Raw genomic sequence first — 56,597 nt, forward strand, 5'->3', positions numbered from 1 at the left:
GGTGGGTGCGCCCTCGGCGCAGTCATGGCCGCCTTCGCTTCCCTGACCGATGATCCTCTGCTCGCGGCCACGGCGGCAACAGCCGTCTACACCGTTGCAGCGGAGCAGGCAGCTAGGGGAGCGCACGGGCCGGGAAGTTTTGCAGTCGGGTTCGTTGACCGATTGGCGGGCGTCACTCCCGACGACGTCGTTACCGCATTGAACCTCCGCCATGCAGCCACGCCGGACGGCATCCGGTGAACCAGCCGAATACCAGGCCAGATTTTAGGCAGCGCCTCCCGCTTTACCTGGTAACCGATACCAGCCAGTGCGTTCCGCGAACGGTAACCGCTGTGGCTGCCGCAGCGGTGGCGGGTGGAGCAACGGTGGTTCAGGTGCGAGACAAGGAGGCGTCATCCCGGGATTTGCTGCACCTGCTGATGGCGGTCGCGGACTCTGTAGGAAACGTGGTCCCGGTGCTGGTCGATGACCGGGTGGACATCTTTCTTGCGGCGCGGGCGGCAGGGGCACGGGTGGCCGGAGTGCATGTTGGCCAGTCCGACCTGCCCGCGGAGCTGGTTCGCACCCTCGTAGGGCCGGAAGCCATTGTTGGATTGAGCGCGGCAACTGGACCGGAGATCCAGACGGCGCACCGCCTGCCTGAAGGGACGGTGGACTATCTGGGGGTTGGGGCCATTCACGCCACTGCCACGAAGGCGAATCATCCCCGGCCGCTGGGCGTTGACGGTTTCAGAGCCCTCATTGAGTCAAGCACCCTGCCCTGCGTCGCGATTGGCGGCATCAGCCGTGCCGACGCGCGTCCGCTGCGGGATGCGGGCGCTGCCGGAATGGCCGTCGTGTCTGCGGTCTGCACCGCCATCGATCCACAGGCAGCGGCCGAAGACCTGAGGGCGGAGTGGCGCCGGTGAAGAGTCGCGATCTACGCAGTATTCCGCGGGTCCTCAGCATTGCCGGGACAGATCCGACCGGAGGGGCTGGGATTCAGGCAGACCTGAAAAGTATCGCCGCCCTGGGCGGATACGGGATGGCCGTTGTCACTTCTCTCGTGGCGCAGAACACCCGTGGCGTCCGCTCCGTACACACACCCCCGGCACGCTTTCTCGCCGAGCAACTTGAGGCGGTCAGTGATGACGTGGCGATCGATGCGGTGAAAATCGGCATGCTCGCAGATGCGGCGACCATTGCCGTCGTTCGCGACTGGCTTGACCGGGTGCGGCCGCCGGTGGTGGTCCTGGATCCGGTCATGATCGCCACCAGCGGGGACAGGCTCTTGGCGTCCAATGCGGAGGCCGCGCTGCGGGAGCTGGTGAGCCAGGCGGATCTGGTCACCCCGAATCTTCCCGAGCTGGCGGGCCTCCTGGATGAACCTGTCGCCGCGGATTGGCTCGCAGCGATTGAACAGGGCCGGAACTTGTCCCGGGCCTGCGGGACCGTTGTGCTCGTCAAGGGCGGCCATCTGGCAGGGGAAACCAGCCCTGACGCTCTCGTCGATGCTATGAGCGTCGTAGGTGCTACGGGAGGAGACGTTGTCGAATTCTCTTCCCCGCGGGTAACCACAAAGAACACTCACGGAACTGGATGTTCGTTGTCCTCCGCCGTAGCCACCGTCATGGCTCGCACGGGTGAGTGGTCCGTTGCTGTTTCCCAGGCCAAGGACTGGCTGCAGGACGCACTTATTCACGCCGACGAATTACACGTCGGGCAGGGCAACGGGCCAATCAACCACTTCCACCGGTTATGGGCCACAGCGGAAACAACCACGCGCGGAGGGCACTAACCGCCATCAGTGGAGATGGCGTGTCCTGTTTGTTTCGGGTCCGATGAATCCACCGACGAGCACCAGAAAACCGGCGAAAGCGAGCAGCACCGCGATGGCTTCGTGCCGCCCCATCATGTCCTGCAACGGGGGCAGGTAATACGGGTAGAGGGCGGGAAGGACGATGGAAAGGCTGTACCCCACGCCATACCCGCTGGACCGCACCGCCGCCGGGAAGCGTTCAACGAGGTAGGCGCCCACGGGCCCGTATCCGGAAACCGTCACTATCTGCAGGGCCACCACCAGCACCACCACGCCGCTGATGCTGGCGGTGGAAAACACACCGAGGAACGTCATCGGGGCCAGAACCGCTCCAAGCAGACCGAATCCGATGAAGAAGGAGCGCCGCCCGGTGTAGGTCGATACGTGCCCGCAGGCCGCCATGAACACAGCGGACGCCGCGGTGGCACACATCATGGTGAAAGAAATGGCTTTCGCACCCAGGAGCCCATCTAATGCCAGTTCACTGGCCAGCGTGGGGATCGCCATATAGGTGAAAAGCCACAAGCCGCTCATCAACAGAAAAACCTGCCACAGTTCGCGGCGGTGCTCACCAACCAGAATGTCCTTCAGTGGGTTTACCCGCTTGGGCGACCGCTTCCAGACGGGAGAATCCCCAACACGCTTCCGGTAAAAGACCAGCATGCCGAATGCCAGCAAGGATCCGAGCAGGAACGGGATCCGCCAACCCCAAACGTTGTACGCATCCTCGTTCAGCACGGTGAGAAGGCCGAAGACCAGGGCCGCAATGCTGGCATTGGCCCACGGCGACATCCACATGATGAGTCCGCTGACCAGGCCGCGTCGCCTTGGTTCCGACCATTCCATCGCGAGCGGAATCGCCGATGTGTACTCGCCGCCCAGAAAAATCCCTCCGACGAATCGTAGGGCAATAATAGCCACCAGTGTCCCGCCGCCAAGAACGGTATGACCGGGAACCAGGGCGATGAGCAGGGTCGTCACCGCGATGCCTAACAACGCCACCTGGGTCGTGGCGGTTCGACCGATCCGATCCGCTATCGGACCGAAAATTGCGCCCCCCAACGGTCTTCCAAGGAGGGTCGCAATGAAAATCAGTCCTGCGTTGCCTGCGAGATTTTCCGGACCGAACAGGTGGGCGGCCGCGGGTGCCAGGGCGATGACGGGTAGGAAAATGTCGAACTGGTCGACGTAGTTGCCGAAGATCCCACCGCGTACGGCTCGCCGCGCGTCGAGCGGCATGGTCTTCCTGGGCGCGTTAAGTGCGCGGATATGAGGCATCGATCTCACTTCCTTCGCCGGCATTACCCGGACAGGTTCAACGGTCGAAGCTGCTTCAGCTTCCTCTCAGCCCGTGGCGCGGGCTCCCGTGTGGTGTTTGTTCTGCAAACACTAGAGCACGTTGAATGCCTCTCCGACATTTTTGTCCCTAAAGCCCCGTGTGCCTGCGTCATGTCCGACATTGGCGGACGGGATGTTAGTGTCGTGTCATCCACACGGGTGCCCTATTGCAAGGGCTGAGATTGGGCTGATGCAGCCCTTGACCGTCGAACCTGTCCGGGTCATGCCGGCGAAGGAAGTAGGAACCTTGAGTGCCGTTAATTCGCAGTCCCTTTCATATGTCCACGATTCTGAGCACGGCATCGCTGTGCCCGTCACCGAAATCGCCCTCGAAAACTCGCCGGGCAACCGCCCCAACGAACCACTCCGCGTCTACCGTACCGCCGGCCCAGGCAGTGACCCGGTGGTGGGCCTGCCACCACTGAGGCAGCCCTGGATCACCGGCCGGAACGACGTCGAGCAGTACCAGGGGCGCGAACGGAATTTGTTCGACGACGGCAGGTCGGCGATCCGTCGCGGGCGTTCCTCCCAGGAGTGGAAGGGTGTGCAGCCCATCCCACTGCGTTCCCGCGACGGCAGGGTTGTTACGCAGATGCACTACGCACGTCGCGGGGTCATCACCGAGGAGATGCGGTTTGTCGCGTTGCGCGAAAACTGCGACGTCGAACTGGTTCGGGCCGAAGTCGCAGCCGGGCGCGCAATCATTCCCAACAACATCAATCACCCCGAATCGGAGCCGATGATCATCGGCAAGGCCTTTCTCGTCAAGATCAACGCCAATATCGGCAACTCGGCGGTTACCAGCTCGATCGCCGAGGAAGTTAGCAAGATGCAGTGGGCCACCCAGTGGGGCGCGGACACCGTCATGGACCTTTCCACAGGAGATGACATTCACACCACCCGTGAGTGGCTCATCCGCAACTCCCCAGTGCCCATTGGCACCGTACCCATCTACCAGGCATTGGAGAAGGTAAACGGGGAGGCTAGCGACCTCACCTGGGAAATCTTCCGTGACACTGTTATTGAGCAGTGCGAGCAGGGTGTCGACTATATGACCATCCACGCCGGGGTACTGCTGCGCTACGTTCCGCTCACCGCCGAGCGCGTCACGGGCATCGTTTCCCGCGGCGGGTCGATCATGGCCGGGTGGTGCCTGGCCCACCATCAGGAAAACTTCCTGTACACGCGCTTTGACGAATTATGTGAGATTTTCGCCCGGTACGACGTCGCCTTCTCACTGGGAGATGGCCTGCGGCCCGGTTCTATCGCTGACGCTAACGATGCCGCGCAGTTCGCCGAACTGGACACCCTCGCCGAACTCACGAAGCGGGCCTGGGCCTACGACGTCCAGGTCATGGTGGAGGGACCCGGCCACATCCCCTTCCACCTGGTTCGGGAGAACGTGGAAAGGCAACAAGAATTGTGCGACGGTGCGCCGTTCTACACCCTTGGCCCCCTGGTTACCGACATCGCGCCAGGCTACGACCACATCACCTCAGCAATAGGAGCGACCGAAATAGCCCGGTATGGCACCGCCATGCTCTGTTACGTGACGCCGAAGGAACACCTCGGCCTGCCCAATCGGGACGACGTCAAGACCGGAGTGATCACCTATAAGATCGCCGCGCATGCCGCCGATCTGGCGAAAGGACATCCGGGCGCCGGGGATCGGGACGACGCCCTCTCGAAGGCACGCTTCGAGTTCCGGTGGCGCGACCAGTTCGCGCTTTCGCTGGACCCCGAGACTGCTGAGCAGTTTCATGACGAAACACTTCCCGCCGAACCGGCGAAGACCGCCCACTTCTGCTCGATGTGCGGACCGAAGTTCTGTTCCATGCGGATCTCCCAGGACATAAGGGACCAGTTTGGAGGCGCCTCGGCGCAGGAGGCTATCGCCGGGATGGCTGGTAAGTCCTCCGAATTTCGCGCCGCCGGGGGCAAGGTCTACCTTCCCGCGCCGGTTCTCCCCCGAAACTAGGAGTTAGCGGGCTGGCGAAGGAGCACGCAGGTGACGGCCGCTTCCCCGCCGAGCCCGCGCAATGCAGTGGGTGACGTGGCTTTCAGGACGTTACCCACTGTTTCCTCCGGGGTCACTCCAGGTTGATCTCGGATTCGCTCTAGCTCCATAGCGTTGCTCCCATCAGGCAGTTGAGATGGGAAAAGCGAACCACATGTCATCAGAAATTATCGCGCGGCGGCGGAAGCGGCAACGCATGGAGCGGTTGTGGTTACCGGCGGTCTATTTGGCGCCCACCCTGGTGTTGCTGTGGGCCTTCGACATCTATCCAATCCTTTTGTCCGGGTGGATGAGTTTATGGCGTTGGGGTATCCAGCCCGAGCAATTCATCGGCCTGGACAACTACATCAGGATTGCCGAGCAGATCGGTGATGCCCCGGGAGGAGCACCCGGAGAAGTTGGCCAAAGCCTGGTGGTGACCGGCTTTTACGTCCTGGGTACCGTACCAGCGACTATCGTGATCGCGTTCGTGATTGCCAATCTGCTCAATTCGAAGATTCGGTTCTTGACCGCGCTGCGTACCGCCTATTTCGTCCCGTACATCACGTCCACAGTCGCCGCGGGGCTGGCGTTCGTCTGGCTGCTCAATCCCCAGGTCGGCTTGCTCAACTCGGTGATGGAGTGGCTGGGGCTGCCCCCGCAGCAATGGCTGCTGGACCCCGATCCCCTCGTACCCAAGCTGCTGGGTGCCGTAGGCATTGGCTGGCCTGACGGCGTTCCCGGGTTCCTGGCCGGGCCCAGCGTAGCCCTGGTGTGTGTGATGGCGTTCAGCGTGTGGAACACGTTGGGTTTCGCCGTCGTCATCATCCTGGCCGGCTTGATTACGATCGATCCCCAGGTGAAAGAGGCCGCTCGGATGGATGGGGTGAACTCGTGGCAGATGGCCACCCGCATCACCATGCCGCTGGTTTCACCAACCCTGTTCCTACTCCTGGTGGTGTCCACCATCCGGTCTTTCCAGAGTTTCAACGAGGTATACGTCCTCACCAGTGGCGGTGGCTACGGGGCAGGTGCCGGTTCGCCACTGGATTCAACCCTGACGCTACCGGTGCTCATCTTCCGCCACCTCTACGAGCGTCCCAGTTCGGTGGGATTCGCCGCGGCGTTGTCCATGCTCCTGTTCCTTCTTCTGCTGATCGTTACCCTGGTGCAATTTCGGTTCGCTGAGCGGCGCGTGCATTACGACTGAGTTCCCTTCGGAATTCCAGACCCCCCACCACCAGACCGAGAAGGCGGAACCGCCCATGGCACTGCACACCATCGAAAATGCGACTGATGCCCCTACCAGCACCCGGTATCCGGCCGCTCCGCTCAACCAGTCCGACCGGACCTACGCGCTCCAGCGCTGGCGCCGGACCGCTGGAAGGATTGTCCTGTACACCGCATTGATCGCCGGGGCGGCCGTCATGCTGTTCCCCTTCGCCTGGATGATCACAAGCTCCCTGAAAACTTTCCAGGAAGTCAACCTGTCACCGCCGACGATGCTGCCGTCGGATCCGCAATGGTCCAACTACGCCGAGGCGTGGGATGGGCCGCCGTCCGGGTTCGGACGCTATTTCCTCAACAGCCTGATTGTTGCGGTGCTCGGCACCGCCTTGCAGCTCGTCACGGGGATCACGGCCGCGTATGCCTTTGCCCGGATGAAGTTCCGGTTCAATAATCTTCTCTTCCTGGTGGTACTGGCCACCATGATGATTCCTTTCGAGGCGCGAATCGTGCCCAATTATGTGCTGATCCGACAGATCCCTTTCGCGGGCGGCAATGACCTCTTCGGGGAGGGAGGGTCCGGGCTGTATGACACCTATGCCGGGATGATCCTGCCCGGCGTCGCCGGAGCGTTTGCGATCTTCCTGCTGCGACAGGCGTTTATGGCGGTGCCTCGCGATTACTGGGACGCCATCCGCATGGACGGGGCATCCCACTGGACCTTCCTGTGGCGAGTTCTTGTTCCGATGACCATGCCCGCGGTACTCACCGTGGTGCTGTTCGGGTTTATTGGACGGTGGAACGAATTGCTGTGGCCCCTGATTGCCACCCAGAGCGAATCCATCCGGCCGGTCCAGCTTGGGCTGATGGCGTTCTCCGGCGATGAAGGCTCCCTCCACCACCTGCTGATGGCGGCCACGACACTGGTCGCAATACCGGGCATCATCTTCTTCCTCTTTGTTCAACGCCGTTTCGTGGAAGGCCTCACAGCCTTCGGCGTCAAGGGCTGAAGCCAGCTGGCCCGTCCACCGACCATCCCACCCATTGCACAACAACCCCCTAACCGCACCGGAGGTGCCTGTCCCATGACTCTGCCAAAAAAAGCCGTCCTTCCCTCCTTTCTTCTCGCCAGCACGCTGGTGATCACGTCCTGCGCCGGTGGTGGCGCAGGTGCTTCGGAAAACGCTGCTGCCAGCACGGAAAGTGTTGACAGCAGCGAGCTTCCGGAGGGGGTGGAAATAGATTTCTGGCACATCCAGGCCACCATTTACGGTGAAGCGATCACCGAAATGGTTCAGGAGTTCAACGAGACGAACGAGTGGGGCATCGTGGTCAACGAGTCCTTTAAAGGCTCCTACCAGGAGCTCAACCAGGCCGTCCGCGCATCCCTGGCCGGCGGGGGCGCCCCCGATGTCACCATGGCCTACGAAAATGACACGCTCGAATACGTGGCAAACGGTGTGATCGAACCCCTCGATCCGTACATTGAAAGTACACAGTACGGCGTGCCCGACGAGGACATGGATGATCTCGTTGACGGCGTCCTGGCCCGGCAACGGGTGGACGCTTACAACGGAAGCACCTTGTCCTGGCCTCATGGCAATTCCAGCATGGGGATGTATTACAACGCCGACCTTTTCGCCGAGGCCGGAATTGAGGCACCCCCCGCCGACTGGGAGGAATTTCTGGAGCAGGCACGCCAGATGAAGGACAAAACCGGGCTGCCCTATTCCGCCATGGGCACAGGCAAGAACGGCGTGTATTACAACATGCTGCGCTCTAAAGGCATTGACCCGTACGACCCCAAAGCAGCGACCACCCAGTTCACGTCCCCCGAATCCATTGAATCCCTGGAGCTGCTTGCCCTCCTTTTCGAAGAGGAGCTCGTGTATACGGCGGCGGACACCGAGCAGGAATTCACCAACGAGCGCACCGCTTCCGAGCTGGGCACCACGGCACGGACCTCAACGAAAATCGAGCAGATTCAGGACAAGTTCCAGTGGTCTGTGGCCATGACACCGCAGGAATCGGCCAAACCCATCACTCAACTCTTCGGCGGGAATCACGTGATCCTTTCGTCCGACGATCCTGAGCAGGAACTTGCTTCGTGGCTCTTCATGCGTTGGTTTGCTGATACGGAAGCCCAGTCCATTTATGCGGCGCGCACCGGCTATTCACCGGCCGTGGAAAGCGCCCTCGACACCGACATTCTGAGCACCAACTACAAGGAAAACCCGCAGAAAGCTGAAGCTTTCGACAACGTGTTCATCAACGCCCAGATCATGCCGCCCACCGCTGCTGGCAACGCCATCGATGACATGGTCACTGGAGTGGTCGAAGAAGTGGTGCTGGGTCGGTTGACCCCGCAGGAAGCGGCGGAGCGCATGGATGGCGAAGCAACCAGCCTCCTCGAAGCCGCACCGCAGAACTGAGGATGTCACCATGCCTACATGTTCCGCGAACCTTCTACCTACCCACGTTGGGGCGATGCTTCCCGCACCATTCGAGAACCTCGCTGCAGTCGAGGTGGTGCTGTTCGACCTGGACGGCACGCTGCATGACGACCCCCGCATGACGGACCATTACGCAACGGGGTTGGAAAAGATGCTACCCAACGGGGGTGGCAACGGCTTCCGGGAAGAAATAGCTGCTGTGCTTCAACGGACCCACCCCGCCGTGACTCCAGGTTGTTTCGTCGAGCCAACCCGCGGTGTCGTCGTCCACGCCCCCCAATGGACGGCAACCACTGCCACAGACTGGGACGGTAACCCGGTGCCCCTTCCCGACGATCTGCGGGGTGGCGTGAGCCATGACGGACCGCTGCGCTATCTAGGCGATCAATGGCAAATCATCGGAGCGCTGGCAGCCCGCCGTGGAGCCGACCAGCGTCTATTGCGTGAAGCGTTTACCGGCGCCCGCCGGTTCGTCAATGCCGAGGCAACCACCCTGATCCGATCCGAACACCTGGATGATGTTCTGCAGCGCCTCGGAGATGGACGCCGACTGTTGCTGGCCACCAACACTCCTGAGGAACTCGCCGGCCCGCTGGTACAGCGACTCAACCTACGCCAGCCGTTCGAAATGGTGCGTTTTGACGCCCGCAAGCCAGCAGGATGTGCGGAACTCATCACCCACGCGAAGGACCACTGGGACACAGACCCAGGAGAGGTACTAGTGGTGGGGGACAACCTTTGGAATGACCTGTTGCCGCCCGCGGAGCGGGGCTGCCTGACCGTTCACATCGACCCGCTGAAGATTGATCCGGGCGCGCGCTGGTCCAGCGCCCGGCATGCTGATTTTTCCTCGTTCGCCACCGCACTCAAGGAGATACCCGATGGCATCTGACCACGAACCGATCCTGACCTTTTTCAATGGCACCACCACCATCGGCGGGGTTCAAGCCGCCGTCCAATTGGGCACCTCGACCCTGTTCTTCGACTTCGGGACAACCCCAAATCCCACCGGTTCCTTGTTCTCCCGCGCCTCTCCTGCACCCTCGGAGGGGAACCTCGTGGCTCAGTTGCGGGCTGGAATGGCACCCCTGGTGGAAGGACTTTACGACCCGGACCAACTTGCCCCCTTCGGAGGAAGTGTTGCGTCCGCGGTGAAACCAATGCGGACACGTGGACGGCTGTTGGAGAACGCTTCCCTCCTGCAACGGCCCGAGGCGATGGGCATTTTCGTCAGCCACAACCATAATGACCACTGCGCGCTCCTCCCGTTCGTCAACCCGGCGGTTCCCGTGTTGATGAGTTCCGATGGCGCAGCGCTGCACGCGGGCCTGACAGAGGTGGGGGTTCTGCCGGGCACTCCGGCCACGGTCCGCGGTCTGGACGAGGGTGAACACGTGCTCGTCGGTGACCTGGACCTGGAACTCGTGCACGTCGACCATGACGTCCCCGGCGCGGCCGGGTTTGTTCTGCGCGCAGGGGACCGGCGGATTGCCTGGACGGGGGACTGGCGTGGCCACGGCCACGCACCGGAACGCATGGCAGCCTTCGCAGAGCGTGCGTCCGGGGTCGACTTGCTCATCACCGAGGGCACCACCCTCAGACCCGACACCAGCCCGGTCAGGCCACTATCCGAAGCTGAGGTGTCCGAGCGGGTCGACGGAATCCTGGCGCTCACCGACGGGCTGGCGTTCGTGACCCCTTACCCCCGTAACCTGCGCCGCTTGGCCAGCCTGCGTGATGCGGCCTTCGCGAACGGGCGCACCCTGGTACTCCGCCCGGAAACTATCGCCGGCTGGCGCGCCGCGGTGCGTCACGGCCTGAGCAGTCCCCACCCCGACGACGACGGCGCCGCCGTCGCCGTCCTTGCGACAGGTGGCGACACGGACCGCGTCACCACTGGTGAGACGCAGGTAACCATCGACGACCTTCAACGGAACCGCAATAGCTTCCTCGTGGAACTGCAGGTGCCAGACCGCTGGGTGGCGCTGGCCGCTGGAGCCGGCCGGGGCGATGTGCTGATTCACTCCAATGGGGAGCCGTTGGGTGCATGGGCCCCGGAATGGACCTCGTTGCAGGCCTGGGTGGCAACTCTCGGATTGGACTTTGTCTGGCTTGACTCCGGCGGCCATGCCAGTCCCGATGACCTCGCCTGGCTCGTCGACACCGTTCGTCCGGGAGCTGTCGCGGCCGTGCACAGTTCCCACCCTGACCTCTTCCCGCGCACCTCCACACCCCTCATCCTTCCCACACGCGGGCAATCCTTCCGGCTATCCCAGCCCGGCCCCTTCGCGCGGGGCGCACGCGGCGCTGATTCAGAAAGGACGATGATCCCATGCGTTTCGTTGTAATGACCCACAACGTTTGGGCGGACACCCGCTGGCCGGAACGCGAGCCCGCGCTCCGGGCGCTGCTTCGCACACGTCGTCCCGACATCTACGCCGTCCAGGAACTTCGTCCCGCCACCCGCGCGGTGATCGACAGTGAGCTTCCCCACCACCGACGGGTCGAGGACGAAGACCGAGGGTGGAGCCACGAGAGTTCAATCTGGTGGAACGCCGGACTGTTCACCGAGGTGGAGCATGGCGCCGTGGACATCGGCATCGGGGTGGACGAGATTCACCGCGACCGAAAGCTCTTCTGGGTTCGGCTCGCAGCCCAGGACGGGACCACCTTCATAGTCAGCACGGCACACTTCTGCTTCCCCGGGACGGAACGCGAACTGACCGAGCACATCAACCCACGGATCGCCCAGTCCGAAGCTGCGGGAGCCGCAGTCGCCCTCCTGGGTGCGCACGGGGATCCGGTGCTGTTCATGGGTGATCTCAACGAGTCCTGGCACGTCACGCGGATTCTGCATGCCGCGGGCCTGCAGGATTCCTACTCTGCACTCGGAGTAACTCCAGCGCCCACCTGGCCCACGGTCCCCACCTGGCCTCAACCAACCACACCATGGGTCATCGACTTCCAGTTCCACTACGGAAACATCCGTGCGCTCAGCACCGAGGTCGTGGACTTTTTTCACGGGGACATTGCACCCTCTGACCACAAACCCGTCATTACCACCTACGGATTTGACCTCTGAGCCTGGCACGGAAGGCGTTCGCGGTTACCGCCTGAGCGCCTTCCGGGCCAGCACGTTACCAAGGAACTGCACCGCCTGGACCAGCAGGATAATCACGATCACCGCGGCCCAGGTGACCCACGGGTTGAACTGCCGATAACCGTACTGGATGGCGAAGTTACCCAACCCTCCGCCGCCCACGTACCCGGCGACTGCCGACATGTCGACCAAGGCCACAAAGATGAACGTGTACCCGAGGATCAGCGGCCCGAGGGCTTCGGGGAGGAGGATGGTCAGGATGATGCGCAGGCGTCCGGCGCCAACTGATCGTGCCGCCTCAATGACCCCGGGTTGGACAGTCAGCAGGTTCTGTTCAACGATGCGGCTGATCCCGAACGCGGCGGCCAGCGACAGCGTGAAGATGATGGCGCTGTTACCAATCCCGGTTCCGGTGACCGCCCGGGCCAGAGGCTGTGCGGCGGCGAGGAAGATGATGAAAGGGATGGGCCGGAAGATGTTGACAATGATGTTCAGGGTACTGAACACGGCGCTGTTGCCGAGTATGCTCCCGGCCCGCGTGGTGTAGAGGCCGATGCCGAGCAGGAGTCCGCCGAACCCGCCGAAGAGCAGGCTGAACCCGACAATGTAGAGGGTTTCGTAGGTGGCCTCCCACAGTTCTGGGGTAAGGGTAATGAGGGAATCCATCAGCTGAGCTCCTTCACAGTAATGCGACCGGACAGGCCGGTCAGTGCCGCGTCAACAGCGCCGTCGGGCCCGGTGAGTGCGAGGGTGAGATGGCCGAACGCCCGCCCCCGAATGTCGTTGATGCCGCCATAGATCAGCTCGAACTCGACGCCCGCCGCCGCCAATTCGAGGAAGACCGATGCCTGGGAGGAATCCCCGTCGCGGAAGGAGAAGGTGACAATCCGGCCGGTGTGCCGCTCCTGCAGAACTGCGAGTTCGTCAGCTGAGGGAATCCCCCGCACCACTGTGGAGACGAACCGTTGTGAGGAGGCTTCGCGCGGTGTGGAAAAGACGTCGAACACGTCACCCTGTTCCACGATCCGGCCACTGTCCATCACCGCCACTTTTGTGGCGAGGGTCTGGATCACGTCCATCTCGTGGGTGATCACCACGATGGTGATGCCCAATTCCTCGTTGACTCTTCGCAGCAGGCGGAGCACTTCATGAGTGGTTTCGGGGTCCAGGGCCGACGTTGCCTCATCAGCGAGCAGGATTTTCGGTGAGGTGGCCAGCGCCCGGGCGATGCCGACGCGCTGCTTCTGGCCACCGGACAGCTGTTCCGGATAATTGGAAGCCTTGTCCGCCAGCCCCACAAAGTCGAGGAGTTCAGTGACGCGCGCCCGGATCTCGTCGCGGCTCTTCCCCGCGACGCGCAGGGGGTAGGCGACGTTGTTCCACACCGTTTTGGCGTTGAACAAATTGAACTGCTGAAAGATCATTCCGATGTCAAGACGCAGCCTACGCAACTGTCTGTCCGGGACGCCGGTGACCTGTTGGCCGTCGACGATGATGGTGCCGCTGGTGGCCTTTTCGAGGGCGTTGATCAGGCGAACCAGGGTGCTTTTACCCGCACCGGAGTAGCCGATGATTCCGTAGATTTCCCCGGCCTCGATGTCGAGACTGACGTTGTCAATGGCGTGCACCGGGGCGTCGCCGCGGCGGCCCGGCGGGAAGCTTTTGGTGACGCCCTGCAATGAAATGAGAGGCATGAAATTCCTTGATGAATGACTCTGCGGCCGGCCGGGATCGCGGGCCGGCCGCAGGAGAGGGAGGACTGGCTAGCCTTGGGCGCGGGTGTCTTCCTCGACGGTGCCGAGGGTCGTCTGCAGCTCCTCAGGGGTGACCTGGAGGAACTCGGCGGTCCCACCCGAGGTCTCCTGAACGGCGTCCTGAACTTCCTGGTTTTCCTGGTAGATGCTGACCAGCTTCTGGTAGGTCTCGTTGGTTTCCTCGCCTGCGCGGGCGGCGAAGACGTTTACGTACGCGGCGGCCGCCGGATCCGCCGGATCATCCTGGGCTATGGCGTCCTCGAAGTTCAGGCCGGCATCCTGCACGAAGTCGTTGTTGATGATGGCGGCCGCGACGTCGGGCAGCGATGTGGGCGTCAATGACGCTTCAAGAGTCGTGACGGTAACCTTGGAGGCTTCTTCGTCGATATCGTCGATCGTGGAGAAGGCGCTCCCGCCGTCGTCGAGCACTACCAGTCCGGCGGACTGGAGCACCAGCAGCCCGCGGGCGAGGTTGCTTTCGTCGTTGGGGATGGCGACCGTTGAGCCTTCAGGGATCTCCTCGACCGATCCGTACTGGGTGGAGTACAGGCCCAGCGGGTAGATGGCGGTTGACCCGATCGGAGTGAGCTCTTCGCCGCTGGAGACGTTGTAACGAGCGAGATACACCAAGTGCTGGAACTGATTGAGGTCCAGTTCGCTCTCGCTCAGGGCAGGGTTGGGCTGGGTATATTCGGCAAAGTCGATGACTTCCAGGTCGATGCCTTCCTCGGCAGCGGCCTCGGTCAGCAGGCCCCACTCCGGGTCGCTGGCGCCCACGACGCCGAGTTTGATGCTTTCGCTGCCGGACTCGGAGCCCTCCGCGGAGCCGCACGCAACGGCAAAAGCGAGGAAGGGGACGACGGCGATAGACAGAAGTTTCCGGGATTTCATGATGATTTTCCTTTGAGTTAGATCCAGCCGACGGGGAACACTGGACGGGTGGCCGCTGGATCAGGAGATAAGAAGTGTTCGAAGTGCTGCGAAAACTGCAGCGACATTCGGGCGGAATTTCCTTGGGGCTACATGCTGGCTCGCTTCAGGATCGCGGGCGGTAACCACCACGATCCCTCAACGGGGTCAGTACCGGGTACGCCGTACTTGCCGTCCGGGGACTTGTTCCGGCGACCAAATCTTCACCTGGAGCACCCCGCTACGGGAGAGGGTTGCTGGTCAACCGGCCAGGGCCTTTGGTTGACACTCTTGATTCTGGAGATCACGCTAGGGCAGAAAATTTAGTGGGTCAAAACGTCGCCGTTATGGATCGTCATAAACGGCGCGGCATAGCCGTCCCGTTCATGCGGCCCCGGTGGAAGAATCGCCCTTGGGAAAGAGGAGTCGATCAGTCGGCTTCCCGACCTGTATCGCTGCGGCCGCTACTGATTGACCAAACAATGATCGCCCAGGCGCACATTGTCGGGCCGTGGTGCGAACCACGGTTCGAGGTCCTCGGCCGACATGGGACGGGTATAGAAGTAGCCTTGAGCGAGGTCGCATCCCAGCCCATTCAGTGTGTGCAACTGATCTTGTGTCTCAACGCCCTCGGCAACAGCAATCAGGCTCGTCGCATGGGCGAGCTGGATGCAGGAAGCCACAATCGCGTGGTCTTTACTGTCGGTAGTGAGTCCTGCAACGAATGACTGGTCGATTTTCAGCTCGTCGATTGGGAAAAACTTGAGATAGGTGAGGCTGGATTGGCCGGTGCCGAAGTCGTCGATTGCCAGGCGCACGCCGAGCGCATTGAGGATCTCCAGGGTCCGCAATGCGGCAACCGGGTCTTCGGTAAGCGCCGTTTCGGTGATCTCAAGGGTGAGGAGTCCCGGGTCCACGTTGTGGCGGAGGAGTGCCGCGGTGACCACTTCTTCAAGGCGCGGATCGCTAAGCTGGATGGCCGAGATATTGACTGACATACGAACCGGCGGCCGGCCCGGCGCTGACCGGTGCCACTCGGCCTGTTGCGCCACGGCTGCATCGATCACCCAGGCGCCAAGCGGCAGGATCAGACCCGACTCTTCGGCGAAGTCGATGAAAGCTGACGGTGCCAGCAGGCCCTTATCGGGGTGATCCCAGCGCACCAATGCCTCGAATCCATTCATCTGGCCGTTGCTGAGGTCAATCTGCGGCTGGTAGAAGAGGCGAAACTCTTCGTCCTCGATGGCCCGGCGCAGTTCGCTACGCCGGTTGAGCCGTCCGTCGTCGGGATCGTCATGGCCGAACTCCACTTCGCACCGGTTATGGCCACGCTTCTTTGCCTGATACAGGGCTGCGGCGGCGCGCCCGACAAGTCGGTCAGGGGTCTCGTTCCTGTTGGCCACCGCGACCCCAATACTGACCGTGATTTCAACCGTGGAGTTGCCGACAACCATCGGAGCGCTCAGGACTGAAAGTAGCTCCGTGGCCAACAATTGCGCATCTGCTGCACCAACAAAATCACTCACGACGGCGAATTCGACCCCGGACAACCGGGCGATGACCGCGGGGAGATGGACTGCGGCAGCGAGCCGCTGGGCCACTACGTTGAGTGTCTCATCTCCGGCAGCGATCCCCAGGTCCACGTTGACCGCCCTGAAGTGGTCGAGATCCAGAATAAGGATCGCTCGGTTCCGCTCGTTTGCGGTCGGCTCTGCCAGGAGAACCCGAAGCTCGGTGAGGAACCCAGCCCTATTGAGCAGGCCCGTGAGCGGGTCATGGGTCATCAGATGGTCAAAGCTTGCCTGCGCCGTTTCAGGATCAGTTGCCTGGTCAATGGCGCAGCGACGAATTTCCTCGAGTGCCTGCTCATAAGACAAAATGCTGTGATCGACCGTCGGGTCGGCATGAATTCGGGTGTCGGGCGCTTCGTTGACTGACTCATTTGGTGCTGGATCGATCATAGAGGCGATTCGCTTTCCTGGTAATACGGGCGAAATTTCATGTTCCCGCGGACCGGATAACTCGGGTCGCTGGGATGCTGAGGTTCAGGGCGATACTCACACCAGCCGCTTAGGCGGATAAGGGCGCAAGCCCATGAGCCAGTTGAGCGGAGCCAGTCAACGGCGGTGGAAGAAAACACGGCGGGCACCTAAGCATCCGATTTGCCAGATAATCGTTATTCTTCATAATTTCCGATTCCGTTTTTATTCTAACCCGCCGCCCCAATACAAAGTCGGCTTACTTCGAAGATCCTGCGGCAATCCTGCGCGACACTCACGCCGGCCCATGCCCCCCGCCGAGGCGTGAGGTACGGCGGATCCGGTCGCCGGAGAGTCGCCCGATCTGACTACTCGGCGGAGGGCGTTTGGAGGTTTAGCTTTCGTTCCAGTTCAGTGATGACCGCATCGAGCCCGAGGGCGAAGGCGGTATCCTGCCGGCGGGAGTCCGCCTGGGCCGCCAATGCCCGGGACAGGGCTGGGTGTGTGTGTGCTCGCGGTTCCCACGGCGGTTCAGGAGAGGCCGCATCAATCGCGGAGCCTAGAACTAGCAGGTCCACGAGAGACAGCGCAGCCAGGAGTAGCCCATCCTGGAATCCCGCTGATTCAAGGATTTGGGCCAAGGTTTCGTAAATTTCCAGCGTTGGCGCATCGTCGACTGATTCGCCTACCAGTGCCGGAATGACCATCGGGTGAAGTCCCATGGCGTAGCGATAGTTGACCGCCCAACGGCGGGTCTGTTCCTGCCAGCTCCCTTCGCCGCAGGGGAAGTCCCCCCGGTCATGGGCATCCTGGCTAATGAGGGCGCGAATCCCCTCAATAATCTCAGTCCTGCCTCCTTTCACGTGGTGATAGAGGGAGGAAGGACTGACACCGAGCCGTTTGGCCAGCTGCGGAATGGAGAATTCCTGTTTCTCATCGAACCGTTCCAGAGCCGCCCGAAATATTTTGTCAGCGGTAAGGATTCGGGTGCTGGGCCTGGCCATCACATTCCTTTGTGGTTTGGGTGCAGGCTAAAACACTATGACACTACGTGCCCGCTCACCCCGACGCATCGCGTCGAATGCGTCGTTAACGTCGTCCAAACCAATACGATCCGAAATCAGCTCGTCCACTGGGAGCTTTCCAGCCAGATACAGTTCGGCCATCCGAGGAAAGTCCCGCCCCGGGACAGTTGACCCATAATTGGACCCGACGATGCTTATCCCACCTTCAGCTAGGGCCAACCCATTGAAATTGACGGTCTCGCCAGCCGGAGGCAGGCCAACCAAGACAGCAGTGCCCCCACGCACGAGCAGTCCGGGCAGCGATTCGATCGTTTCTTTCCGGCCGATCGCTTCGAACGCATAGTCGGCTCCCCTGCCGGTGATCTCACGGATCGCTTGCTGGGTTGTCGCACCCGCGATGACGGTGTGGGTGGCCCCGAACCGTCTCGCTATCGCGAGTTTCTCCTCACTCAGATCGACGGCAATGATCGGGGAAGCTCCCACCAGGTTCAGTCCCATGATGATGGATAGGCCCACTCCACCGGTTCCGACGACGACGGCTGACTGACCGGGTGCCACCATCGCATCGTTGACTACTGCCCCCACCCCCGTGGATACGGAACATCCCAGCAGGGAAGCGACCTCAAAAGGGACCTCCGAAGAAATCTTTACTGCAGCAGACTCGGGTACGACTGTGTATTCGCTCATTGACCCTACTGCCAGATACGGAAACACTGGAGTACCGTTTTCCGACAGCGGAGTACTCCCGTCCGGCAACACGCATTCTTCGGAGCGACTACCGGTGCACACAAAGGCTCGCCCGGAGAGACAGGAGGTACAGCGTCGGCATGGGTAAAACCAGCTCAGCACCACATGATCTCCAACGGCTACATCTTGGACGCCCTCGCCGACAGCCTCAACAACACCCGCGCCTTCGTGGCCCATCACGGTAGGGGACGGCATCTCCCATTCGCCGTCGAGGACGTGCCTGTCCGAACCGCAGACGCCCGACGCGCCGAGCCGTACCAGCACCGTTCCGGGGCCGGGCTCTGCCACGTCAATCTGGATGATTTCCAAGGAAGATCCACTGCCGCGATGTACCGCGGCGCGAGAACTAATGCTCATCAGCGCGACTCCTTCACGGTGTTTGGTTCTACCAGGTCGTAGCCGCCGATTCCCCGCCGCTTGTAGAACACCACAGCCAAAATCCAGTACACGATCCCGCCCACGACGGCGGCGGGCAGCGAGGCGGAGATGACGTTGAAGAGGGGCTGCGTTTCGAGGGTAATAGGGTTGTAAATCCAGACGTAGAACACCGCACCCGCAATCACCGCTATCATCCCTGCCCAGTTGATGCCTCCCGGCAGGTGATAGGCACTCTTGGCGCCCGGCGCATAAAGCTCGGCCAAGTCGATGCGCTGCTTCCGCAGAATGAAATAGTCAACAATGATGGCACCGCACATCGATGCAAGGAATGCACCACTCAGTGTGACAAACAAGACGAATCGTTCGTACATAAACTGCGGGAAGAATGCCAACAACGCAGGCAATACGAAAAAGCCCGCACACAGCCATTTCCAATGCAGACCAGTCAGTAGCGGACCGCTGGACTGCCTCAGGGCGAGCACCGTTGAATAGACGATCGAGGAGATGCTGGTGATGTTGGCGAAGCAAATGAACACGAGAATAAATGCACCCAGAAGCGGACCGCCGAAGGGAATCATCCACACCGTAGGGTCTGAATCCCCCAACGTCAGTGCCGCACCCATGCCAACAATCTGCGCGAGCAGGGTGGCGATGAGCAGTCCGCCGTAGGCTGGCCAGATGGCGGCTTTCGGCGACTTCGTCATCCGGGCGAGCGAACCCATCACCGGGTACCATGAGACGCCGACCGCAACGTTGAACTCAACCGCGATCATAAAGTTCAGCTGGGGATCGTCAAATGGCGCGAGCGGTGCCGCTTCCAGCAGTGCGGCCCACGAGGTATTCAGTACCAGGAAGACCATCAACAGTGCGGTGATAATCAAAAGCCCTGGGGCAATGAACTTATTCAAACGGCCAATAGTGATGGGTCCGCGGGAAAGGATGTACCAGGCAACGGCGAGCGCGACGAGAGCGCCTAGGGTCACCATCAGACCGTACTCATCGAACTCCATACCGGTGGCTACGCTCGCTACCTGGGTCGTGGCCCGGCCCACCATGATGCCCAGCAGGGAAGACCATCCCATCTCGGTGATGAGGACAACCGTGAAGACCAGCGCCCCGACACCGGCTACTCCGAACACCGGCCGAAGTATTGTGTACTGCTCTACTCCGTATCGCTGGCTGGCCACGGTGCTTGCGAGAACCATGAAACATAGCCCAATCGCGTTACCGATGATCATTGCAGCAATACCCTGTTGGAAGCCCACGAAGGACGCGGTTGCACCGCCAACCAGGAACGCCCACGTTGCAATAGCGAGCGCCACATTCACCCAGCTAAAGTCCAGGGCGGTCCATACTCGTTCGGATCTCAGCAGGGGAAGGGAGCCGAAGGTATTGGCGTTCTCCACTTCTTCGGCAGCAGTGCTCTTCGACCCGTTCACAGGACCATCACCAGCGCTCCGAGCAGGCTGATCAGGATAGTGGTGCCCACATACACGGCCAGATCCTTGCGGCTGAGCGCCCGTCGCGCCGGGTCAGCGGCTTCGACAGTGCGGATTTCCTCGATGCGACGGTGCAGTTCCGGCTGCACCCCGGCGGAATCTCTGACCACAACGGCCTCCCAATCAACTAATCGAATATCTTTCGGTTTCCAGGTTCATGAGAGACCCTAAGCTGGGACGGTGTCAATAGACTTGGTGAAAGCTATTCAAGTGTGAAGGAGATACCGTGGCTCGGATCGGCGTCTGGCAGGCTACCGGAAAGGTAGCCGAGACTGAAGAGAATCTGGCGCGGTTGGATCGGATGGCAGCTCACGCGGCCCACCAGGAAATCGACGTCGTGGTCACGCCGGAGTTGTTCGCCACCGGTTATGCGCCGACGCGGATGGACACCTCCGGCGGCAGGGCGATCCGCGAGCAGTTGGGCATCATGGCCCGTCGTCATCACATTGCAATCGTCGGGTCCAGCGTTGATGGTGAGGAGGGGCAGCGTTACATCAGCGCCTCGTTTTTCGACCACGAAGGTTCCGAGCTGACGCGGTATCGGAAATCTCACTTATTCGGGCCGGCGGAGAAGTCAGTTTTCCGCCCTGGTGCTGAATCTTCGCGGGTGTTCGAATATGCCGGCCTGCGATTGGCGCTGGGAATCTGCTACGACGTCGAATTCCCGGAATTTGTCAGGGCCGCGGCAAAAGACGGCACTGACGCACTCCTCGTCCCCACGGCGGTGCCGTTTACGGGCGACGTCGACGGCTTACCGGCAGACCGGACGTATAACGCGGAACGTATTTCCACCATCATGATTCCTTCCCGCGCGCTGGAGAACGGCATTTATGTGGCGTATGCCAATCACACTCCGCCCCATTTCACTGGTCTGAGCTGCATCGCCGGGCCCCACGGGAGCATGCTGGCGGAGGCGGGCCATGACGAAGTGTTAATCGTGGCCGAGGTTGAGGCGGCGGAGGTGCGCCGTGCCCGCCGCATCAACACGTACCTCGACGATGTTCGGGACAGTTACCCCGTCGAGGTCTCGCACACGCGGTCAATCCCCGCCGCCGAGGTGTGAGCTCGGCGGGTCGGTGCCCTCGTGAGTCCCCCATCTGACTGTTCGGTGGAAGGGGCTAGGCCTTCGCCTTGGCGGCAGCTTTCGCTGCCCGTTTCGTCTCGCGCACCTTCGTTAGGGATTCCGGATCCACGATGTCTGCGACGGATCGGAAGCTGCCCTTTTCGCCGTAGGCGCCAGCGCTCTCCCGCCAGCCGTCGCCGTCGTACCCGTACTGCTTGCCCAACAGCGCGAGGAAGATCCTGGCTTTCTGCTCCCCGAACCCGGGGAGCGCCTTCAGCCGCTTGAACACTTCGGCACCGTTGGGTTTGTCCCGGGTCCAAATTTGGGATGCGTCGCCGTCCCAGTCCTCAAGCAGGGTGGCACAAAGGGTCTGAATCCGCGACGCCATGCTTCCCGGGTAGCGGTGCACGGCGGGCGGGGTGCGGCACAGTTCAGCAAACTCGCCGGGGTCCTTGTGCGCGATCGTCGCAGCATCAAACGCCCCGAGCCGTTCCCTGATCTTCGCGGGTCCAATGAACGCAGTTTCCATAGCCACCTGCTGGTCCAGCAGCATCCCGATCAGCAGGGCGAGGGGCTCCTCGGACAGGAGTTGGTCGGCAGCGGCGTCGTCGGTGATGTTCAGGTGCGCAGTCATAACCCCGAGTTTAACGCGAGAACCCCCGGCAGGAGTAGCTACTGCCGGGGGTTCACCAATGCCAAACGCTAGTTCAGCGTTGAAGTGTCAATCACGAATCGGTAGCGGACGTCCGAAGCGAGGACGCGCTCGTAAGCCTCGTTGATCTTGTCGGCGGAGATAACCTCAACCTCAGCGCCCAAGTGGTGCTCGGCGCAGAAATCCAGCATTTCCTGAGTCTGACGGATGCCGCCGATGAGGGACCCGGCGAACGACCGGCGCCCACCAATGAGTGCAAAGGCATTGACCGGCAGCGGCTCGGCTGGCGCGCCGACGTTGACCAGCGCCCCGTCGAGGGACAGCAGTCCGAGGTAGTCGCTGATGGGGATGGAGGCACTGACCGTGTTGATAATCAGGTCAAACGAGCCTGCGAGTTCGGAGAAGGTGTTCTCGTCGCTGGTGGCGTAGTAGTGCTCGGCACCGAGGCGCAGACCGTCTTCCTGCTTCTTCAGGGACTGCGAAAGGACGGTGACTTCGGCGCCCATCGCTGCGGCCAGTTTCACGGCCATGTGTCCGAGCCCACCGAGTCCGACTACGCCGACCTTCTTGCCCGGTCCGGCACCCCAATGCTTCAGGGGGGAGAACGTGGTGATGCCGGCGCAGAGCAGTGGCGCTGCGACGTCGAGCTCGATGCCCTCGGGGATCCGGAGGACGAAGTCCTCCGTGACAACAACGTGGGTGGCATAGCCGCCCTGGGTGATGGAACCGTCGCGATCCTTGGCACCGTAGGTGCCGGTGTTGCCCTTGAGGCAATACTGCTCCTCACCGGCTTCACAGTTCTTGCATTCGCCGCAGGAGTTGACCATGCAGCCAACGCCCACGCGGTCGCCGACCGAATGCTTGGTGACGTTGGAGCCGACCTCGGTGACGATGCCAGCGATTTCGTGGCCTGGGGCCAGCGGGTAGGACTGGGGCCCCCAGTCGCCGCGGACGGTATGGATGTCGGAGTGGCAGATTCCTGCGAACTTGATGTCGATCAGCACATCATCGGGGCCGACATCGCGACGCTCGATGGTGGTGGCAATGAGGTCCTCGGACGCGGATGGCGCTGCGTAGGCGTTGACGGTAGTAGGCATAGATAAGCTCCTGCAGATTAGGTTGCTGGAAAATTTTGGTTCCCCTGATCCAACGTCAGCGGACGACGACGTATTCCTCACCAGGAGTGAAACATTGTCAGGGCAACCGTGACGGGCGCCGGACCGTGGCCTCACCGGCACGGTCCGGTTCCAGGGGAACGGAGCTGATCAGCACCGCCGGACCGCGGTGCAACGCACCATCCGACAATGGCTGACAGCGCACTCCGCCTCGGCCGCGCATCGCCGCGTGGGCTCCTTGGGCGAGCATGCGGTCCATCCAAACGCAGGGATGTGCGGGCCGTCCGGCTTTCAACCGCACGACGTCGCCGCGGGATTCCAGCTCAAACTCAAGCCCCAGCAGCGGATGCAACTGGGCACCCCGAAGAATCACGTTCCGTCGGGTCAGCAGCGGGTCGAAGGGTGCCACAGCCAGGTCGGCTGCTATGTCCTCGAGCGCTTCCACGGCCATCAGGGTCACTGCGGCATCCATGTGTGCGGCCTTACCGAAGAACCGGTCCCCCACGATTCCCTTCCCGGCCACCAGTTCCACCCGGCCGGCGTCGGTCGTGGGCACGTCAGCGGCACCGTCACGGGCACGGCCGAAATACGCGTGCGCCGGCGATACGAGCAGGTGCAGCACCTCGACGTCGTACCGATAACTCTCAGTCATCGCCCAAGATTACCTGCCGCTGATACGAACGATCAGCCGTCCGGCCGTGAACCCGGTACGGTGAACCGCTTCGGCAGCTTGAGACAGCGATCGGCCATAATCGCGCGGAGTCGGTCCGGGCGGTCGGTAATCAGCCCGTCAATGTCGAGGTCCATAAGGTAGCTCGGAAGCAAGCGCCACGAGATCGCCGCCATAATCGTCAGTGTCCAGACCACCGAGCCAAGGGGACGTTCCCGGCTGCCCCCCCTGCATATCCATCAATCAAGGAGCGGGCATGCAGTCCGTCAGCGATCGGCAACCAATAAGACTTCATCCCCGTCACACTGTTCCCATACCGTCAATCTTGGATGAAGGGGCGTTGAGAACAACCAGCGATTGGCGGCCGCATCGGATCGTGGTGGGGGTAAATGGTTCGCCGGAATCGATTGAAGCCTTGCTCTATGCACAACAGATTGCAGCCGCACGAAGCATACATGTTGATGCCGTGACTGCTTGGACTACGGATACCCCGATGTTGGATTACGGTGACCCCGGAGGAGACCCGGAGGAGGAGGCGCGAACAGCCCTCCGTTTGGCTGCCGCCTCCGCCTTTGGCGAGATACTGCCTGCACACCTTCATCTGATTGTGAAGGAAGGTGAGGCCACCGACGTGCTTATTGCCGAAAGCAGCCAGGCCGACCTCCTGATTATTGGCTGCCGGGGGCGACGGCGCATGTCGCGAACATTGTTCGGATCGGTCAGCGTCGAATGTGCTGAACGTGCGCACTGTCCTGTTCTTGTCAGGCACTGACCTAACAAATGAAGGCCAACTGGGCGAATCACCGATGGAGGGAATATTGAATGATAGAATGATGAAACAATCATTTAGTTAACTGGAGGGTACATATGGAAAACGTCGTGGATTTTCGGGCACCGCTCTATGAGGTGAAAGCAAACCTGTTCAAGGGGCTGGCGCATCCCGTGCGCATCCGGGTGCTTGAACTTCTATCGGCCACCCCCGAGGTGTCGGTCTCTGACATGCTGGCAGCTACGGGGATGGAAGCATCCCACCTGTCTCAGCATCTGGCGGTGCTGCGTCGGTATCATCTGGTGACGGGTGAACGCCGTGCTTTGCAGATGTTTTATTCGTTGGCTAACCCGCAGGTCGCTGAATTGCTCTCCGTCGCCAGATTGCTGATCAACGATATGTTAAGCACTACTTATGGTCACCTTGAGCAGTCCGAGGTTGAACTCGCCGGCATCGGTACTGATTCCGCGAAAAGCGCACGGTGATTACCGCAGGAGCAGTTCGCTCTCTACTGCCCTCATGGCGAGATTACGCTGAGGTTCCTCGCAGCTGGAAAGGGGACCTAATCGCTGGCCTCACGGTTGGCATTGTCGCGCTGCCCCTTGCCTTAGCTTTCGGTGTCAGTTCCGGCGCCGGAGCAGCCAGCGGACTGATCACCGCCATCGTGGCCGGTGTTATCGCAGCCGTTTTCGGCGGATCTAACATTCAGGTCTCAGGACCGACCGGTGCGATGGTCGTGGTTCTGGGACCAGTCATTGCGACCCAAGGTATTGGCGCGCTAGCCGCCGTCTCTGTCCTCGCCGGCATCTTGGTCATTATCGCGGGAATCCTGAAGTTCGGCAGGATCGTCGGGTTGTTGCCGTGGCCCGTTATTGAAGGCTTCACCTTGGGCATCGCGGTTATCATTTTCCTGCAGCAGATTCCTGCAGCCTTTGGCGTGCTGGCTGGAGCGAGCACCAACTCGGCAATGTCGGCAGTCCAGAGTTTGGTCACGGCATCCTTATCTTCCTTGCTCGCTCCGATTGGCCTCGTGGTGCTCGTCGCCGTCATCATGATTGCGTCGCCGAAGATCCACCCGAAGCTCCCCGGGTCACTGATCGCGATTGTCATTGCGAGTCTCACAGCTTATTTACTGGACCTTCCGGTGGCTCGCATCGGGGCGTTGCCGGATTCGTTGCCCGCCCCGGTCTTACCATCGTTTGACTGGCCCACCATCGTCGCCCTGGCAGGGCCCGCCGCCACGATCGCCGCACTCGCAGCGATCGAGTCATTGCTTTCAGTCCGCGTCGCAGCATCAATCTCGAATACGGGGCCCTACGATGCGGACCGTGAGCTGATCGGCCAGGGATTAGCCTCAGTGGGTTCGGGGTTCTTTGGCGGCATGCCCGCCACCGGTGCTATCGCCCGGACTGCGGTCAATATTCGATCCGGTGGCCGAACACGCTTGGCAGCCATCATTCATGCCCTTGTTCTGATCGGCGTCGTCTATCTAGCAACTGGACCGGTATCGCAGATTCCGCTTGCGGCCCTCGCTGGCGTACTGATGGTCACCGCCACTCGCATGGTATCCGTAGCCACGGTGCGCAGCGTGGTCGGTTCTACGCGGGCCGATACCGTTGTCTTTATCATCACAGCCCTCGTGACGGTCTCGGTCGATCTCATTTACGCAGTTCTGGTGGGTATCGCTACTGCGTCGTTCTTCGCACTCCGCGCACTTGCCAAATCTGGCGGAGTCCATCGGGAGGAAATCCCCGGACCAATCCATGCCGGCGATGAGTTCATCGCAGTTTTCCGCCTCGACGGAGCCTTGTTCTTCGCCGCCGCGGAACAAGTGTTGGACCGCGTGAACGCCATCCAGAACGTCCACGTTGTCATTCTTCGCATGTCTCAAATCCGGGAACTCGACGCGACCGGCGCACGCGTCATCACCGACATAGTCACTGCACTCGAACGCCGTGGAATCACGGTTCTGATCAAGGGAATCCAGGAACGGCACCTAGCATTGGCAACCCACGTCGGTGTCCTTCAGTCCCTGAGGCACCATAAGCACCTGTTCGCGGATCTACCTTCGGCAGTGGAGCATGCACGCAGCCATGTGGCACGCGAAGGCGCCGCCGGTCAGCAACCTAAGCCCGCTCCCAGAAAGTCCAAGGATAACGTCTGAGACCGTCGTGCAACGACAGTAACCGACCTCCGCGAAGCGGAACAAATCCGAAAAAATGCTTCAGGAACAGGACACCGCTATGAGCGTTGACGGCAGGGCACTTCCAGCCTGGAAATACATGGAGAAAGATCGCGTTGATTACCCCGTAGACTCTGCAGGCTGGGATCGTTGGTACGCGGATCCGTCCTACGGATGGACACCCGCTAGCGCAGCTGTCCGAGAGGAACTGGGCCGGGTGCCATCAGGGCGTGCGTTGGACCTTGGAGTCGGAGACGGGCGCCACGCCGTGTGGCTTGCTGGACGCGGCTGGCAGGTAGACGCCGTCGACTTCTCCCCCGAGGCGATAAGGATCGGTCGGGAGCAGTGTGGCTCACCTCCGCCATCTTGGAAATGCTCCACTTCGAGACAGACCAGGCCGACGCACGGCTAGCCCAAGCCCTGGCAACAGCAATGGCGTCCGGGATTCACCCCTCGGTCGCCGCTGAGGCGGCGAACATCAGCGTCAGCGAGCTGTTCGATACCCTCAGGCGGTGCGGAACCATGCCGTTGCTCTAACCCACCGACAAGTAGCACCCGCCTTCGCGTGTCGCGCTAGAATTTTCGTCCCTGTCTACCCCTACTGATGCACCGGGGATTGATGCACCGAGGGAGGATTTGCCCGCGAACCATGGGGAAGCAGAACGTTTTCCCACGCAATTACATATCCAACGCCCACTACAACGGTCAGGAAGCTAATCCATGTCCCTGTTATCACCAGAGCGCCAGAGCCTCACCGCATCAAGAGTTGTCGGCGTCGGGTCATACCAACCAGCACGGATCCTCACGAACGTGGAACTCAGCCACAAAGTTAACACGTCTGATGAATGGATCCGCAGCAGGGTCGGGATCGAAACACGACACATCGCGGACACGGAAACCGTCGCCGACCTCGCCACTGCGGCTTCACTGGATGCCCTGCAGAACGCCGGGCTAAACCCAAACGAGGTGGATCTCATCATCGTCGCGACCGTTACCGCTCAAGACCGGTCTCCCAGCACGGCCGGACGCGTATCCGCGAACATTGGGTGTTCACACCCAGTTGTTTTCGACATCAACGCTGCCTGTTCTGGCTTCACCCATGCTCTCGCGGTCGCCGATCAGGCCATCAGAACCGGGTCCGCTCGCACCGCCCTGATCATCGGAGCCGAAAAACTCAGCGAGTTTACCGACTGGTCGGATAGAACAACCTGCGTGCTGGTCGGCGACGGCGCCGGAGCTGTCATTCTTAGAGCCTCAGACTCATCAGGCGTCGGGCCAGTCCATTGGGGTTCAGTGCCCGGACTCTCGCATGCTGTGCGTATTGAAACGCCACACTTACGCTTCGAGCAGGAAGGCCTTTCGGTTTTCCGGTGGGCGATCAGCCAGGCCGCGGCCCTTGCGCGACGTACCTGCGAAATGGCGGGTGTAAAATCAGAAGATTTGGCAGCGTTCATTCCTCATCAAGCAAATCTTCGTATCATCGAGCCCCTCGCCGACCAGCTAGGCATTCCTCGGGCCATCACCTCGCGAGACGTAGTAACGTCTGGAAACACCTCTTCCGCCAGTATTCCGATCGCTCTATCCAAACTCGTGCAAAGCGGCGATATTGCCTCGGACAGTCCTGCGCTGCTCTTCGGATTTGGAGGAGGTTTTTCCTACGCCGGACAGGTCATCCGAACGCCGCGCGCTCTCCCCTAAAGGTGCTAATTGTGCGGCAAGACCGTCGAGTCCGGCCACATGACCAAGGACCTCGCTGCCCGGTCGGACCGGACCAGGCGTATCAGACCACCCAGGAATTCCTTGATACCCTCCGACGACAACCTGAAGGCACGCCTCAGCCGATGGTGATGCCCTACCTTGGTTTCTTTGGAACGGGTTTACCCCAGTCCTCGCGTGCACCATATCGCGGAAACTCTTTGTTAATTTCCTAGAACCCTTGATTGCACAGGCTTTACGGCTTCGCGCTAGGAAGGTGACAGAGCTTTGCCTGAGGGCTTGGTGGAGATTCAGCCACCCGACCGCCACCGCCCATCAGGCATCAGGCATCAGGCATCAGCCATCGTGCCCCGGCCATTCCCCCTCCTCGGTGGGCGTCATGTCACCACCCGCACCCCCGGCTCGCCAGCCGAGGGGACCGCGGCTAGGCCTGCGGAATACATCAATGCAGTGAGCACTTGCACGAGGTATGACAACTATTGCAATCATCGGAGCAGGATCAGGACTCGGAGCCGCCGTCGCGCGCAAGTTTGGCGCTGAGGGCTACGCGGTCGGCCTCATCTCACGCAACCAGGGGCGTCTCGACGCGCTGGCTGATGACCTCGCCAAGGACGGAGTGCACGCGAAGGGATTTACCGCGGATGTGCGGAATTCCGACTCCATCGCGAAGGCACTTGAACAGGTGACCGAAACTCTCGGCCCGATCGAAGTTCTGCAATACAGCCCGCTGCCGCAGAAAGACTTCATGCGCCCGGTGCTGGAAACTACCCCAGCCGATCTGGTGGGTCCCATCGAATTTTCCATCTACGGTCCGGTTGCCGCTGTTCACCAGGTGGTACCCGGCATGCGGTTCCTCGGCGAAAATCGCGGCACCATCCTGTTCGTCAATGGCGGTTCGGCGGTCAAGCCGGGTCGCGGTGTCACTGGCACCTCGGTGGCGTTCGCTGGTCAGGCCGCCTACGCCCAGAGAAGGATCCCGACGTTCTCGCCGGAATCCTTTGGGACCTTCACATTAAGCGCGACCGCTTCCGCCATCAGGTCAGCGAAGACTAAAGTGTCGCAGCTGTCAGCGGGTGGGAAAGGCACCCATGATTCGGATCGAGCTCGATACCGAATGGTACGATATTAGGTACCACTTGGAGGCACCATGGCCATCACGGCATCCGAAGCACGCGCGCGGCTCTTCCCCTTGATTGAACAGGTCAACAACGACCATGCACCAGTCGAAATTGTGTCAAAGAACGGCAGTGCCGTCCTGATGTCCCTGGCCGACTACGAAGCCCTCCAGGAAACGGCCTACCTCTTGCGGAGTCCGGCGAATGCGGCCCGGCTCGCGGAGAGTATCGGGCAGCATCGAGCTGGCCGGGCCGGGCCCAGGGCACTCCCGGAGTGAACCTTCTGTTCACCGATATCGGGTGGGAAGACTATCAATACTGGCTCGCCACGGACCGCGCGATCCTCAAACGGATCAACCGGCTGATCGAAGAATGCCGCCGCACACCGCTTGAAGGGATCGGCAAGCCCGAGGCCCTCCAACACCAGCTCGCGGGCTACTGGTCTCGCAGGATCACTGAGGAGCACCGACTCGTCTATGCTGCCGATGATGAAAACCTCGTGATCATCGCCGCTCGGCACCACTATTAAACCAGGGGCCTCAGATCGGATGACAGGATAGTGCCAGGCAGCACCAATCAGCGGAGGGACGCCACGTCATGGAAGAGCACGTCGACCAGCAGGCCCGGCAGCAAATACTCGCGGCCCTCGCTGCCCAGCCGGGCCGGATGGGTGACGACGCCGCCTTCCTCCGCCGGTTCGACCAGCATTTCCCCGATCTGTGCCAGCTCTTTCATTCCCTCTACGGCCCACAAAGCGACTGGCTGGACCACCTCACCGCCCTGGTGCTTGAGGCGGCCCGCTCCTGGCAGGAACGCCCCGCGGATCTGAAGGCCGTTGACGACGCGAAAGAGCAGGACAACGGCTGGTTCCTGTCGAATTCCATGTTGGGCGGGGTCTGTTACGTGGATCGCTACGCGAAAAACCTGGCCGGCGTCCGCGCGCAGATCCCCTACTTCAAGGAACTGGGCCTCACCTACCTGCATCTAATGCCCTTGTTTTCCGTCCCTGAGCCGCATTCCGACGGCGGCTACGCGGTCTCCAGCTACCGCGAGGTGAACCCGGCACTCGGCTCGATGGAACAGCTTCGGGCCCTCGCTGCAGACCTGCGGGCCAACGGGATTTCCCTGGTGGTGGACTTCATTTTCAACCACACCTCGAACGAGCACGAGTGGGCACGCAAGGCGGCAGCGGGCGACCCCGCCTACAGCGACTACTACTGGATTTTCCCGGACCGCGCCATGCCGGACGCCTTTGAACAGCACGTGCGGGAAATCTTCCCCGATGATCACCCCGGCTCGTTTGTCCGTGCGCCGGATGGGCGCTGGGTGTGGGCCACCTTCCACAGCTTCCAGTGGGACCTGAACTACTCCAACCCCGCCGTGTTCAGGGCAATGGCTGGCGAGATGCTATTCCTCGCGAATCAGGGCATCGACATCCTGCGGATGGACGCCGTCGCCTTCATCTGGAAGCAGCTCGGCACCACCAGCGAAAACCTCCCCGAGGCACACACCCTGCTGCAGGCGTTCAACGCGGTCTGCAGAATGGCCGCGCCATCGCTCCTGTTCAAATCCGAAGCTATCGTCCACCCCGATGAGGTGGCGCGTTACATCGATCCGGCCGAGTGCCAGCTCTCCTATAACCCCTTGCAGATGGCGTTAATCTGGGAGTCCCTCGCCACGCGGGACGCCTCACTGCTCGCCCAGGCGCTGGAGCGCCGGCATGCCATCCCTGACGGCACCACCTGGGTGAACTATGTGCGCAGCCACGATGACATCGGGTGGACCTTCGCCGACGAGGACGCCGCCGAACTGGGCGTCAATGGGTTCGACCACCGCAGGTTCCTGAACTCTTTCTACGTCAACCGCTTTCCCGGCAGTTTCGCCCGCGGCGTCCCGTTCCAGGACAACCCCCGGACCGGCGATTGCAGGATTTCGGGCACGACGGCGTCGTTGTGCGGACTACAGGGCGGCGAGGCCGCCGCCGTCGAACGCATCCTGTTAGCGCACTCGATCACCTTCAGCACCGGTGGGATCCCGCTGCTGTATCTGGGCGACGAGGTGGGCCAGCTCAACGACTACCAGTACGCGTTGGAGGCTGGGCATGCGGCCGACAGCCGCTGGGTGCACCGGCCACGCTACCCGGCTAGCCAGTACTCACGCCGCAACGATCCCTCCACTCTGGAGGGCACCATCTACGCTGGCCTACGGCGGATGATCTCCGTCCGGGCGGCCAGCCCGGAGCTGGCTGGGACTCGGCTGATCGACTTCGCCACCGGCAACCGCAGCGTGCTGGGCTACCAGAGGCCCGGCGGGCGGACGACGGTCCTGGTGCTGGCGAACTTCAGCGATGAGCCGCAGCCGGTGTCCTCAACCACGCTGAGCGGATTCGCACCCGACGTCGTCGACCTCCTGACCGCTACTGCGCTGCGGCTCGACGGCGGAATCACCCTCGCGCCGCGCGGCTATCTGTGGCTGCGGGCCCGCGCCCGGTAGGGAAGGCAGCGGGAGCTGAGGACCGCCGCCAGCCGCTACTCAGGGGATGAGCTTCTCGGCGCGGTAGCGATCGAAGAGGTCGGTGAAGGCGTCGAGGGTGCGGCGGTAGCCGGTGAACCCGGCCACACGGCTCTTGCTCATATCGGCGACCACCTCGAGGTTGCGGCCAAGGTCGCCGTCGGTGTGCCACCAGGACGCCACCCGGTCCAGGCGTGGTTCCGCAAGTGCGTTCGCCGCAACGAGCTGCTCCCACTGCGGCTCGGCGCCAGCCATCTGGATCTCGAGCGGGCGTGGGCCGTCTTTGAATCCTTCGGACCGAACCCCGAAGTACGCAGCGAGCTGCTGCCACATCCAGCGCCACCGAAACACGTCTCCGTTGACCACGTTGAACGCCTCATTGGCGCCACCGGGCGAGGTTGCGGCCCACACCATGTGATCGGCGAGGAGACCGGCGTCGGTCATGTCGGTCAGGGAGTTCCACTGGGTTTCAGAGCCGGGGAAGGTGAACGACCGGCCGGATTCCTTGCACAGGGCCGCGTAGGCCGCGAGGGTCAGGCCCATATTCATGGCGTTGCCCACTGCATGACCGATTACCGTGTGGGCGCGGTGCACCGACCAGGTGAAACCCTGTGTTGCGGCCGCCGCCCACAGTTCGTCTTCCTGTGCGTAGTAGAAATTGTTGACCGGCAGACGAGGTTCCTCTTCGTGGAACGGCGTGTCCGGCATGTCACCCTCCCCGTAGGCTTCGAACGGCCCAAGGTAGTGCTTCAACCCGGTCATCAATGCGACGTGTGCCACCGGTTTGTCGGCGAGCGCCGCCAGGAGGTGCCGCAGCATGGCGGCGTTCACACGGATGTTCGCTTCCTCGGTGTCCTGGCGTGCCCAGGCCGTGAAGAAAACGTGGGTCGGCGACTCGGCGGCCAGCGCCTCTTTCAGAGACTGGGGCGAGGACAGATCGGCGGGAACATAGCGAACGCTGGCTTTGGGTGTTCCTGCGCTGCGCGACATGGCGAGCACCTGCCATCCCTCGCCGGCAAGCTTCTCGACCAGAGCTGACCCTGCGATACCCGAAGCGCCGACCACCAGGGCAATGCCACCAATGGGTTTTTCCACCTGAGGTGTTGGTTCGTTGCGAGTCATTGAGCGTTCTCCTTGCATTGCAAACACGGATGGCCGGGGCCGGCATCGTGAAAGTGTTGAACTGTCTTATCTACGGCAAGCCACCTGATCGGCGAATAATTCCGTGGACTAAATCAGCGACCGGGTCTTATGGCACTGCCGGTGCGGGGTGTCGCACCCGATGATTGAACAACTAACGAATGATGAAAGACGATGATGACCTCAGATACGGCAACGCCTACTCGCCCGGTGACGGTTTTCTTGCTCGATGACCACGAACTGGTCCGACGCGGCCTCCGTGACCTCTTGGAGGGCGAGGGATTCGCGGTGATCGGCGAGACCGGCTCAGCCGTTGAGGCGGTCCGCCATATTCCCGCTCTTGCCCCCGATGTGACCATCCTGGATGCCCGGCTTGCTGACGGAAACGGCATCGAGGTGTGCCGCGACGTGCGGTCGGTGGATCCATCGCTGCAATGCGTGATCCTGACCAGTTACGACGACGACGACGCCGTCCGGGGTGCCATTTTGGCCGGTGCGGCTGGCTACATTCTCAAGGAGATTGTCGGCTCGGATCTGCTGGAGAAGGTGCGCCGCGCATCCAGGGGAGAGTCGCTTTTCGATGAAGAGGTCAAGGCGAAGGTGGTTGCCGGCTTTACCACGGTTCAGCCCGAAGACCCCCGACTGGCCGGGCTGACGGTGCAGGAGAAAAAGGTGCTCGCCCTGATCGGGGCTGGGATGACCAACCGGGAAATCGGCGCCGAGCTGTTCCTGGCAGAGAAGACGATCAAGAACTACGTGTCGTCAGTCCTGGCGAAGTTGGGATTCCAGCGCCGTACACAGGCGGCTGTCTATATCTCCCGTCCGGCAAGCCCGCAGCGCTGACGCCGCAGCCGACCGCTGCCCGCTACCGCCACCAATCCCATTTCGGTGGTCAACCTAGACCTCGGTGGCCGATATTTCCACCCGGACTGTCAAAGTTGGCCCCCCGGATCCAGGTTGCTCACTGCGACGAGGTGGGGAGGTAGCACCGCGGCACGGCGGGGTTGGGCGAGGCTCGCGCAGGCGGGCCCTCAGGTGAGGGGTAGCGTCACATCGATCGTGGCCCCCTGGCCGAGGGAGGACTCGATCGCGACCTTCCCCCCGAGCTCCTCCGCCCGCTGCTGCATGTTCCGTAGACCGCTACGACGCCCGTTCTGCTCAAATCCGCGTCCGTTGTCGACTATCTGCAGGTTGACGCACTGTTTGCCCGCGGTCAGGGACACGATGATGGTGGTCGCGTGAGCATGCTGCAGCGCATTGGACAGCGCCTCGCGGAGGATGGCCTCCACTTGGGCGGCGGTTGCCTCCCGAACGGACGTGTCGAGCGGTCCCGAAAAGTGGATAACCGGTTCAACCTCCGAGCCGTCAAGGACCTGGCGGGTCAACGCGAGAATCCGAGAGCTGAGGGCTGCTTCGCTGTGCGTTGCCGACTGTAGGGAGTAGATCGTGTCCCGCAGCTCCCCGATCGTCGCATCGAGCTCAGTAGTCACCGAGGCAATGCGTGCGAGCGGCTCCTCCCCCACCACATGCTTGCGCAGACTTTGAATACTCAGACCAGCCGCAAACATTCGCTGAATCACCAGGTCATGCAGGTCCCGGGCAATCCTGTCGCGGTCGCCGAAAACAGCGTCCTGTTCGCGCTGAATCTGCATCTGTGTCAGTTCCAAAGCCGTCGAAATTTGGGAGGCGAACGCCGCGGCCATGAGCTGGTCCACCGGCGAAAATGGGGGATCATCGTGGGTGCGGGCGATCACTAGAAACCGGGCGTGAGCGCCCCGATCAGTAATCCTCGTATACAGGGCGGTCTCGAACGCCTCGGATTCATGGGTGGGCAGCACGTTATGCAGATCATGACCATTCAGCACTGAGGTATCTCCAAACGGAAGCGTCATGGTGCGCAGGACAGAGCCGTTCCCCACCAGCCGCCCGCGGAGGTCATCTCCATGCAACCCGAGCGCCACCTCGCAGTAAAGAGACTCGTCCGGCTCCAACCGGGTAAGTATGAGTACTAAAGCGGCTCCGGAGGCTGCCCTGGCGTGCTCTGCAACGAGTTCAACGTCGCTGAGGCTCCGATCCGGCGAGGTGTTCAACAGTGCTCGGACGGCATCCTGGCCGCACTCCAGCCATCGAGACCGACGCGTCTCAGCTTCAAAAAGCCGCATATTCTCGATGGCAACGCCCGCTGCGGCCGCGAGAGCCACCGTCAGATCTTCGTCGGACTGGGTGAAGTCACCACCACCGTTCTTCTCGGTGAGGTAGAGGTTGCCGAAAACTGTGTCGCGCACCCTGATCGGCACACCCAGGAATGACGTCATCTGCGGATGCCCCGGCGGGAACCCAAACGACGCCGGATGATCGCGTAGGTCTGCGAGACGAAGCGGCTTCGGCTCGCTGATGAGTAGGCCAAGCACCCCGTGGCCCACGGGCAGCGCGCCGATCCTGGCGATCTGGTCCTCATCCAGGCCCACTGTGATGAAGTGGCTGAGTGCGCCGTCTGGACCGATAACGCCTAGTGCCGCAAACTTCGCGTCGACCAACCGGCATGCTGCCGCCACCACGCGCTCCAGGACAGTCTGCAGACCCTGGTTTTCAGCAATGGCCGCAAATCCAGCGAGGAGGTGGTCCACACCGCCGTGGACGGCTGAGCTGATTGAGTGAGGCTTATCGTCGGAATCGGTGATCTGGGTGGTTGGTGGTGGACCCATTGTGCGACTCCAGTGAGTTGATCCCTGACCTTCAATTCCTGAAGGTGCCTACACGCTGACCCGGCGGATTAGGTCTTCTGGCCCTAGTGGAACGGGACGTCCGACCATACTGTCGGGCTATGGACTCCGAGACTACACCCACATCCGTTTTACCGGCCCACGCCTGCTGGGAGTTGCTGCGGGGGGCCGCCTATGGGCGGCTTGCCCTCTGTATCGACGGACAGCCGGAGATTTTCCCGATCAATGCACAGGTGGATCATGGGACTCTGGTTTTCCGCACCTCTGAGGGGTCCAAACAGCGGGAAGCTGAGGGTGCGCTGGTGGCGTACGAGGCCGACGGCGTCCTGGCGGACGGTTCGCGAGCATGGAGCGTGGTCATCAAAGGACAGGCGTCAACCATCCAACGCACCGCTGAACTGATGTCAACCATTCATCTTCCGCTTCATCCGTGGGAACCCGGCCGCAAGGACCGCTTCATGCGGATCGTGCCCGCGAGCATCACCGGCCGGAGCTTCGACATTCTGCCGGCACCTCCGGCCCAGAAGATTCCAGCGGCTAGCGACGAGTAACCACCAGCGTGGGGCATTGCGGATCTAACAGGAGCGTATGGGTTACCGATCCCAGCAAAATCCCGGGCCGAGCGCCGCGCCCGTGCCTACCGATTACCAGAAGATCGGCGTCCGCGGCGTGAAACAGGAGAGACTGCACGGGGGTCCGCTGGTCGTCGATCTCGCGCACAATTGTCAGCGACGGATATTGTTCCTTGAGTTCCGTGAGCGCCAACGGAGTCGATTGGTCGGCTGTGTCGCCGTGAGTGGCGGTGTTCGATGAGGTAACCACTTTTAGCTGGCGCCCAGATCGGCTGGCTTCGTCCGCAGCTACCTTCAACGCGGCGTCGGACTCCCGCGACCCGTCCACGCCCACCACCACCGTTCCGACCCCGTGGTCAGAGCCGGTGCCGGGAGCGCCGTCTCGCACCACACGGGCGCCGGATTCGCGGGGGATCACCACCACGGGCGCGACGCTTCCGAGGGCCGCCTGTTGACCGACCGACCCGAGATATTCCCCAGTGCGTACATCCACCCGATCGGCGCCGACAACAATGAGCGAGGCGTCCTCCGACATATTCACCAGCGCGTCGACGATGTCGCCGGAGTGCACGTTGGCGGTCACATGTGCGTCGGGGTACTCGGCGCACACCAGGCGGGACTCGTCGTCGAGTGTCTGCCGGGCCGCGGAAATCAGGCTCCCATAGGGCGCACCTCCCGCCTCCACGGGTAGCACCAGGGACTGGTCGGGAATCGCGTGCAGGACGGTGATGTGTTGTCCGGTGCGCAGGCCACGCTGCGCGGCCCAGCGTAGGAGTGGCAGCCCGGTGGCCCGGTCACGAAATGCGACGACGATGGGCCGATCCGGTGCGAGGAGGGCGGCCAGGGTCTCGATCACGTGGGATTACCATCAGTGAGCGTGTGATCCGGGACGATAACCGCGCGGTAATGCAGAGCCCTCACGGACGCTCCTCCGGCAGTTCCCCGGTTGCCCCTTCAACCACCAGCACCGGGCACTTGGCATGCGCCACGCAGGCGCCGCTGACCGACCCCATGAGCAACCCCCTGAATGTCCCGTGCCCTCGGCGCCCCAGCACCAGCATCACAGCGCCCTCCGCCGTCTTGACCAGCCCCTTCGACGGGTGCGAAAAAAGGACCACCTTCTCCAACCCCTCAGGGAGGTGCGACCCGAAAGCGGTCTCCACCGCGGTATCGAGCTTCTTCTGGGTAATTTCCTCGAAGTTGTCACTCCCCAGGGGCACGTACCCTGCGTACTCCGGTGGATAATCCCAGGTACTGACTGCCTGAATGACGGCGCCGAATGCCGGAGCAAGCTTCCGGGCAAAGCGCAACGCGGCAATCGATTGTTCGGAGCCGTCAACTCCCACGACGATCCGGGACGAGGTGGATGCTTCCATGGTGTTCCTCCAAGTCTGCGCGGCATGGTTGCAGCGGTTACCCCAGTGTCGCCCGCCGCTCAGGCCAGCGTTAGGGTCTTTGTGCCCTTTTCGGCCCCCTATCCGGGACGTCAATCGGTCCGGCCCCGGGCACGTCGAGGTTGAGGCGTCGCCGATGGGAGCGAAACAGGAATTGGACCGCTCCGACACCAACGATCAACACCCGCCAACGGTTGGGCGCCTCATTGGTCAATCCAGCATTGACTCGAGCGACGGGCAGGCAGAAGCGCGGTGTCCCGGAGGCGGCGGGAGGTGTGGACGTCATGCAAAAGCCTTCCAAAGTTGGCGTGCAGAATTGCAGCAGCCACTTCAGTGTGATGCGGAGGCCAATCCGATGGAAGGGTCCTTGTACCCCAATCGATGAACGTCAGAACCGCGGACCGGAACACATCTAGTGTTGAGGTATGAGGATCAATGCCTTCTCCGACGTCTGCCTGCGGGTGTTGATGATCCTTGCGTCCGCGCCACACGACGGGCTTCAGACGTCACGAGTCATCGCCGCCGAAATTGCCATTCCCTACAACCACGTGAGCAAGGCCGTGATCCGGCTGCGCGATCACGGCCTGGTGGACGTTGTCCGTGGACGTTCGGGCGGTCTGCGGATTAGCGACGAAGGCAAGCGCGTAACGGTCGGCGCCCTACTGCGCAGCCTGGACACCCGCAACGATGTTGCTGATTGCCGAACACCAAAAGGTGATTGCCCACTCCTTGCCGGCTGTGGACTGCGAATAGCGCTGGCCCGGGCAAGGGATGCCTTCTACGCCGAGCTGGATGGTGTGGTCATCGCCGACCTGGCTGGCCCGGGCCGGAGCAGGTCGGCATTCGTCGACCTGCAGGATCTGACGACGCGACGCCATACGACAACCTAAATCTCTACATCATGTAGAAACTGAAATTAAAGTTGCATCCCGCATGCTACTTTTGAAAGCAGTAGCCCTCAACGCAAGGAGACGGAATGCTTTCGCACCAGTCATACCCCATCATCGAAGCCACGCTGCCGCTGGTAGGCGAGAAGATGCCCGGTATTGCAACGAACTTTTACGCGCGCCTCTTCGCCGCGCACCCGGAACTCTTTGACGGGTTGTTCAGCCGATCGAACCAGAAAAATGGGACCCAGCAGCAGGCTCTCGCCGGGAGTATTGCGGGCTTCGCAGCACATCTGGTCAAGAATCCAGACAGTGCACCGGAAATCCTCCTCGCCCGCATTGCTCACAAGCATGTCTCGCTCGGGATCGTGCCGGAACAGTACGACGTCGTCTACAAGCACCTGTTCGACGCCATCGCCGAAGAGCTCAACGAGGTCATCACAGCGGAGATCGCTGCAGCATGGACCGAAGTCTACTGGCTGATGGCCCACGCTTTGATCAAAATGGAAAACGGCTTGTACGCCAGTGCTGCGAGCGAGAAGCCGTGGACACCGTGGATTGTGCGCAGCAAGGTAGCCGCCGGGAGTGACGCCATTACGTTCACCCTGGTACCCGCTGACGACACCCCCATCACAGCCTCGCGGCCCGGCCAGTACGTCGGGGTCAAAGTGATGATGCCGGACGGAATTCACCAGGTGCGCCAGTACTCGCTGGGCGCCGAGAACGAACCAGGTGTCAGGGTGTTCACCACCCGGCTCGACGCCGACGGCGAAGTGACGCCCGTACTCCACCACACCGTCCAGGTGGGGGATCAATTGATGCTCTCGAATCCATGCGGAGACATTGTTCTGGGCGACGGCGAGCACCCCTTGGTTCTCGCTTCCGCCGGCATCGGCTGCACACCCATCGCGTCCATCCTGCGATCACTGGCGCAGAAGGACTCACGCCGGGAGGTCCTGGTCCTCCACGCCGAAACCAGCCTGGACCGGTGGGCGCTGCGGGAACAGATGAGCAACGACGCGGCCAGCCTGGAAGCCGCCGAACTGGAGTTGTGGCTGGAACAACCCGCCGGAGATTTCCATAGCGGGCTAATGTCGCTGGATGCCGTGACCATTCCGGCGGACGCATCCGTTTACCTCTGCGGCCCCCTGCCCTTCATGCGGTCCATCAGATCACAGGCTCTGCAATCAGGGGTACCTGCGGACCGCATCCACTATGAGGTCTTCGGCTCCGATCTGTGGCTCGCCAACGCCTGACGCCGGAACCGCCGCTCCGCCGGGTCGCGTCCCGCATTCACCAGTGGTTACGGAATGCGGGACCAAAGCCCCTGTAGCGGTGCGGTCGGTGGCGGCATGCTGGGTCAATGGCTGAAAAGTATATTGTCGTCGGAGTGGACGGGTCGCCGTCGTCAATCCTTGCGTTGCAGTGGGCCGAACGGCTTCACCCCACCATCGGCGGCGGTATCCGGGCCGTCGCCGCGTGGCAGATTCCGTTTTCCTACTACGAGTTCCCTCCCGCGGGATGGAACCCAGAAGAAGTCGCCGAGACAATTTTGTCGGAGGCGCTAAGGAAGGCCTTCCACAACGACCTGCCCCGTTACGTCACCACCATTACCCGTCAGGGAGCACCGGCCAGGGTGCTCCTTGAAGAAAGCAAAGCAGCACAATTGCTGGTGGTCGGCAGCCGGGGACACGGCGGGTTTGCTGGCCTGCTGTTGGGCTCGGTGAGCTCCACCGTCGCCGAACACGCATCATGTCCGGTGCTCATTGCTCATGGCCCCGATATATTACCCCCGAGCGAAAGCAGTACCGCATGAAGCGCAGCATCGTCGTTGGATATGACGGGTCGGATCAGGCACGCATGGCACTTGAGTGGGCGGCGGCGCAGGCCGTGTTGGAACAGCGGACCCTGCATCTTGTGCACGGTTGGATCTGGCCATTAATCACCCACGATGTAGGCCCGGTGGAGGGCGTCGCGGACAGCGGACTCAAACATGCTGCGGAGACGGTCCTCGCCGAAGGGGAAACGAAGGCACGGCAGCTTTCGCCCGGGCTTGAGGTCCAGACGAGCCTCATCGCCGGGGTCGCGTCAGACATCCTCGCTCGTCTGTCGCAAGACGCGCACCTGATGGTGGTGGGCAGCCGCGGGCTGGGCGGGTTCCTGGGTCTGTTGGTCGGGTCGGTCAGCCTCAAGCTCGCCACCACAGCTCACTGCCCGGTAGTCGTGGTGCGAGCTCAGGAGGCCCCCAACGGTCCTGTGCTGGTCGGCGTCGACGGATCCCCCAAGAGCGAGACAGCACTGGACGATGCGATCTCCCTAGCAACTCTGTGGGATGCGCCTCTAAAACTTCTACACGTGCGCGACGACGTCCGCCTGTTCGGGCGGAATCATTCCTACCCGGGGTCCGAGGTCAAAGCCATGCAGATCCTCTCGGCCGCAGCGCAGCGCGCCCGCACGGCCATGCCGGGTATCGAGGTCGAATCGGCGCTGGTGACCGGTCACTCTGTAGCTGGCACCATCCTTGAGGCCGCAGTGACAGCGCGCATCGTGGCGGTGGGTGAGACCGGCCAGGGGCACTTCCTGGGTGCCGTCGGTTCCACGGCGCAAGCGGTTCTCCACCATGCCAAAGGCAACATCCTGATTTCCCGACGGCCCAGAAACTGAGCGTCAGCTTACGTCCTGGCTGTCCATTGCCAGTTCCTGACCTCCGGCAGGTCCTCGCCTGCGGTCCTGATGTACTGATGGTGGGCGATCAACTTGTCCTTCAGACTCTCCCTCGCGTGCGATGAAATGTCGCGAAGTCGTGGCACCCGGTCGATCACGTCGATGGCCAGATTGAACCGGTCGATCTGATTCACCACACACATGTCGAACGGCGTGGTGGTGGTGCCTTCCTCTTTATAGCCGCGCACATGGAAATTGTTGTGATTCGTGTGGCGGTAGGTCAGCCGGTGAATGAGCCACGGGTAGCCGTGATAGGCGAAGATCACCGGTTTGTCCTGGGTGAACACCGCATCAAACTCAAGGCTCGACAACCCGTGGGGGTGGCTGCTCTGGTCCTGCAGCCGCATCAGGTCCACGACGTTGACCACCCGAATCCGCAGGTCCGGGAAATGGGTCTTCAGAATTTCGACGGCGGCAAGGGTTTCCATGGTGGGCACGTCTCCGGCGCAGCCCATGACGACGTCGGGCTCCTCCCCCGCCTCCGAGCTGGCCCACTCCCAGATGCCAACACCCTTGATGCAGTGCCGGATCGCTGATTCCATGTCCAGATACTGCAGCTGGGGCTGCTTGCCCGCGACGATGATGTTCACGTATTGCCGGCTGCGCAGGCAATGATCTGCCACCGACAAAAGCGTGTTCGCGTCGGGCGGCAGGTATACCCGGATCACATCGGCCTTCTTGTTGATCGCATGGTCGATGAACCCTGGATCCTGGTGCGAAAATCCGTTGTGGTCCTGCCGCCAGACGTGGGACGTCAACAGATAGTTCAGTGAGGCGATCGGGCGACGCCACGGGATGCCGTTGGTGGTGGTCAGCCACTTGGCATGCTGGTTGAACATCGAATCCACCACGTGGATGAACGCCTCGTAGCAGGAAAAGAACCCGTGCCTGCCGGAGAGGAGATACCCTTCCAGCCAGCCCTGGCAGGTGTGTTCGGACAGGATTTCCATGACCCTGCCGTCGCGGGCCAGGTGATCATCGCCAGGGACTACCTCGGCATTCCAGGTTCTGGCGGTGGCCTCCAACACGTTATCCAACCGGTTGGAGTTGTTTTCGTCGGGGGCGAAGACCCTGAACGATTCCATGTTTCCCGACATGACGTCCCGGAGGAAAGTTCCCAGCACCCTGGTGGATTCGACAGTACCGGTCCCGGGGGATTCGATCGGAACCGCATACTCGCGAAAATCGGGCATCTGCAGGTCACGGAGCAGCAGTCCCCCGTTGGCATGAGGGTTGGCGCTCATCCTCCGCGTGCCCTCCGGGTGGAGGCCGCGGATGGCTGGGACGGGCACGCCGTCGTCGTCGAACAGCTCCTCCGGCCGGTAGCTGCGCAGCCACTTCTCGAGAACCTCCCGGTGGTCAGCGTTTTCGCGGGCCCCGCTGAACGGCACCTGATGGGCACGCCAGGTGCCTTCCACCTTGACGCCGTCTACGTCGGCTGGGCCGGTCCAGCCCTTCGGCGAGCGCAGCACGATCATGGGCCAGAGGGGACGATCGGAGTCCCCCTCGGTGCGCGCCCGGCGCTGGATGTCCTGGATGTCGTCGAGGCAGCTATCCAGCACGCCAGCGAAGTCCTGATGCATTTGGTCCGGGTCCGAGCCTTCCACGTAATACGGGATGTGGCCGTACCCGCGGAGCAGTGCATCCAGTTCCTCGCGGCTGATCCGCGCCAGGACCGTGGGGTTGGCAATCTTGTAGCCGTTGAGGTGCAGGATCGGCAGGACTGCACCATCCCGGCGGGGGTCAACGAACTTGTTGGAGTGCCAGCTGGCCGCGAGCGGTCCAGTCTCGGCTTCGCCGTCGCCAATGATTGCTGCGACCGTGAGGTCCGGATTATCGAACGCTGCACCGTAGGCGTGGGAGAGGGCGTACCCCAACTCGCCTCCCTCATGGATCGACCCGGGGGTTTCCGGGGCGACGTGGCTGGGGATGCCGCCGGGGAAAGAGAACTGGTGGAACAGTCGTCGCATACCAGCGCCGTCCCAGGAGATGTCCGGGTACGTCTCGCTGTACGTGCCTTCAAGCCAGGCTGCGGCAACGGCCGCGGGCCCGCCGTGGCCGGGCCCCATGATGTAGATCATGTCGAGCTCGCGCGCCATGATGGCCCGGTTAAGGTGTGCGTAGATGAAGTTCAGTCCAGGCGTGGTTCCCCAGTGGCCCAGCAGCCGGGGCTTGATATGTTCCGGCCGCAGGGGCTCCTTGAGGAGTGGGTTATCCATAAGGTAGATCTGTCCCACCGACAGATAGTTCGCCGCCCGCCACCAGGCGTTGATGTTCGACAGTTGGGCAGGATTAAGGACCGGCTGCTGACTCATGGACTTCAGCTTGTAGCCAAAGCAAGCCATGTTCCAGTGCCAAAGGACCCTTATGTACTCACCGTCCGGGAGTTACGGTGAGTACATAAGCACGACGGCCAGCAGATGATGCCCGTCCCCCTCATCCTTCCTGGCTGTGAATCATCGGCGCAGAAATCATCGATCGGTAAACGGCTTCGTCGCCCGCTTGTATCCTCTCAGCCGCTCACCCGCAGTCACGACAAGCTGCTGTCAGTTTTCCTTTTTCGACCCATTGGTACATGATGTATACATCAACTAGTCAAATAAGAAGATGAGTGGTCAATGAAGGCACGAGTCTGGCCGCTCTAACCTGGTGATATCTGAACGGCGTGGCCTTGAGCAGTTCTACCCTCTGGCCGGTCTAGTTGTAGTCCCCTGGTTGCCGAATCGCTGGACGTTACTCGGGAGCGACCCACAAGCCGTTCCAGTAACGCCACAGGGCACATAGTCGACTTGTGCTCAACCGCGCAATACCTTCCGGACTAAAGGCCCTACCGGTGCCGGGCGTTCGTATCTACGGTGGGCACATGGAAACACAGGCACACTCCGCGCAGAGGCAGGCACACACATGACCGCTCCCACCGTCTCCGATGAATTTTGGGACACGCCCGGGCTGCTCCGTGCTTCCCAGACCCTGAACGCCGATGAGTGCTGGGCGCTGATGGCCGGCCAGACGACCGGGCGCATCGGGTTCCTTTATGAGGGAATGGTCACGATCTTCCCGCTGAACTGCATTGTGTACGACGGCGGTGTGTACTTCCGCACCTCAGAGGACGCAGTGATCGCCCGGAGCCAACTGGAACAGGCCGCATTCCAGCTCGACCACATCGACACGCCCACCCGCAGCGGGTGGACCATCCTGGTGAACGGTCCGGTCAACCGCATCACCGATCCAGCCCTCCTGAAGACATTATGGGGAAGCCGCGCCGACGAGCCGTGGGCTCCCGGTCAACGCAACGTGTTCTTTGGCATCAGCCCGCGGAAAATCAGCGGTCGACGGCTCCGCGCCGCTCACTAGAGCCCAGTCAGGTCTCGGCTCGCTGGGTCCAGGAGCTGCGCCAGGTGGATGCCGCGGCGGTCGCTAAGATCCTCAAGCTGGGTCCGGCAGGAGAAGCCGTCAGCCAGCACGACGGCGTCGTCGACCGCCGCCCGAACGGCCGGCAGGAGTTGCTGCTCGGCCACGGCCACCGAGATCTCATAGTGGCCCCGCTCCACGCCGAAGTTCCCGGCGAGGCCACAGCATCCGCCGAGCTTCTGCAGCGTGGCACCGGCGCTCTCGAGGAGTGCGGCGTCGGGGCTCCAGCCCATCACCGCGTGGTGATGGCAGTGCGGTTGCGCGACGACGGTGCTCCCCACCAGGGACGGCGGCGTGTAACCGGGGGTCGTCGCGAGGAATTCGGCGAGGGTGTGGGTGGCTTCGGCCACCCGGCCGGCGACATCGTGTCCGAGCAGCTCGCCCGCGTCTGACCTGAGCACCCCCGTACAGGAGGGCTCCAGGCCCACAATGGGGATGCCCTTCTCCACCGACGCTCCGAGCACGTCCACGCTTGAGCGCAGGATCTTCCGGGCCGAGTCGAGCTGGCCGGTCGAGATCCAGGTGAGACCGCAACATACCGGGGCCTCGGGGATCCGAACCTCGTAACCCGCCGCTTCCAGCACCCGGACTGCCGCCTTCCCCACCTCCGGGGAAAAGTTGTTGGTGAACGAATCGGCCCAGAGCAACACCGGCGGGCGGTCTGCGGAGGGAGCGGTGCGGCGTGCGTTGAACCAGGCGTGGAAGGTCTGCGGCGCGAAGGCTGGAATGGACCGCCGTTGGTCGACGCCCGCCAGCCGAAGCCCCAACTGGCGTGCACCGGGCAGCCGGACCAGACTGTTGACCAGTTTTGGGGCGAAGGACGCCAGTTTCGCCCAGCGCGGCAACCACCCCAGCGAGTAGTGCGAGGCGGGCCGGATCCTGCCCTTATGGCTTTGATGCAGCACCTCGGCCTTGTAGGCGGCCATGTCGATGCCGGTGGGGCAATCGGAGGCGCAGCCCTTGCAGGAGAGGCAGAGGTCCAGGGCGTCGTGCACCTCGGGTGCCCGCCAGTTGGGTTTCCCGCCCCTGCTGCCACCGGTGACTGACCCGTTGATCATCTCCTGCAGCACCCGCGCCCGGCCGCGGGTAGAGTCCTTCTCTTCCCGGGTCGCCAGATAAGACGGGCACATGACCGAGGTGTTGTCCGCATGCGATGCCCTGCACAGGCCGACGCCGGTGCAGCGGTGCACCGCCTGGCTGAAGTCGCCGTCGTCGTGCAGGTAGCCGAAACCCAGTTTGGACCGCAAGGGCCCGGCTTCCGCCACCCGGACGTTGGCGTCCAGCGGCTCAGGATTGACGAGGATGCCGGGGTTGAGGATGTTGTCCGGGTCGAGGATGCCCTTGACCTTACCGAAGAGGGAGATGGCTGCGGGAGAGTACATGTAGGGCAGGAGTTCGCTGCGGGCGCGGCCGTCGCCGTGTTCTCCGGAGAGGGACCCACCGTAGCGGGCCACCAGCTTCGCCGCGTCGGTGAGGAACTCGCGGAACACCGTGGTGCCGTGGTCGGCCAGTGGGAAGTCGAGGCGGATGTGGACGCAGCCGTCCCCGAAGTGACCGAACGGGAACCCGGTGAGGTGGTGGGTCAGCAGCAGGTCGTCGAACTCGCGGAGGTAGTCGCCCAGCCGTTCCGGTGGCACCGCTGCGTCCTCCCAGCCGGCGTGGGCGGGTGCCCCCGCCGGTGAGCGCCCGGCGAGTCCGCCGCCGTCTTCGCGGATCCGCCACAGCGCCAGCGCCTCCCGCGGATCGGTGATGATCTGCGCGTGCCTGGCCTCCTCGATGGCGCTGAGGCGCCCCGCGCGATCGGCGACGTCGACGGCGTCATCCCCGGAAATCTCAACGAACAGCCAGGCCGCACCGCCGGGCAGTTCGGGTACCGCCTGCGGGCCCTTCCGGGTGCGGACCACCTCAACGATCCGCGAATCCAGGCCCTCGCACGCGGTGGGCTGGAACGGCAGGACGCTGGTGACGGCGTCGCCCGCGTCGCCAATGGTCTCAAACCCGAGCACCACCATGGTCTTGTGCGGGGCGTCGGCGACCAGCCGCACTCCGGCCTCGAGCACGACGGCGAGCGTCCCCTCGCTGCCCACCAGCGCCCGCCGCAGGTCAAACCCGCGCTCAGGCAGGAGATGTTCGAGTGAGTAACCGGACACCTGTCGCCCGAAGCGCCCCAGTTCCGTGCGGATGGTGCCCAGTTCTGCACCCACCAGCGAGCGCAGCACGTCGGTTTCCGGGGACGACGGCGTACCATCCGCGCCAAGAAACAGCCGGGCGCCGGACCCGGTGACGACGTCGAGGTGCGTCACGTTGTCGGCCGTGCGACCGTACGCGAGCGCCCGTGAGCCGCAGGCGTTGTTGCCGATCATTCCGCCGACGGTGCAGCGGGTGTGCGTGGACGGGTCGGGCCCGAAACGGAGTCCGTTTGCCAGTGCCACCTTCTGCAAAGTCGCATGCACGGCGCCAGGTTCGACGACGGCGGTGCGGGCCTCGGCATCGAAGTCCAGCACCCTATTGAGGTGGCGGCTGAAGTCGATCACGACGCCGGTCCCGATGGAATTGCCGGCCAGCGAGGTACCGGCACCGCGGGAGGTGAACGGGATGCCCCGTTCACGGCAGACCTCGAGAGTGGCGAGCACCTCGTCCAGGTGCCGTGGGAAGACGACGGCGGTGGGCTGCACCCGGTACAGGGACGCGTCGCTGGAGTAGGCAGCCCGGGACGTTGCATCGACCCGAACGTCGACAACTCCCCTGGTCTGAAGTTCTGAAACCAGGGAGGTGGGTGCTGTGAGCGTCGTCGCCATGAGTAACATGTTACCCGCCGTTCAGGATCCCCGTGGTTCAGGAGTCGAAGTTCTCACAACATCATGCGAGCCCGGATAGGTGAACGTCACGGAGCGTTTACGTGGCACGCCATGAGTGGAAACGCGGGCTCCGTACCGTCGGGGGGAGTAGCAACACCAACCCTGGAGGTCTCCGTGAGCATTGACGAAGTATCACCCCCGGCCCTGAGCGCTCCAACCGCCACGACCGCGTCGCCGCTCGCCCACCGGCCCGGCCGCTGGATCGACAACTGGGATGCCGAAGACACCACACAGTGGAACAGCGTCGGCAAGCCTATCGCCAAGCGCAACCTGCAGTGGTCCATCGCCTGTGAGTTCCTCGGGTTTGTGGTCTGGCAGCTCTGGTCGATCGTTGTCGTGTACCTGCCGGCGGCCGGCTTCACGTTCACCACCTCGCAGATCTTCTGGCTGATCTCAATGCCGTCACTGGTCGGCGCGACCCTTCGCATTCCCTACACCTTCATGGTGCCGCGATTCGGCGGCAGGAACTGGACAGTCGTCTCCGCTCTGCTGCTCCTGATTCCCACCATCGGGCTGGCTGTCTGTGTCTCGAACCCGGACACGCCCTTCGGTGTATTGCTCGCTGTCGCAGCCCTCGCGGGGTTCGGTGGCGGCAATTTCGCCAGCTCGATGGCGAACATCACCTACTTTTATCCGGCCCGCGAGAAGGGCTGGGCGCTCGGCCTGAACGCCGCGGGAGGTAACCTCGGCGCCGCCGTCGCGCAGCTCGTGGTTCCGATCGTCGTCGCCCTCGGTGCTGCCGCCACCCTGAACCTGCCGCTCGCCGGATTGTTCTGGGTGCCGCTGATCATCATCGCGGCCGTCTGTGCCTGGAAGTACATGGACAACCTGTCCAACGCGAAGAGTGACATCGCGGGCTCTCTGGCGGCCCTTCGCGAGCCGCACTTCTGGATCATGGCGCTGCTCTACATCGGCACCTTCGGCTCCTTCATCGGGTTCGCCGGTGTCTTTCCGAAGCTCATCGTCGACTCATTCCCCGCCTTCTCCACCCTCGCGATGGGACCGGTCACCCTGTCCCTTGCCTTCCTCGGACCGCTGGTCGGCTCCCTCGCCCGGCCGTTCGGCGGCCGCCTCGCCGACCGCTTCGGTGGAGCGTTGATCACCGTCGCAGCCTTCGCGGTCATGGCCGCAGTCGCCCTCACGGTTGTCTGGACGCTTCCGCTCGCCAACTTCTGGCTCTTCCTGGGCCTCTTCCTTGTCCTCTTCGCCGCTGCTGGAACCGGCAACGGCGCCACCTACCGGATGATCCCCATCATTTTCGCGGTGCGGGGAGCCGCTGTCGGACAGACTGATCTACGCGAATCGGTCAGCACAGCCCGCAAATCCGCGGCTGCCCTTGGCCTGATCTCGGCGATCGGCGCCTACGGAGGCTTCCTCATCCCGCAGGTCCTCAACGCCTCGAAGGGTGCCTCCGGCAGCTACGACTTTGCCTTCTACGGTTTCGTCGGCGGGTATGTGCTGATGCTCCTCGTCACGTGGTTCTTCTACCTCCGCCGCTCCTCGGCCCTCGGTAAGGTCTGACCACCATGGAACAAACCGGCCCCGAACAGCGCACCCACTGCCCCTACTGCGCCCTCCAGTGCGCCATGACCGTCACCGCCGCAGCGAACGGCACCGAGGCGACGGTCGCCGGTCGGGACTTCCCCACCAACCGGGGCGGGCTGTGCCGGAAAGGCTGGTCGGCAGCCGATCTGCTCCGCCACCCGGACCGTCTGACCGCGCCGCTGCTCCGCGGCAGCGACGGCGTGCTGCGGGAAGCCCCCTGGGCCGACGTGCTGCAGCTCATCAACGACCGCGTCCGCACCATCCAGGCCGCTCATGGGCGGGACGCTGTTGCGGTGTTCGGCGGCGGAGGCCTCACCAACGAGAAGGCCTACACCCTTGGCAAGTTCGCCCGCCTCGCCCTGCGCACCTCCCGCATCGATTACAACGGCCGGTTCTGCATGTCGTCCGCTGCGGCAGCCGGGAACCGGGCGTTCGGGGTTGACCGCGGCCTCCCCTTCCCCCTCGAGGATCTCGACGCCGCCTCGGTGATCCTCCTCCTCGGCTCGAACGCCGCCGACACGATGCCGCCCTTCGTGCAGCACCTCCGCGGCGCCCAGGGCACGGGCGGGCTGATCGTCGTCGACCCCCGGCGGTCCGCGACGGCCCGCCTCACCGACCAGGGCAAGGGCATCCACCTGCAGCCCACCCCCGGCACTGACCTCGCGCTCCTCCTCGGCCTCGCCCATGTGGTGGTCGCCGAGGGTCTGGAGGACCGCACGTTCCTTGACGAACGGACCACCGGGCACGACGACGTCGCCCGCGACCTCGCGCGCTGGTGGCCCGAGCGCGTCCAGAGCCTCACGGGCGTTCCAGCGGAATCCATCCGGGCCACTGCACGGCTGCTGGCGCGGGGCGCACGCAGCGGAGCCGACGGCGGTCCGGGCGCCTACATCCTCACCGGCAGAGGCATCGAACAACACGCTGATGGAACGGACACCACGACGGCGGCCATCAACCTCGCGTTGCTCCTCGGGCTGCCCGGCACCTCCCACAGCGGCTACGGGACGCTGACCGGCCAGGGCAACGGCCAGGGCGGTCGCGAGCACGGCCAGAAGGCCGACCAGCTGCCCGGCTACCGGAAGATCACCGACCCGGCCGGCCGCGCCCACATCGCCGAGGTGTGGGGAGTACCCGAGGCAGCGATCCCCGGGCCTGGGCTTCCCGCCGTCGAACTCCTCGCCGCGCTGGGCCGCCCGGACGGCGTCAGGTGCCTCTTCGTGCACGGGGCCAACATTGCCGTCTCGGCGCCGAACGTGACCACGGTCATCGACGGCCTGCGCTCACTGGACCTGCTCGTCGTTTCCGACTTTTTCCTGTCCGAGACCGCGGCGCTGGCCGACGTCGTCCTTCCGGCCCTGCAATGGGCAGAGGAAGAGGGCACCATCACCAGCCTCGAGGGCCGCGTCCTTCGCCGCCGGGCTGCCGTGGCGCCTCCGGAAGGCGCCCGCAGCGAACTCTGGATCATGCAGGAACTCGCCCGGCTCCTGGAGGCTCCGTCGCTGTTCAGCGAGGACCCCGAAACGATGTTCAACGAACTCGCCCGAGCCAGCGCCGGTGGCCTCGCTGATTACTCAGGGCTCGACTACGAGCTGCTCGACGGCGGGACAGCCGCCTACTGGCCCTACCCGGTGGGCGGCACCGGGACACCCCGGCTCTTCCTCAACGCGTTCGCGCATCCGGGCGGGCGGGCAGCCCTGGTCCGGGTCGCCCCGCAGGCCGCTAGGACCGATACCCGTGTTCCCGCACCGCTGCTCCTCGCGACCGGCCGCCTGCTCGAGCACTACCAGTCCGGCACCCAGACGCGGCGAGTACCCGAGCTGTTGTCGGCACAGCCCGGGCCACGGCTGCAACTTCATCCCGCCACGGCTGATGACCTCGGCATTGCCCAGGGCGATGCTGTCGTCGTCACGAGTGAGAACGGCGAAGCCCACGCCCTGGCGGACCTGACGGCGGACCTTCGGCAGGACACGGTGTTCCTCGCGTTTCACTACGCGGAGGCAGGTAGCGCGAACCGGCTCACGGGCAGCGCGACCGACCCCATCTCCGGCATGCCGGAGTTCAAGACAACCCCGGTCCGGGTAGCGGCTCTGTCCGTCCACCCATCCCGGTCATTGGCAGACGAGCTGGAGGTCAACGCATGAGTAACCCTGAGTCTGGTGCTCCGGAGCGGATCGTCGTCGTGGGTTTCGGCCCGGTCGCGGCCCGGCTCGTTGAACATCTTGAGCCACTCGTCGCCGCTGGAAAAATCGCCGTCACGGTCATTGGCCAGGAGACGGACGCCGCCTACAACCGGGTGCTCGTCGCCGACGTGGCCGTCGGCCGTAGCCGCGAGGCCGCCATCGGGTTGGCCGACCCGGCGGCGTTGAGGGCCCTCGGCGTCGACATTCGCCTCGGCACCCGGGTGGCCCGGGTGGACCGCCCGGCCCGGCAGGTACTGCTCGACGGCGGCGAGGCAATCCCCTATCACCGGCTGGTTTTCGCGACCGGTTCGCGCCCCATCCTGCCGTGCCTCGAGGGCATGGACGACGGCGGATCACAGGCGTTACCCGCAGGAGTCAGTTTCCTGCGCGACCTCGACGATGCCCGCGCCCTGGCAACCGCCCTGGCCTCCCGGGAACGCATCGTGGTGCTGGGCGGCGGCATTCTCGGCATCGAAGCGGCCCTCGCCGCCGCCGAGGAGGGCGGCCGGGTCACCCTCGTGCACCACGGCCGTTCCCCGATGGAACGGCTCCTGGGTGAAGGGGCCCTGGTGTTGGCGGCAGCGCTGCGTAACGCAGGCATCGCCGTCGTCGCCGGCACCTCCACCGGGGTGCACCTGGTGGACGGCCGGTTCGCGGGCCTGAACCTCGCGGACGGGACGAGGGTCGACGGCGGCAGGCTCGTCCTCGCGTGTGGTGTGCGGCCGCGGACCGAACTCGCCGAGGGGTGTGGCCTCGACGTCGCCGATGGCGTGCTGGTCGATCACACGCTGCGCGCGGTCGACACGGAGGGCATCTGGGCGATCGGGGATTGCGCCGAGGTGCGGTGCCGGATCAGTTCCTGCCCGGCCTGCACGGAGGACACCGCCCCGCAGGGGCTGATCGGTCCAGGCTGGCAGCAGGCGGACTACCTCGGCCTGGCGTGGGCGGCCGAATTCGCTGCCGCTCCGGCCCCCACCGTCGGGCTTCCCGAGCGACGCGACGCCGTCCTGGTATTGAAGGCCCGCGGCGTGGACGCTGTGACGGCCGGCGAGACGGACGCAGATCCCTGGGCGGTTCAACCGGGGCTGGCTGTGGCGGTCTGGGCAGACCCCGGGCACGGACGCTACGTAAAAATGGTCACCCGCGACGGCGTCCTGACGGGGTTGGTCTGCGTGGGGATGCCACGGACCGGCGCCGAACTGGTCCTGCTTTTTGAACGCGGCAGTGAGCTCCCGGCTGACCGCTCCAGTCTGCTGCGGCTGGACAGTGCCGAGGGAGCGGTGGCGGCGATTCCTCCCGGACCCGATGCGACTCTCTGCCGTTGCGCGGGCGTCACCCGGGGCACGGTGGCGGATTCCGTGGTGAACGGCTGCGCGTCTGTCCCCGACGTCTCAGCCAGCACCAGGGCGGGAACGGGTTGCGGGGGATGCCACGAGGACATCAAGGCCGTGATTGAACAACACTTCGCCGTGGCGGTCTAGGACAGTGGCGGTCTAGACGTGCAGTCGGTACCCACGCTTGACCACGGTCTCGACCAGGGAAGGATCGGGCAGGGATTTCCGCAGCCGGTTCACGTTCATGTCCAGTGCGTGGCTGGCGCCGGTGCGGGCGAGCATCTCCACCAGGGCTTCCCGACCGAGGACAGCACCCCGCGCGGACACCAGGGCTTTGAAGAGGACGAGTTGTGCCGGGGCGAGGTCCACCTCCACCTCATCCACCCGGACGGCCCGGCCCCGCACCTCGACGTACCCGGACGAAGTGCTCAGCTGTTCCACGTAATTCTCCGACAGGTGGTCACAGACCAGGCGGATCAGTGCGCCCATCCGGAATCGTTCCGGCACGAGCGGAACGATCCCCGCCTCGATCAGTGGTTGCGCTGTGACCGGCCCGACGGCGGCGGTCAGGACGGTGGTACGGAACCGCTCAACCAGTTCCGCGTGAAGGCCCTGCTCCGCCGCGGTGCTGAACAGCGCGTCCACGGCGGGGGCACTGGTGAAGGTCACGCAGTCCAGCTGGCCGGTGCAGATAGCCTCGATCAGGCGGGGTAACCGTTCGGCACCCTCGGGTTTGACCCAGCGGTAGGGCGTTACCGTCAGCAGGGTAGCGCCGGCGGCCTGCAGCCGATCCAGTTGATGGGCGTCGGCGTACGCGTGCAGTTGAACGCCAATGGTCAGTCCCGAGAGGTCCTGCTCCAGCAACTGGTCGACGAGGGTCGCCGTCGTCTCATCGGAACTGATGCCCTCGTCGTCCAGGCCCGCGGCGCGCACCGCTCCCCTGGCTTTGGGCCCGCGGACGTAGATCCGGCCCTCACCTAGCACCTCAAGGAGGTCGTCACCCAGCCCGGCCGCGTCCGCGGCCTCGAACCAGCGGCGCATCCCGTAGGCGGTGGTGATGATGAACAGGTCCGGGCGCGCGGTCACCATCGCCGCGGTGTCCGTCAGTAGCGCCACGTCCTCCACGATCGGCGCGATCTTCAACGCCGGGGCGTGGAACACGGCTGCACCGCGCCGCTCGAGGGCATCGATGAGGTCGCCCGACCGGCGGTCGGAGGTAACACCGATGCGGAAGCCAGCTAACTGTTTACCGGCTCCGTCCATGCGGATCGCCCCGGTCACGATGCCAGGGATTCGGTCAGTCGCGCCAGATGCGCGGCGCCGCCCTGCAGGTCGAGTCCGACACGCACCACCTCACCGATCACGAGGACGGCGGGTGATTGGCACCGGTTGACGCCAGCGGCTGTGACGATCGTCGAGAGGGTGCCCGCCGTCGTCCGCTGGGATGGGCTATACCCGCGCTCGACGACGGCGACGGGCATGTCCTGCCGAATCCCGGCGCGGCCGAGTCCGGCCACCAACTGCGGTAACGTCGAGACCCCCATGAGGACCACAATGGTGCCGCCCAGCCCCGCGAGGTGCCCGTGTTCCTCATCAGTCAAAGGGGCGTGCCCGGACACCACCGTGAACAGGTGGCTGACTCCACGGTGCGTGACCGGGATGCCCGCGGCGGCGGGCACAGAAATCGCCGAACTCACGCCGGGGACCACCCGGCAGAGGACCTGCGCCTCAAGGCAAGCCGCCAACTCTTCGCTGCCGCGCCCGAACACGAAAGGGTCTCCACCTTTCAGCCGGACGACGTGCCGTCCGGCACGGGCGTGACTGACCAGGAGGTCATTGATCCCGGTCTGCGGCACCCGGTGATGGCCCGGTAGCTTCCCGACGTCGATCAGTTCGGCAGCCGGAGCGAACTCTGCGAGGGCCTCGGCGGGGGCCAGCCGGTCGTACAGGACCACATCTGCCTCCCGGAGGGCCGCCGCAGCGTCGAGCGTCAGGAGCCCCAACGCGCCGGGGCCGCCACCGATCAGAGTCACCTGGCCGGTGTCCGCCGGCGCTGCCTCCCGCGTGAGAAGGGATCCGGCGCTGTGGCACCGCTCCCGGAGTGCATCACCGGCCGGGTTCGGTCCAGGGGCGGCCGCCGCGGCTACGGGTGCCCCGTCCACAACGACGACGAGGGCGGCGCCGTCGAGCACGGGTACCGTGCAGTCGTCAGGATTGGGATACCGCTCGACGGCGGCGCCCGCAGCCCGGTACCGCGCCACGGCCCGGCGGGCGGCCCACTCACTTCCGATGACCACCACGCGGCGTCCAGACATATCAATATCAAGGTGCACGGCTCAGCCCTCCACGGTTTCTGCTGGGGCGCGGACGGGGATCGCCGCTCCGAGGTTGACGCGTCCTGCGCCGGCCTCTATCTCTACGGGGGTAGCCGGGCGGCGCTGGCCACGCTCCTCGACGAGGACGATGGATTGGTCTGCGGCGTCGGGTGCGTTGACGAAGGACCGGAAACGCCTGAGCCGGTCGGGGTTCTTGAGCGTCGCCGCCCACTCGTCTTCGTAGTGCTCCACATGGCGGGCCATCGCGGCTTCGAGGTCGGCGGCGATGCCGAGAGAGTCGTTGATGACGACGTCGCGCACGTGCTCGAGGCCGCCGTCGAGGTCGTCCATCCAGCGGGCGGTCCGCTGCATGCGGTCGGCGGTGCGGATGTAGTACATGAGGTAGCGGTCGATGTACTGGATCAGCGTCGCGTCGTCGAGGTCCTGGGCGAGCAGCTGGGCGTGGGCGGGCTGGAAGCCGCCGTTGCCGCCGACGTACAGGTTCCACCCCTGGTCGGTCGCGATGATGCCCACGTCCTTCCCGCGTGCTTCGGCGCACTCACGGGCGCACCCGGAGACCCCCATTTTGAACTTGTGCGGTGCGCGCAGCCCGCGGTACCGGAGCTCCAGATTGATCGCCATGGCCACCGAGTCCTGCACGCCGAACCTGCACCAGGTGGACCCGACGCAGGACTTCACGTTCCGCAGGGCCTTGCCGTACGCCTGACCGGACTCGAAGCCCGCCTCGACGAGGATCTTCCAGATCTCCGGCAGCTGCTCCAGCCTGGCCCCGAACAGGTCGATCCGCAGGGCGCCGGTGAGCTTGACATACAGGCCGAACTGCTCGGCGACCTGCGCGATGACGGCGAGTTTCTGCGGCGTGATTTCTCCGCCGGGGATCCGCGGGACCACCGAGTAGGTGCCGTTGCGTTGCATGTTGGCGAGGGCACGGTCGTTGGTGTCCTGCAGGGTGCCGCGGCCGCCGTCGAGCACGTATTCCCCGCGCTGAGTGGCGAGGATGGAGCCGATGGCCGGTTTGCAGATGTCGCAGCCGTGCCCGGTTTTCGCCTCATCGGTCGCCCCGAAGCGGAGGATGATGTACTGGAAGGACGCCAGGTCGAGAGCCTGGATGGCTTCGAACAGCTCGGGCCGCGACATCGCGAAGTGTTCGCAGATGCCCTTCGACACAGTGCGACCAGCCTTGGTGAGCTCGGCGTCAAGCAGCTTCTTGAGCATCGGCACGCAGGAGCCGCATTGGGTTCCCGCACGGGAACACGCTTTAAGTGAGGGCATGTCAAGCGCCGGGTCGGTCGCCTCACCGTTGGCGTCCAGGCCGTGCACCGCTGAGCGGCACGCCCCGGCGGTGACGTTGTTGCAGGAGCAAAGGACGGCGTCGGGGGGGGGGGGGGGGGGGGGGGGGGGGGGGGGGGGGGAGGGGGGAGGGGGGGGGGGGGGGGGGGGGGGGGGGGGGGGGGGGGGGGGGGGGGGGGGGGGGGGGGGGGGGGGGGGGGGGGGGGG

The 56,597-nt window shown here is 63.4% G+C and carries 52 protein-coding genes and 3 riboswitches (1 of these 55 cut by a window edge); of the genes, 31 read left to right on the forward strand and 21 right to left on the reverse strand.

Annotation, left to right across the window (positions count from 1 at the left end; genetic code table 11):
• The 3 genes in view from thiM to thiD are tightly spaced (each overlapping or abutting the next) and all read left to right on the forward strand, a layout consistent with a single transcriptional unit that may run on beyond the window.
• On the forward strand, positions 1 to 240 hold the 3' end of the coding sequence (thiM, locus tag ACX80A_RS11455; protein ID WP_459259836.1) for a hydroxyethylthiazole kinase. 594 nt of this gene lie to the left of the window's left edge; the window shows 240 of its 834 coding nt (coding positions 595–834); its start codon lies beyond the left edge, outside the window; it ends in the stop codon at positions 238 to 240.
• Complete coding sequence (gene thiE / locus ACX80A_RS11460) at positions 237 to 908, forward strand: thiamine phosphate synthase (protein ID WP_459259837.1); 672 nt, start codon at positions 237 to 239, stop codon at positions 906 to 908. The genes thiM and thiE overlap by 4 nt, the downstream gene beginning before the upstream one ends.
• Positions 905 to 1,777, forward strand: coding sequence for a bifunctional hydroxymethylpyrimidine kinase/phosphomethylpyrimidine kinase (gene thiD, locus ACX80A_RS11465; RefSeq protein WP_459259838.1), 873 nt, complete (start codon positions 905 to 907; stop codon positions 1,775 to 1,777). Before thiE ends, thiD begins: the two co-directional genes overlap by 4 nt.
• Positions 1,778 to 1,783: 6 nt before the next feature.
• Here thiD and ACX80A_RS11470 read toward each other — a convergent pair whose 3' ends face one another.
• Positions 1,784 to 3,076 carry an MFS transporter gene (locus tag ACX80A_RS11470; protein ID WP_459259839.1) on the reverse strand — a complete coding sequence of 431 codons (1,293 nt, stop codon included), beginning with the start codon at positions 3,074 to 3,076 and terminating at the stop codon, positions 1,784 to 1,786.
• Positions 3,069 to 3,176, reverse strand: a riboswitch (TPP riboswitch). It overlaps the preceding gene by 8 nt.
• A gap of 105 nt (positions 3,177 to 3,281) precedes the next feature.
• A riboswitch (TPP riboswitch) is annotated at positions 3,282 to 3,391 on the forward strand.
• Between ACX80A_RS11470 and thiC the strand changes: the two genes are divergently transcribed.
• The 7 genes from thiC (at position 3,384) to ACX80A_RS11505 (ending at position 11,894) form a co-directional block, all read left to right on the forward strand.
• On the forward strand, positions 3,384 to 5,114 hold the full coding sequence (gene thiC / locus ACX80A_RS11475) for a phosphomethylpyrimidine synthase ThiC (RefSeq protein ID WP_459259840.1): 1,731 nt from the start codon (positions 3,384 to 3,386) through the stop codon (positions 5,112 to 5,114). Its footprint overlaps the riboswitch before it by 8 nt.
• A 193-nt stretch (positions 5,115 to 5,307) precedes the next feature.
• Positions 5,308 to 6,342 carry a carbohydrate ABC transporter permease gene (locus ACX80A_RS11480; protein WP_459259842.1) on the forward strand — a complete coding sequence of 345 codons (1,035 nt, stop codon included), beginning with the start codon at positions 5,308 to 5,310 and terminating at the stop codon, positions 6,340 to 6,342.
• A gap of 55 nt (positions 6,343 to 6,397) precedes the next feature.
• Positions 6,398 to 7,369 (forward strand): carbohydrate ABC transporter permease, encoded by a 972-nt coding sequence (locus tag ACX80A_RS11485; RefSeq protein ID WP_459259843.1) that lies wholly within the window; start codon positions 6,398 to 6,400, stop codon positions 7,367 to 7,369.
• A 75-nt stretch (positions 7,370 to 7,444) separates the two neighbouring features.
• Positions 7,445 to 8,791, forward strand: a complete 1,347-nt coding sequence (locus ACX80A_RS11490) for an extracellular solute-binding protein (protein WP_459259845.1) — start codon at positions 7,445 to 7,447, stop codon at positions 8,789 to 8,791.
• A gap of 10 nt (positions 8,792 to 8,801) precedes the next feature.
• Positions 8,802 to 9,704 (forward strand): HAD family hydrolase, encoded by a 903-nt coding sequence (locus ACX80A_RS11495; protein ID WP_459259846.1) that lies wholly within the window; start codon positions 8,802 to 8,804, stop codon positions 9,702 to 9,704.
• Complete coding sequence (locus tag ACX80A_RS11500; protein WP_459259847.1) at positions 9,694 to 11,160, forward strand: MBL fold metallo-hydrolase; 1,467 nt, start codon at positions 9,694 to 9,696, stop codon at positions 11,158 to 11,160. The genes ACX80A_RS11495 and ACX80A_RS11500 overlap by 11 nt, the downstream gene beginning before the upstream one ends.
• Complete coding sequence (locus ACX80A_RS11505; RefSeq protein ID WP_459259848.1) at positions 11,145 to 11,894, forward strand: endonuclease/exonuclease/phosphatase family protein; 750 nt, start codon at positions 11,145 to 11,147, stop codon at positions 11,892 to 11,894. Before ACX80A_RS11500 ends, ACX80A_RS11505 begins: the two co-directional genes overlap by 16 nt.
• 24 nt (positions 11,895 to 11,918) lie before the next feature.
• Here the strand turns inward: ACX80A_RS11505 and ACX80A_RS11510 are convergent, their stop codons facing one another.
• The 8 genes from ACX80A_RS11510 to ACX80A_RS11545 all read right to left on the reverse strand — a co-directional run bounded on the left by ACX80A_RS11510 (position 11,919) and on the right by ACX80A_RS11545 (position 20,313).
• Positions 11,919 to 12,578 carry a methionine ABC transporter permease gene (locus ACX80A_RS11510; protein ID WP_459259849.1) on the reverse strand — a complete coding sequence of 220 codons (660 nt, stop codon included), beginning with the start codon at positions 12,576 to 12,578 and terminating at the stop codon, positions 11,919 to 11,921.
• Positions 12,578 to 13,606, reverse strand: a complete 1,029-nt coding sequence (locus ACX80A_RS11515; protein ID WP_459259850.1) for a methionine ABC transporter ATP-binding protein — start codon at positions 13,604 to 13,606, stop codon at positions 12,578 to 12,580. The genes ACX80A_RS11510 and ACX80A_RS11515 overlap by 1 nt, the downstream gene beginning before the upstream one ends.
• A gap of 69 nt (positions 13,607 to 13,675) precedes the next feature.
• Complete coding sequence (locus tag ACX80A_RS11520) at positions 13,676 to 14,557, reverse strand: MetQ/NlpA family ABC transporter substrate-binding protein (protein WP_459259852.1); 882 nt, start codon at positions 14,555 to 14,557, stop codon at positions 13,676 to 13,678.
• A 198-nt stretch (positions 14,558 to 14,755) separates the two neighbouring features.
• Positions 14,756 to 14,872: riboswitch (SAM riboswitch) on the reverse strand.
• 167 nt (positions 14,873 to 15,039) lie between these two features.
• Positions 15,040 to 16,536, reverse strand: a complete 1,497-nt coding sequence (locus tag ACX80A_RS11525) for a putative bifunctional diguanylate cyclase/phosphodiesterase (RefSeq protein WP_459259853.1) — start codon at positions 16,534 to 16,536, stop codon at positions 15,040 to 15,042.
• 386 nt (positions 16,537 to 16,922) lie between these two features.
• The gene (locus ACX80A_RS11530; protein ID WP_459259854.1) at positions 16,923 to 17,558 is read right to left on the reverse strand and encodes a TetR/AcrR family transcriptional regulator C-terminal domain-containing protein; all 636 of its coding nucleotides are present in this window, start codon (positions 17,556 to 17,558) and stop codon (positions 16,923 to 16,925) included.
• Between the two features lie 27 nt (positions 17,559 to 17,585).
• Positions 17,586 to 18,683, reverse strand: a complete 1,098-nt coding sequence (locus tag ACX80A_RS11535; protein WP_459259855.1) for an alcohol dehydrogenase catalytic domain-containing protein — start codon at positions 18,681 to 18,683, stop codon at positions 17,586 to 17,588.
• Complete coding sequence (locus ACX80A_RS11540) at positions 18,683 to 20,143, reverse strand: purine-cytosine permease family protein (protein ID WP_459259856.1); 1,461 nt, start codon at positions 20,141 to 20,143, stop codon at positions 18,683 to 18,685. The genes ACX80A_RS11535 and ACX80A_RS11540 overlap by 1 nt, the downstream gene beginning before the upstream one ends.
• Complete coding sequence (locus tag ACX80A_RS11545; protein WP_459259857.1) at positions 20,140 to 20,313, reverse strand: hypothetical protein; 174 nt, start codon at positions 20,311 to 20,313, stop codon at positions 20,140 to 20,142. Before ACX80A_RS11545 ends, ACX80A_RS11540 begins: the two co-directional genes overlap by 4 nt.
• A gap of 116 nt (positions 20,314 to 20,429) precedes the next feature.
• Here ACX80A_RS11545 and ACX80A_RS11550 point away from each other — a divergent pair, with 116 nt between their 5' ends.
• On the forward strand, positions 20,430 to 21,266 hold the full coding sequence (locus ACX80A_RS11550; protein WP_459259858.1) for a nitrilase-related carbon-nitrogen hydrolase: 837 nt from the start codon (positions 20,430 to 20,432) through the stop codon (positions 21,264 to 21,266).
• Positions 21,267 to 21,321: 55 nt separating this feature from the next.
• Here ACX80A_RS11550 and ACX80A_RS11555 read toward each other — a convergent pair whose 3' ends face one another.
• The 3 genes from ACX80A_RS11555 to ACX80A_RS11565 form a co-directional block, all read right to left on the reverse strand.
• Positions 21,322 to 21,900: an HhH-GPD-type base excision DNA repair protein gene (locus ACX80A_RS11555; RefSeq protein ID WP_459259859.1), complete on the reverse strand. Its 579-nt coding sequence runs from the start codon at positions 21,898 to 21,900 to the stop codon at positions 21,322 to 21,324.
• 68 nt (positions 21,901 to 21,968) lie between these two features.
• Positions 21,969 to 23,015 carry an NAD(P)-dependent alcohol dehydrogenase gene (locus tag ACX80A_RS11560; protein ID WP_459259860.1) on the reverse strand — a complete coding sequence of 349 codons (1,047 nt, stop codon included), beginning with the start codon at positions 23,013 to 23,015 and terminating at the stop codon, positions 21,969 to 21,971.
• Between the two features lie 97 nt (positions 23,016 to 23,112).
• Positions 23,113 to 23,685, reverse strand: a complete 573-nt coding sequence (locus ACX80A_RS11565) for a molybdenum cofactor biosysynthesis protein (RefSeq protein WP_459259861.1) — start codon at positions 23,683 to 23,685, stop codon at positions 23,113 to 23,115.
• A gap of 274 nt (positions 23,686 to 23,959) precedes the next feature.
• On the opposite strand from ACX80A_RS11565, the gene ACX80A_RS11570 reads away from it, so the two are divergent.
• From ACX80A_RS11570 to ACX80A_RS11615, 10 genes are all read left to right on the forward strand, one after another.
• Positions 23,960 to 24,475 carry a universal stress protein gene (locus ACX80A_RS11570; protein WP_459259862.1) on the forward strand — a complete coding sequence of 172 codons (516 nt, stop codon included), beginning with the start codon at positions 23,960 to 23,962 and terminating at the stop codon, positions 24,473 to 24,475.
• A 95-nt stretch (positions 24,476 to 24,570) separates the two neighbouring features.
• Positions 24,571 to 24,957: an ArsR/SmtB family transcription factor gene (locus tag ACX80A_RS11575; RefSeq protein ID WP_459259863.1), complete on the forward strand. Its 387-nt coding sequence runs from the start codon at positions 24,571 to 24,573 to the stop codon at positions 24,955 to 24,957.
• Complete coding sequence (locus ACX80A_RS11580; protein ID WP_459259864.1) at positions 24,954 to 26,636, forward strand: SulP family inorganic anion transporter; 1,683 nt, start codon at positions 24,954 to 24,956, stop codon at positions 26,634 to 26,636. The genes ACX80A_RS11575 and ACX80A_RS11580 overlap by 4 nt, the downstream gene beginning before the upstream one ends.
• Positions 26,637 to 26,754: 118 nt before the next feature.
• Positions 26,755 to 27,066 (forward strand): class I SAM-dependent methyltransferase, encoded by a 312-nt coding sequence (locus ACX80A_RS11585; RefSeq protein WP_459259891.1) that lies wholly within the window; start codon positions 26,755 to 26,757, stop codon positions 27,064 to 27,066.
• A complete protein-coding gene (locus ACX80A_RS11590) occupies positions 27,000 to 27,191 on the forward strand; it encodes a hypothetical protein (protein WP_459259893.1) in 192 nt (63 codons plus the stop codon). Before ACX80A_RS11585 ends, ACX80A_RS11590 begins: the two co-directional genes overlap by 67 nt.
• Positions 27,192 to 27,374: 183 nt before the next feature.
• A complete protein-coding gene (locus ACX80A_RS11595) occupies positions 27,375 to 28,352 on the forward strand; it encodes a beta-ketoacyl-ACP synthase III (RefSeq protein ID WP_459259865.1) in 978 nt (325 codons plus the stop codon).
• 487 nt (positions 28,353 to 28,839) lie between these two features.
• Entirely contained in the window at positions 28,840 to 29,499 is a 660-nt protein-coding gene (locus ACX80A_RS11600; protein ID WP_459259866.1) for an SDR family NAD(P)-dependent oxidoreductase, read from the forward strand.
• 18 nt (positions 29,500 to 29,517) lie between these two features.
• Positions 29,518 to 29,763, forward strand: a complete 246-nt coding sequence (locus tag ACX80A_RS11605) for a type II toxin-antitoxin system Phd/YefM family antitoxin (protein WP_459259867.1) — start codon at positions 29,518 to 29,520, stop codon at positions 29,761 to 29,763.
• The gene (locus ACX80A_RS11610; protein WP_459259868.1) at positions 29,760 to 30,014 is read left to right on the forward strand and encodes a Txe/YoeB family addiction module toxin; all 255 of its coding nucleotides are present in this window, start codon (positions 29,760 to 29,762) and stop codon (positions 30,012 to 30,014) included. The genes ACX80A_RS11605 and ACX80A_RS11610 overlap by 4 nt, the downstream gene beginning before the upstream one ends.
• Before the next feature lie 68 nt (positions 30,015 to 30,082).
• Positions 30,083 to 31,978 carry an alpha-amylase family glycosyl hydrolase gene (locus tag ACX80A_RS11615; RefSeq protein WP_459259869.1) on the forward strand — a complete coding sequence of 632 codons (1,896 nt, stop codon included), beginning with the start codon at positions 30,083 to 30,085 and terminating at the stop codon, positions 31,976 to 31,978.
• A 39-nt stretch (positions 31,979 to 32,017) separates the two neighbouring features.
• Here ACX80A_RS11615 and ACX80A_RS11620 read toward each other — a convergent pair whose 3' ends face one another.
• Positions 32,018 to 33,118: an SDR family oxidoreductase gene (locus tag ACX80A_RS11620; RefSeq protein ID WP_459259870.1), complete on the reverse strand. Its 1,101-nt coding sequence runs from the start codon at positions 33,116 to 33,118 to the stop codon at positions 32,018 to 32,020.
• A 195-nt stretch (positions 33,119 to 33,313) separates the two neighbouring features.
• Between ACX80A_RS11620 and ACX80A_RS11625 the strand changes: the two genes are divergently transcribed.
• Complete coding sequence (locus ACX80A_RS11625; protein ID WP_459259892.1) at positions 33,314 to 33,979, forward strand: response regulator; 666 nt, start codon at positions 33,314 to 33,316, stop codon at positions 33,977 to 33,979.
• 188 nt (positions 33,980 to 34,167) lie between these two features.
• Here the strand turns inward: ACX80A_RS11625 and ACX80A_RS11630 are convergent, their stop codons facing one another.
• Positions 34,168 to 35,841 (reverse strand): GAF domain-containing sensor histidine kinase, encoded by a 1,674-nt coding sequence (locus ACX80A_RS11630; protein WP_459259871.1) that lies wholly within the window; start codon positions 35,839 to 35,841, stop codon positions 34,168 to 34,170.
• Between the two features lie 119 nt (positions 35,842 to 35,960).
• Here ACX80A_RS11630 and ACX80A_RS11635 point away from each other — a divergent pair, with 119 nt between their 5' ends.
• Entirely contained in the window at positions 35,961 to 36,410 is a 450-nt protein-coding gene (locus ACX80A_RS11635; protein WP_459259872.1) for a pyridoxamine 5'-phosphate oxidase family protein, read from the forward strand.
• Here the strand turns inward: ACX80A_RS11635 and ACX80A_RS11640 are convergent.
• Both ACX80A_RS11640 and ACX80A_RS11645 read right to left on the reverse strand, forming a co-directional pair.
• Complete coding sequence (locus ACX80A_RS11640; RefSeq protein ID WP_459259873.1) at positions 36,397 to 37,287, reverse strand: universal stress protein; 891 nt, start codon at positions 37,285 to 37,287, stop codon at positions 36,397 to 36,399. The genes ACX80A_RS11635 and ACX80A_RS11640 overlap by 14 nt on opposite strands.
• Positions 37,288 to 37,348: 61 nt before the next feature.
• Positions 37,349 to 37,807: a universal stress protein gene (locus ACX80A_RS11645; protein WP_459259874.1), complete on the reverse strand. Its 459-nt coding sequence runs from the start codon at positions 37,805 to 37,807 to the stop codon at positions 37,349 to 37,351.
• A 443-nt stretch (positions 37,808 to 38,250) separates the two neighbouring features.
• On the opposite strand from ACX80A_RS11645, the gene ACX80A_RS11650 reads away from it, so the two are divergent.
• The 4 genes from ACX80A_RS11650 to ACX80A_RS11665 all read left to right on the forward strand — a co-directional run bounded on the left by ACX80A_RS11650 (position 38,251) and on the right by ACX80A_RS11665 (position 41,376).
• The gene (locus ACX80A_RS11650) at positions 38,251 to 38,715 is read left to right on the forward strand and encodes an RrF2 family transcriptional regulator (RefSeq protein ID WP_459259875.1); all 465 of its coding nucleotides are present in this window, start codon (positions 38,251 to 38,253) and stop codon (positions 38,713 to 38,715) included.
• A gap of 86 nt (positions 38,716 to 38,801) precedes the next feature.
• Positions 38,802 to 39,968, forward strand: coding sequence for a globin domain-containing protein (locus ACX80A_RS11655; protein WP_459259876.1), 1,167 nt, complete (start codon positions 38,802 to 38,804; stop codon positions 39,966 to 39,968).
• A 107-nt stretch (positions 39,969 to 40,075) separates the two neighbouring features.
• A complete protein-coding gene (locus ACX80A_RS11660; RefSeq protein WP_459259877.1) occupies positions 40,076 to 40,528 on the forward strand; it encodes a universal stress protein in 453 nt (150 codons plus the stop codon).
• Complete coding sequence (locus tag ACX80A_RS11665) at positions 40,525 to 41,376, forward strand: universal stress protein (RefSeq protein ID WP_459259878.1); 852 nt, start codon at positions 40,525 to 40,527, stop codon at positions 41,374 to 41,376. Before ACX80A_RS11660 ends, ACX80A_RS11665 begins: the two co-directional genes overlap by 4 nt.
• Positions 41,377 to 41,384: 8 nt before the next feature.
• Here the strand turns inward: ACX80A_RS11665 and ACX80A_RS11670 are convergent, their stop codons facing one another.
• The gene (locus ACX80A_RS11670) at positions 41,385 to 43,751 is read right to left on the reverse strand and encodes a phosphoketolase family protein (protein ID WP_459259879.1); all 2,367 of its coding nucleotides are present in this window, start codon (positions 43,749 to 43,751) and stop codon (positions 41,385 to 41,387) included.
• A 589-nt stretch (positions 43,752 to 44,340) separates the two neighbouring features.
• On the opposite strand from ACX80A_RS11670, the gene ACX80A_RS11675 reads away from it, so the two are divergent.
• A complete protein-coding gene (locus tag ACX80A_RS11675; RefSeq protein ID WP_459259880.1) occupies positions 44,341 to 44,790 on the forward strand; it encodes a pyridoxamine 5'-phosphate oxidase family protein in 450 nt (149 codons plus the stop codon).
• On the opposite strand, the gene ACX80A_RS11680 is transcribed toward ACX80A_RS11675, so the two are convergent.
• On the reverse strand, positions 44,787 to 47,645 hold the full coding sequence (locus ACX80A_RS11680; protein ID WP_459259881.1) for an FAD-binding and (Fe-S)-binding domain-containing protein: 2,859 nt from the start codon (positions 47,643 to 47,645) through the stop codon (positions 44,787 to 44,789). The two genes, ACX80A_RS11675 and ACX80A_RS11680, sit on opposite strands and share 4 nt — an antisense overlap.
• A gap of 174 nt (positions 47,646 to 47,819) precedes the next feature.
• Between ACX80A_RS11680 and ACX80A_RS11685 the strand changes: the two genes are divergently transcribed.
• Genes ACX80A_RS11685 through ACX80A_RS11695 form a run of 3 tightly spaced genes read left to right on the forward strand, consistent with a single transcriptional unit; the run spans position 47,820 to position 52,911 of the window.
• Positions 47,820 to 49,226, forward strand: coding sequence for an MFS transporter (locus ACX80A_RS11685; protein ID WP_459259882.1), 1,407 nt, complete (start codon positions 47,820 to 47,822; stop codon positions 49,224 to 49,226).
• 5 nt (positions 49,227 to 49,231) lie between these two features.
• Positions 49,232 to 51,391, forward strand: a complete 2,160-nt coding sequence (locus tag ACX80A_RS11690; RefSeq protein WP_459259884.1) for a molybdopterin oxidoreductase family protein — start codon at positions 49,232 to 49,234, stop codon at positions 51,389 to 51,391.
• Positions 51,388 to 52,911, forward strand: a complete 1,524-nt coding sequence (locus ACX80A_RS11695; RefSeq protein WP_459259885.1) for an FAD-dependent oxidoreductase — start codon at positions 51,388 to 51,390, stop codon at positions 52,909 to 52,911. Before ACX80A_RS11690 ends, ACX80A_RS11695 begins: the two co-directional genes overlap by 4 nt.
• A 12-nt stretch (positions 52,912 to 52,923) precedes the next feature.
• On the opposite strand, the gene ACX80A_RS11700 is transcribed toward ACX80A_RS11695, so the two are convergent.
• From ACX80A_RS11700 to ACX80A_RS11710, 3 genes are all read right to left on the reverse strand, one after another.
• A complete protein-coding gene (locus ACX80A_RS11700) occupies positions 52,924 to 54,027 on the reverse strand; it encodes a uroporphyrinogen-III synthase (protein WP_459259886.1) in 1,104 nt (367 codons plus the stop codon).
• A gap of 14 nt (positions 54,028 to 54,041) precedes the next feature.
• Positions 54,042 to 55,097 carry a uroporphyrinogen-III C-methyltransferase gene (gene cobA, locus ACX80A_RS11705; protein WP_459259887.1) on the reverse strand — a complete coding sequence of 352 codons (1,056 nt, stop codon included), beginning with the start codon at positions 55,095 to 55,097 and terminating at the stop codon, positions 54,042 to 54,044.
• Positions 55,098 to 55,100: 3 nt separating this feature from the next.
• The coding region (locus ACX80A_RS11710) for a (2Fe-2S)-binding protein (protein ID WP_459259888.1) at positions 55,101 to 56,597 on the reverse strand (1,497 nt) is incomplete at its 5' end.

It is taken from the genome of Arthrobacter sp. TMN-50, from assembly GCF_054511125.1.

What these genes read in the sequence shown, in the direction of transcription:
- ACX80A_RS11510 (WP_459259849.1), bottom strand. Translation starts at nt 12,578, where the DNA reads ATGGATTCCCTCATTACCCTTACCCCAGAACTGTGGGAGGCCACCTAC.
- ACX80A_RS11700 (WP_459259886.1), bottom strand. Translation starts at nt 54,027, where the DNA reads ATGGACGGAGCCGGTAAACAGTTAGCTGGCTTCCGCATCGGTGTTACC.
- ACX80A_RS11650 (WP_459259875.1), top strand. Translation starts at nt 38,251, where the DNA reads ATGAGGATCAATGCCTTCTCCGACGTCTGCCTGCGGGTGTTGATGATC.
- ACX80A_RS11690 (WP_459259884.1), top strand. Translation starts at nt 49,232, where the DNA reads ATGGAACAAACCGGCCCCGAACAGCGCACCCACTGCCCCTACTGCGCC.
- ACX80A_RS11560 (WP_459259860.1), bottom strand. Translation starts at nt 23,015, where the DNA reads ATGCCTACTACCGTCAACGCCTACGCAGCGCCATCCGCGTCCGAGGAC.
- ACX80A_RS11620 (WP_459259870.1), bottom strand. Translation starts at nt 33,118, where the DNA reads ATGACTCGCAACGAACCAACACCTCAGGTGGAAAAACCCATTGGTGGC.
- ACX80A_RS11630 (WP_459259871.1), bottom strand. Translation starts at nt 35,841, where the DNA reads ATGGGTCCACCACCAACCACCCAGATCACCGATTCCGACGATAAGCCT.
- ACX80A_RS11660 (WP_459259877.1), top strand. Translation starts at nt 40,076, where the DNA reads ATGGCTGAAAAGTATATTGTCGTCGGAGTGGACGGGTCGCCGTCGTCA.
- ACX80A_RS11515 (WP_459259850.1), bottom strand. Translation starts at nt 13,606, where the DNA reads ATGCCTCTCATTTCATTGCAGGGCGTCACCAAAAGCTTCCCGCCGGGC.
- ACX80A_RS11670 (WP_459259879.1), bottom strand. Translation starts at nt 43,751, where the DNA reads ATGAGTCAGCAGCCGGTCCTTAATCCTGCCCAACTGTCGAACATCAAC.
- ACX80A_RS11575 (WP_459259863.1), top strand. Translation starts at nt 24,571, where the DNA reads ATGGAAAACGTCGTGGATTTTCGGGCACCGCTCTATGAGGTGAAAGCA.
- ACX80A_RS11600 (WP_459259866.1), top strand. Translation starts at nt 28,840, where the DNA reads ATGACAACTATTGCAATCATCGGAGCAGGATCAGGACTCGGAGCCGCC.
- ACX80A_RS11675 (WP_459259880.1), top strand. Translation starts at nt 44,341, where the DNA reads ATGACCGCTCCCACCGTCTCCGATGAATTTTGGGACACGCCCGGGCTG.
- ACX80A_RS11495 (WP_459259846.1), top strand. Translation starts at nt 8,802, where the DNA reads ATGCCTACATGTTCCGCGAACCTTCTACCTACCCACGTTGGGGCGATG.
- ACX80A_RS11615 (WP_459259869.1), top strand. Translation starts at nt 30,083, where the DNA reads ATGGAAGAGCACGTCGACCAGCAGGCCCGGCAGCAAATACTCGCGGCC.
- ACX80A_RS11565 (WP_459259861.1), bottom strand. Translation starts at nt 23,685, where the DNA reads ATGACTGAGAGTTATCGGTACGACGTCGAGGTGCTGCACCTGCTCGTA.
- ACX80A_RS11530 (WP_459259854.1), bottom strand. Translation starts at nt 17,558, where the DNA reads ATGGCCAGGCCCAGCACCCGAATCCTTACCGCTGACAAAATATTTCGG.
- ACX80A_RS11595 (WP_459259865.1), top strand. Translation starts at nt 27,375, where the DNA reads ATGTCCCTGTTATCACCAGAGCGCCAGAGCCTCACCGCATCAAGAGTT.
- ACX80A_RS11505 (WP_459259848.1), top strand. Translation starts at nt 11,145, where the DNA reads ATGCGTTTCGTTGTAATGACCCACAACGTTTGGGCGGACACCCGCTGG.
- ACX80A_RS11520 (WP_459259852.1), bottom strand. Translation starts at nt 14,557, where the DNA reads ATGAAATCCCGGAAACTTCTGTCTATCGCCGTCGTCCCCTTCCTCGCT.
- ACX80A_RS11480 (WP_459259842.1), top strand. Translation starts at nt 5,308, where the DNA reads ATGTCATCAGAAATTATCGCGCGGCGGCGGAAGCGGCAACGCATGGAG.
- ACX80A_RS11570 (WP_459259862.1), top strand. Translation starts at nt 23,960, where the DNA reads ATGCAGTCCGTCAGCGATCGGCAACCAATAAGACTTCATCCCCGTCAC.
- ACX80A_RS11470 (WP_459259839.1), bottom strand. Translation starts at nt 3,076, where the DNA reads ATGCCTCATATCCGCGCACTTAACGCGCCCAGGAAGACCATGCCGCTC.
- ACX80A_RS11695 (WP_459259885.1), top strand. Translation starts at nt 51,388, where the DNA reads ATGAGTAACCCTGAGTCTGGTGCTCCGGAGCGGATCGTCGTCGTGGGT.
- ACX80A_RS11555 (WP_459259859.1), bottom strand. Translation starts at nt 21,900, where the DNA reads ATGACTGCGCACCTGAACATCACCGACGACGCCGCTGCCGACCAACTC.
- ACX80A_RS11665 (WP_459259878.1), top strand. Translation starts at nt 40,525, where the DNA reads ATGAAGCGCAGCATCGTCGTTGGATATGACGGGTCGGATCAGGCACGC.
- ACX80A_RS11525 (WP_459259853.1), bottom strand. Translation starts at nt 16,536, where the DNA reads ATGATCGATCCAGCACCAAATGAGTCAGTCAACGAAGCGCCCGACACC.
- ACX80A_RS11635 (WP_459259872.1), top strand. Translation starts at nt 35,961, where the DNA reads ATGGACTCCGAGACTACACCCACATCCGTTTTACCGGCCCACGCCTGC.
- ACX80A_RS11605 (WP_459259867.1), top strand. Translation starts at nt 29,518, where the DNA reads ATGGCCATCACGGCATCCGAAGCACGCGCGCGGCTCTTCCCCTTGATT.
- ACX80A_RS11490 (WP_459259845.1), top strand. Translation starts at nt 7,445, where the DNA reads ATGACTCTGCCAAAAAAAGCCGTCCTTCCCTCCTTTCTTCTCGCCAGC.
- ACX80A_RS11625 (WP_459259892.1), top strand. Translation starts at nt 33,314, where the DNA reads ATGACCTCAGATACGGCAACGCCTACTCGCCCGGTGACGGTTTTCTTG.
- ACX80A_RS11485 (WP_459259843.1), top strand. Translation starts at nt 6,398, where the DNA reads ATGGCACTGCACACCATCGAAAATGCGACTGATGCCCCTACCAGCACC.
- ACX80A_RS11500 (WP_459259847.1), top strand. Translation starts at nt 9,694, where the DNA reads ATGGCATCTGACCACGAACCGATCCTGACCTTTTTCAATGGCACCACC.
- ACX80A_RS11655 (WP_459259876.1), top strand. Translation starts at nt 38,802, where the DNA reads ATGCTTTCGCACCAGTCATACCCCATCATCGAAGCCACGCTGCCGCTG.
- ACX80A_RS11585 (WP_459259891.1), top strand. Translation starts at nt 26,755, where the DNA reads ATGGAGAAAGATCGCGTTGATTACCCCGTAGACTCTGCAGGCTGGGAT.
- ACX80A_RS11535 (WP_459259855.1), bottom strand. Translation starts at nt 18,683, where the DNA reads ATGAGCATTAGTTCTCGCGCCGCGGTACATCGCGGCAGTGGATCTTCC.
- ACX80A_RS11680 (WP_459259881.1), bottom strand. Translation starts at nt 47,645, where the DNA reads ATGGCGACGACGCTCACAGCACCCACCTCCCTGGTTTCAGAACTTCAG.
- ACX80A_RS11645 (WP_459259874.1), bottom strand. Translation starts at nt 37,807, where the DNA reads ATGGAAGCATCCACCTCGTCCCGGATCGTCGTGGGAGTTGACGGCTCC.